Annotated in this window: 31 protein-coding genes and 6 pseudogenes; 12 read left to right on the plus strand and 25 right to left on the minus strand. The window is 46.8% G+C overall.

Features of this window, described 5'->3' with window-relative positions; translation table 11 throughout:
* Window positions 1–204: 204 nt before the first annotated feature.
* Window positions 205–3,525: a beta-galactosidase gene (locus M1B78_RS11900; RefSeq protein WP_257940772.1), complete on the plus strand. Its 3,321-nt coding sequence runs from the start codon at window positions 205–207 to the stop codon at window positions 3,523–3,525.
* Window positions 3,526–3,842: 317 nt separating this feature from the next.
* Here the strand turns inward: M1B78_RS11900 and M1B78_RS11905 are convergent, their stop codons facing one another.
* A complete protein-coding gene (locus M1B78_RS11905; RefSeq protein WP_430732570.1) occupies window positions 3,843–6,080 on the minus strand; it encodes a two-component regulator propeller domain-containing protein in 2,238 nt (745 codons plus the stop codon).
* A 215-nt stretch (window positions 6,081–6,295) separates the two neighbouring features.
* On the opposite strand from M1B78_RS11905, the gene M1B78_RS11915 reads away from it, so the two are divergent.
* Window positions 6,296–6,508, plus strand: coding sequence for a twin-arginine translocation signal domain-containing protein (locus M1B78_RS11915; RefSeq protein ID WP_176467711.1), 213 nt, complete (start codon window positions 6,296–6,298; stop codon window positions 6,506–6,508).
* A gap of 24 nt (window positions 6,509–6,532) precedes the next feature.
* The gene (locus M1B78_RS11920; protein WP_136009032.1) at window positions 6,533–7,105 is read left to right on the plus strand and encodes a DNA-3-methyladenine glycosylase I; all 573 of its coding nucleotides are present in this window, start codon (window positions 6,533–6,535) and stop codon (window positions 7,103–7,105) included.
* A 126-nt stretch (window positions 7,106–7,231) separates the two neighbouring features.
* Here the strand turns inward: M1B78_RS11920 and M1B78_RS11925 are convergent, their stop codons facing one another.
* The 7 genes and pseudogenes from M1B78_RS11925 to M1B78_RS11955 all read right to left on the minus strand — a co-directional run bounded on the left by M1B78_RS11925 (window position 7,232) and on the right by M1B78_RS11955 (window position 17,727).
* A complete protein-coding gene (locus M1B78_RS11925; protein ID WP_257940773.1) occupies window positions 7,232–10,327 on the minus strand; it encodes a glycoside hydrolase family 2 TIM barrel-domain containing protein in 3,096 nt (1,031 codons plus the stop codon).
* 208 nt (window positions 10,328–10,535) lie between these two features.
* The gene (locus M1B78_RS11930) at window positions 10,536–12,791 is read right to left on the minus strand and encodes an alpha-L-arabinofuranosidase C-terminal domain-containing protein (RefSeq protein ID WP_257940774.1); all 2,256 of its coding nucleotides are present in this window, start codon (window positions 12,789–12,791) and stop codon (window positions 10,536–10,538) included.
* A gap of 203 nt (window positions 12,792–12,994) precedes the next feature.
* Window positions 12,995–14,077: pseudogene (locus M1B78_RS11935) on the minus strand (glycoside hydrolase family 97 catalytic domain-containing protein); the annotation flags it as partial.
* Window positions 14,074–15,582: pseudogene (locus M1B78_RS11940) on the minus strand (family 43 glycosylhydrolase); the annotation flags it as partial. The pseudogenes M1B78_RS11940 and M1B78_RS11935, both read right to left, overlap by 4 nt.
* A 24-nt stretch (window positions 15,583–15,606) precedes the next feature.
* Window positions 15,607–16,299 (minus strand): annotated as a pseudogene (locus M1B78_RS11945) (glycoside hydrolase family 88 protein); the annotation flags it as partial.
* Window positions 16,300–16,316: 17 nt separating this feature from the next.
* The gene (locus tag M1B78_RS11950) at window positions 16,317–16,481 is read right to left on the minus strand and encodes a hypothetical protein (protein ID WP_257940794.1); all 165 of its coding nucleotides are present in this window, start codon (window positions 16,479–16,481) and stop codon (window positions 16,317–16,319) included.
* Entirely contained in the window at window positions 16,474–17,727 is a 1,254-nt protein-coding gene (locus tag M1B78_RS11955; protein WP_257940775.1) for a DUF2264 domain-containing protein, read from the minus strand. The genes M1B78_RS11950 and M1B78_RS11955 overlap by 8 nt, the downstream gene beginning before the upstream one ends.
* A 509-nt stretch (window positions 17,728–18,236) precedes the next feature.
* On the opposite strand from M1B78_RS11955, the gene hemW reads away from it, so the two are divergent.
* From hemW to M1B78_RS11985, 6 genes are all read left to right on the plus strand, one after another.
* Window positions 18,237–19,367: a radical SAM family heme chaperone HemW gene (hemW, locus tag M1B78_RS11960; RefSeq protein WP_257940776.1), complete on the plus strand. Its 1,131-nt coding sequence runs from the start codon at window positions 18,237–18,239 to the stop codon at window positions 19,365–19,367.
* A gap of 20 nt (window positions 19,368–19,387) precedes the next feature.
* The gene (locus M1B78_RS11965) at window positions 19,388–19,933 is read left to right on the plus strand and encodes an RNA polymerase sigma-70 factor (protein ID WP_257940777.1); all 546 of its coding nucleotides are present in this window, start codon (window positions 19,388–19,390) and stop codon (window positions 19,931–19,933) included.
* Window positions 19,934–20,173: 240 nt separating this feature from the next.
* Window positions 20,174–20,692, plus strand: coding sequence for a DUF4974 domain-containing protein (locus M1B78_RS11970; RefSeq protein ID WP_257940778.1), 519 nt, complete (start codon window positions 20,174–20,176; stop codon window positions 20,690–20,692).
* 2 nt (window positions 20,693–20,694) lie between these two features.
* Window positions 20,695–23,436, plus strand: coding sequence for a TonB-dependent receptor domain-containing protein (locus tag M1B78_RS11975; RefSeq protein ID WP_257940779.1), 2,742 nt, complete (start codon window positions 20,695–20,697; stop codon window positions 23,434–23,436).
* A 15-nt stretch (window positions 23,437–23,451) separates the two neighbouring features.
* Window positions 23,452–24,591 (plus strand): DUF4249 domain-containing protein, encoded by a 1,140-nt coding sequence (locus tag M1B78_RS11980; protein ID WP_257940780.1) that lies wholly within the window; start codon window positions 23,452–23,454, stop codon window positions 24,589–24,591.
* Window positions 24,592–24,882: 291 nt separating this feature from the next.
* Entirely contained in the window at window positions 24,883–25,236 is a 354-nt protein-coding gene (locus M1B78_RS11985) for a hypothetical protein (RefSeq protein ID WP_136009039.1), read from the plus strand.
* 147 nt (window positions 25,237–25,383) lie between these two features.
* Here M1B78_RS11985 and M1B78_RS11990 read toward each other — a convergent pair whose 3' ends face one another.
* The 4 genes from M1B78_RS11990 to M1B78_RS12005 all read right to left on the minus strand — a co-directional run bounded on the left by M1B78_RS11990 (window position 25,384) and on the right by M1B78_RS12005 (window position 30,156).
* A complete protein-coding gene (locus tag M1B78_RS11990) occupies window positions 25,384–26,136 on the minus strand; it encodes a LytR/AlgR family response regulator transcription factor (protein WP_176467718.1) in 753 nt (250 codons plus the stop codon).
* Window positions 26,137–26,268: 132 nt separating this feature from the next.
* A complete protein-coding gene (locus M1B78_RS11995) occupies window positions 26,269–28,299 on the minus strand; it encodes a tetratricopeptide repeat-containing sensor histidine kinase (protein ID WP_257940781.1) in 2,031 nt (676 codons plus the stop codon).
* A 590-nt stretch (window positions 28,300–28,889) separates the two neighbouring features.
* Window positions 28,890–30,008 (minus strand): DUF2027 domain-containing protein, encoded by a 1,119-nt coding sequence (locus tag M1B78_RS12000; protein ID WP_257940782.1) that lies wholly within the window; start codon window positions 30,006–30,008, stop codon window positions 28,890–28,892.
* Between the two features lie 13 nt (window positions 30,009–30,021).
* A complete protein-coding gene (locus M1B78_RS12005; protein ID WP_257940783.1) occupies window positions 30,022–30,156 on the minus strand; it encodes a hypothetical protein in 135 nt (44 codons plus the stop codon).
* Between the two features lie 94 nt (window positions 30,157–30,250).
* On the opposite strand from M1B78_RS12005, the gene M1B78_RS12010 reads away from it, so the two are divergent.
* Window positions 30,251–31,480, plus strand: coding sequence for an S-adenosylmethionine:tRNA ribosyltransferase-isomerase (locus M1B78_RS12010; RefSeq protein ID WP_257940784.1), 1,230 nt, complete (start codon window positions 30,251–30,253; stop codon window positions 31,478–31,480).
* Between the two features lie 5 nt (window positions 31,481–31,485).
* On the plus strand, window positions 31,486–31,983 hold the full coding sequence (locus M1B78_RS12015; protein ID WP_257940785.1) for an NUDIX hydrolase: 498 nt from the start codon (window positions 31,486–31,488) through the stop codon (window positions 31,981–31,983).
* A 78-nt stretch (window positions 31,984–32,061) separates the two neighbouring features.
* Here the strand turns inward: M1B78_RS12015 and glmM are convergent, their stop codons facing one another.
* The 12 genes and pseudogenes from glmM to M1B78_RS12075 all read right to left on the minus strand — a co-directional run bounded on the left by glmM (window position 32,062) and on the right by M1B78_RS12075 (window position 52,023).
* Complete coding sequence (gene glmM / locus M1B78_RS12020) at window positions 32,062–33,450, minus strand: phosphoglucosamine mutase (RefSeq protein WP_136009046.1); 1,389 nt, start codon at window positions 33,448–33,450, stop codon at window positions 32,062–32,064.
* 25 nt (window positions 33,451–33,475) lie between these two features.
* Window positions 33,476–34,081 (minus strand): DUF4827 domain-containing protein, encoded by a 606-nt coding sequence (locus tag M1B78_RS12025; RefSeq protein WP_005833312.1) that lies wholly within the window; start codon window positions 34,079–34,081, stop codon window positions 33,476–33,478.
* Window positions 34,082–34,175: 94 nt separating this feature from the next.
* Window positions 34,176–35,396, minus strand: coding sequence for a cyclically-permuted mutarotase family protein (locus tag M1B78_RS12030; RefSeq protein WP_136009048.1), 1,221 nt, complete (start codon window positions 35,394–35,396; stop codon window positions 34,176–34,178).
* Window positions 35,397–35,488: 92 nt separating this feature from the next.
* Entirely contained in the window at window positions 35,489–37,126 is a 1,638-nt protein-coding gene (locus tag M1B78_RS12035; protein WP_257940786.1) for a sialidase family protein, read from the minus strand.
* Window positions 37,127–37,159: 33 nt separating this feature from the next.
* Window positions 37,160–37,300 carry a hypothetical protein gene (locus M1B78_RS12040; RefSeq protein ID WP_257930721.1) on the minus strand — a complete coding sequence of 47 codons (141 nt, stop codon included), beginning with the start codon at window positions 37,298–37,300 and terminating at the stop codon, window positions 37,160–37,162.
* Window positions 37,301–37,537: 237 nt separating this feature from the next.
* Window positions 37,538–37,771 (minus strand): annotated as a pseudogene (locus M1B78_RS12045) (sulfatase-like hydrolase/transferase); the annotation flags it as partial.
* A 186-nt stretch (window positions 37,772–37,957) separates the two neighbouring features.
* A complete protein-coding gene (locus M1B78_RS12050; protein WP_257940787.1) occupies window positions 37,958–40,459 on the minus strand; it encodes a DUF4982 domain-containing protein in 2,502 nt (833 codons plus the stop codon).
* A 7-nt stretch (window positions 40,460–40,466) separates the two neighbouring features.
* The gene (locus tag M1B78_RS12055; RefSeq protein ID WP_257940793.1) at window positions 40,467–42,710 is read right to left on the minus strand and encodes a GH92 family glycosyl hydrolase; all 2,244 of its coding nucleotides are present in this window, start codon (window positions 42,708–42,710) and stop codon (window positions 40,467–40,469) included.
* A 555-nt stretch (window positions 42,711–43,265) separates the two neighbouring features.
* Window positions 43,266–44,753 (minus strand): annotated as a pseudogene (locus M1B78_RS12060) (beta-N-acetylhexosaminidase); the annotation flags it as partial.
* 15 nt (window positions 44,754–44,768) lie between these two features.
* Window positions 44,769–47,090 (minus strand): GH92 family glycosyl hydrolase, encoded by a 2,322-nt coding sequence (locus tag M1B78_RS12065; protein WP_257940788.1) that lies wholly within the window; start codon window positions 47,088–47,090, stop codon window positions 44,769–44,771.
* A gap of 22 nt (window positions 47,091–47,112) precedes the next feature.
* Window positions 47,113–49,437, minus strand: a complete 2,325-nt coding sequence (locus tag M1B78_RS12070) for a glycoside hydrolase family 20 protein (RefSeq protein WP_257940789.1) — start codon at window positions 49,435–49,437, stop codon at window positions 47,113–47,115.
* An 18-nt stretch (window positions 49,438–49,455) separates the two neighbouring features.
* A complete protein-coding gene (locus M1B78_RS12075; protein WP_136009054.1) occupies window positions 49,456–52,023 on the minus strand; it encodes a beta-mannosidase in 2,568 nt (855 codons plus the stop codon).
* 164 nt (window positions 52,024–52,187) lie between these two features.
* Between M1B78_RS12075 and M1B78_RS12080 the strand changes: the two genes are divergently transcribed.
* Window positions 52,188–54,251 carry a GDSL-type esterase/lipase family protein gene (locus tag M1B78_RS12080; protein WP_257940790.1) on the plus strand — a complete coding sequence of 688 codons (2,064 nt, stop codon included), beginning with the start codon at window positions 52,188–52,190 and terminating at the stop codon, window positions 54,249–54,251.
* A 192-nt stretch (window positions 54,252–54,443) separates the two neighbouring features.
* Here the strand turns inward: M1B78_RS12080 and M1B78_RS12085 are convergent.
* Window positions 54,444–54,977 (minus strand): annotated as a pseudogene (locus M1B78_RS12085) (carboxypeptidase-like regulatory domain-containing protein); the annotation flags it as partial.
* Window positions 54,978–55,507: the final 530 nt, after the last annotated feature.

Genomic DNA, 55,507 nt, shown 5'->3' on the forward strand with positions numbered 1-55,507 from the left:
ATGATGCCTAAAGTTACATAAACTTTGGGTAATAACAAAGCCTGGGCTTGGGAAAGTCCGGGCTTTGCGCATAAAAAGAGGTTGTGCCAGCATTTTGACACAACCTCTTTTGACATATTTACCTACCTTCCATTTCTCAACTTTCGCATATCTTTGCCGCAAACATAAAAATGATTTATTAATTATCTAATACCAAATTCTTAAATGAAAAAGAAAATTATTTGGAGTTTTGCATTATTGGTCTGCCTTTGCTGCCTGCCATCTGCAAAAACAAAAGCACAAACGAAAAGTGCCGCAATCATACCCGGGGATGTCTGGAAGGACACGGACGGCAATCCCATCAACGCTCATGGCGGCGGCCTTCTTTATCATGAAGAAACCTACTATTGGTACGGTGAATACAAAAAAGGGAAAACTATCCTGCCCGAATGGGCCACATGGGAATGCTACCGCACCGACGTAACCGGTGTAAGCTGCTACTCTTCAAAAGACCTGCTGAACTGGAAGTTCGAAGGTATCGTACTACCTGCCGTGAAAGACGACGAGAAACACGACCTACACCCCAGTAAGGTGCTGGAACGTCCTAAAGTGATTTACAACGAAAAGACAAAGAAATTCGTCATGTGGGCACATGTGGAAAGCGCCGACTACAGTAAGGCGTGTGCCGGCGTAGCGGTCAGCGATTCTCCTACCGGGACATTCACCTATGTAGGTAGTTTCCGTCCCAACGGTGCGATGAGCCGCGACCAGACAGTGTTTGTTGATGATAACGGCAAGGCATATCAGTTCTACTCTTCGGAAAACAACGCCACTTTATATATAAGCGAGCTGACGGACGACTACCTGAAGCCCAGCGGCCGCTATACACGCAACTTCGTAAAGCAAAGCCGCGAAGCACCGGCTGTATTCAAATACAACGGCAAGTACTATATGCTCTCTTCCGGTTGCACCGGCTGGGACCCCAATGTGGCCGAATTGGCAGTGGCAGACTCCATCATGGGGCAATGGACTATCATCGGCAATCCGTGTACCGGTCTTGATGCAGACAAGACCTTCTACGCGCAAAGCACCTACGTACAGCAAGTCTATGGAAAAGGAAACGCCTACATCGCCATGTTCGACCGTTGGAAGAAGAAAAATCTTGAGGATTCACGCTACGTATGGCTCCCGCTTGAATTCAGCAAAGACGGAACAATCACGATACCCTGGCGCGACAGTTGGAACCCGCATACCCAATGGAAAGGACAAGGTGACTTCTCAGCCGGAAAGGGTACTTTCCTGCTGAACGGCAAACCGTTTGTCATCAAAGCCGCAGAACTGCACTATCCACGTATCCCCAAAGCCTATTGGGACCAACGCATCAAGCTATGCAAGGCACTGGGCATGAACACTATCTGCCTTTATGTTTTCTGGAACTCCCACGAGTCTCAGCCGGGAGTGTTCGACTTCAGCGGACAAAATGACCTGGCAGAGTTCTGCCGCCTATGCCAGCAGAATAACATGTATGTCATCCTGCGTCCGGGACCGTACGTCTGCGCCGAATGGGAAATGGGAGGACTGCCCTGGTGGTTGCTCAAGAAGAAGGACATACGCCTGCGCGAATCTGACCCCTACTTCATGGAACGTGTAGATATCTTTGAAAAAGCCGTTGCCGGGCAGGTAGCCGGTATGACCATACAGAACGGAGGTCCCATCATCATGGTACAAGTAGAAAACGAATACGGCTCCTATGGGGAAGACAAAGGTTACATATCGCAAATCCGCGACATTGTACGCGCCAATTACCCCGGCGTAGCACTGTTCCAATGCGACTGGGCGTCCAACTTCACCAAGAACGGACTCCACGACCTAGCATGGACTATGAACTTCGGTACGGGAGCCAACATTGACCAACAGTTTGCACCGCTGAAGAAGCTCCGTCCCGACAGCCCGCTGATGTGCTCCGAGTTCTGGAGCGGCTGGTTCGACAAGTGGGGAGCCAACCACGAAACCCGTCCGGCTGCCGACATGATTGCCGGTATTGACGAAATGTTATCCAAAGGCATCTCCTTCAGCCTCTACATGACCCACGGAGGAACCAACTGGGGACACTGGGCAGGAGCAAACTCGCCGGGATTCGCCCCCGACGTTACCTCTTATGACTACGATGCTCCTATCAGTGAATCTGGACAGACCACTCCCAAATACTGGGAATTACGGAAAACATTATCCAAATACATGGATGGTGAGAAGCAGACTAAAGTTCCAGCTTTAATCAAGCCCATACGCATTCCAGCTTTCCAATTTACTGAAATGGCTCCTTTGTTCGACAACCTTCCTGCTGCCAAGAAAGACCGCAACATCCGCACCATGGAGGAATATGACCAGGGATTCGGAAGCATCCTCTACCGTACCACATTGCCCGAAATGAAAATCCCGTCCTTGCTTACCGTAAACGATGTGCACGACTACGCCCAAGTTTTCCTGGACGGCAAATACATCGGCAAACTGGACCGACGCAACGGTGAAAAGCAACTGGAATTCCCCGCCTGCCCCAAAGGTGCACGCCTCGACATTCTGGTAGAAGCCATGGGCCGCATCAACTTTGGACGTGCCATCAAGGACTTCAAGGGTATCACCCAAAGCGTAGAACTTACCGTAAATATCGACGGCCGTCCTTTTACCTGTAACCTGAAAGATTGGGAAGTCTATAATCTCGAAGATACATACGATTTTTATAAGAACATGAAGTTCCAGCCCATCGGCTCACTGAAAGATGAATCAGGACAACGCATTCCGGGTTGCTACCGTGCCACCTTCAAGGTGAACAAGCCCAGCGACACATTCCTTAACTTCGAGACTTGGGGCAAAGGATTTGTCTATGTCAACGGACACGCCATGGGACGCATTTGGGAAATCGGCCCACAACAGACCCTCTACATCCCGGGATGCTGGTTGAAGCAAGGCGAGAATGAAGTGATTGTCTTCGACATCATCGGTCCCAAAGAAGCCAAGTCCGAAGGTCTGAGCGAACCATTGCTGGACCAATTACTTGTCACCAAACCGCTGACACACCGAAATGAGGGCGAAAACCTCGACTTGTCCGGTGAGCAGCCCGTTCTCTCCGGCAGCTTCAATCCCGGCAACGGCTGGCAGGAACGCAAATTCGCCCAGCCCGTCACCGGACGCTATATCTGCCTGGAAGCCTTGAACTCACAAGACGGAAAAGACTTGGCTTGTATCGCCGAAATGTATCTGCTGGATGAGAATGGAGAACGTCTGTCACGAGAGCCCTGGATTGTCAACTATGCCGACAGCGAAGACGTATCCCACGTCAACTGTTCTGCTGACAAGCTCTTCGACCTCCAGGAATCAACCTACTGGAGCACAACAAAAGGTACTCTATACTCACATGCAGTTGTGATTGATTTGGGCAGCACCCGTACACTGACCGGCATACAGTATCTTCCCAGAATGGAGAGCGAAGTACCGGGTGGAATCAAAGACTTCAAAGTCTACGTAAAGACACAAAGCTTCAAATATTGATTTCGATTATATTATAAAGCAGAACTCCTGCCATGAATCATATCTTGTAAAAAAGTAAGATGAGGTATCTCATCTTCATCACATCTTCCCGGAATCCGGAAATATCCCGGGAAGATGTGAATATAGCGTCCCGAATGAGCAAATGAATGTATTCGAAAGGATATTGCAGAGACATGAAGTGCCGTTCCGCAAGTCACGGTTCGGCACGCTATATCATGTGATGGAGTACGAGAATCAGCCCTGTTGATAATAAGTAAGTATCAGTTCATGCACAATCTTGAAGATTATATGCACACCGTCCCAACATGGGCAATCTTTTACTCAAAAACATTCTTTTCCACTTCTACTCCATCTTGCAGAAAGACCACTTCATATCCGGACTTTTCATCAAAAGAAGCTGATGCAGGCTTTAACGACAAATTTACGGTTTCATAAGGCTGTAATGCACCTGCTTGCACTCGCCCTAAACAGTTTCTGCCAGATCTCACCTCAACTTCAACAGCCTTAGACGCTGACAAACCAAAATTCTGTACCTCCAGTCGTAACTCTCCTTTTCCTTTGTCGTACACAGGACGCCGGGCAGAAAGTAAAGCTGGTTGGTAGTCTACATAAGGCAGACGTGCATAACCATAAAACATATTACCTGCCTTATCTTTACCTATCATCTTCGGAGCAAACTCTTCAGCGGTAATTCCGCTTCCTTTGCCGGAGAAAACAACAATCAAATCTTTGCCTGAGACACATGTCTTCAAAGGTTTGCAGCCTCGCCCGAAGTTCACCTCCTTATAAGAGCCAAAACGCAGCGACTGTACATCCACTTCGGTTTGAGGATTAAATCCCTCTTCCGCAGCAATTCTCACTTTTATGGTACGCGTACAGGAAGTCACCTCTTTCTCATTCAAGACAGAAAGTAACATACCTTTGTTCAGCGGAATACAGATATTCTTGGAACTGTGCCTATCACCGGGCAAATCTTCCCATTTTATTGTATCTATAACAGCAAAGTTCATCTGAGTCGCCCGTCCGTGTTCATCTTGGAAAACTTTAGGACGTTCGTACTTAAACCAAGATTCCACCTCACCGTCTTTGTGAAAAGAAATACCTGGCACATAAGCCTCGCCCGGTTCAATAATCCAATGAACCCCGTCTTTTGAACGCTGATAGAAAGCTATTCGTCCCAACCAATCGTTCACTATCAAATGATACTGAAGGTCATCCCGCCATACCACCGGGTCTTCAAACCGACCTTCCACAGGAGGATAAACCCTTTTATCCGTCAACTGGTAATAAGTAGAAAGACCATCTTTACTAATCCAAACGCCTCCTCCACGACACACCGCCAAGTAGGAACCATCCTGCCTGTGGGCAAAGGTAAGGTTTGAAAGCCCTTCTATAATCTTGCAGTCACGCGCATCAAAATCAAACTGTCCGTATGTCCAAACAGAACTGTCTTCTTTATCAGCTATATAGTAGCCGTCTATCACATAAACCACTACACATCCGTCTTCCAGCCGGAAGGCTTCGGGATTGTGTCCCTTGCCCACCGAATTGCGTATTTTAAAGGGACCGGTAGAATTATCACTCACAGCATGATAAACCGTCGAGCTGGGCCAGAACATGTGTCCTCTGGGAGATTCCTCCAGCCAGCCGCATACATACAGATGATATTTGCCATCGGCACTCTGCAAGATATTCCCTCCCCAAAAGGATGTTCCAGGAAGTTCAATTCCATTATCCACGTAGCGGTTCAGCACACTGTCTGCTCCCCAGATGCCCTGAGCTGAAACACCTTCAGGCATAGGTTGAAACCGGTCCATAAAACGTCCGCCCTTTACCAATTGCTTCCATTCGGCAGGACGTTCACGTTCCGTTATCTGCGCACAATTCAGCGCAGGATAAGCATAAAACCGGTTCTCCTCCGTGGAATAGCGAAAAAGCCCGTTCGACCAGGTTCCAATCCACAAGTCACCGTCCACATCCTCCATCAATGACTTGACGGACATTCTTTTGAGCACCCCACCCGTCAGTCGTTCATCATACAATATCAAGGAATCTTTATCCGAATCATAAAGGCACAATCCGCTATCCGTGCCCACCCACACTTCATTCTGTTTCGTAACCAGCAAGCAAGACACCAAGTTATTGGGAATGGAGGAGGCGACATATTGGCGTATCTCTCCCGTCTTCTTGTTGAGCTTGTTCAGTCCCTCCGGCGTTCCGGCCCACAAATTGCCGTCGTAATCATCGGCAAGACAATAAATATTATTATTGGTCAACAGTCCGGGTGCATACAGATTCGACTTATAGACAGTGACTTGGTAGCCGTCGTATTTGCAAAGCCCGTAACGGGTAGCCAGCCAGATAAATCCTTCCCTATCCTGATATATCTTCTGGACTTCATCGGTGGGCAGTCCGTCGAGTGTGGTCACTTGCTTGAACTTCAAGTCCAAGATTGCTTCCATGCCGGCAGCCGGCAATGCGCAAGGAAGCAACGCAAAGATAACAAGCAACAGATTTTTACTACGAAGCAAGAAAGATTTATATTGTTTTTTCATAATTATAAGATTTGCCTTTGTTGCAAAAATAGTCAGATTCTTTTAAAGCCACTGCCATGCAAAGGAAGAAATATAGTTCATTCTACTCCGCAAATAGTTCTGCACGCTATTCCAACGTCCGGAATTATTCAAATTCCACCCCCTTTGCATCCAAATTCCCTTGGGAAACCGGCAGAAGTTTTTAACTTTGTCAAGAAACCAAACATAACAAGAAAATGAAAACCACCCGAAGAGATTTTCTCAAGAAGAGTCTGGCAGGGACCTTGCTTTTAGGAACAGCCGCCATTGCCTCGGAAACGACAGCTGCCAAAGCCAAGCGTCCCCAAAGCAGACGAGTTGTCCTGATAAGCCCGGACGGGCGAAGCTCCGGACTGCCTGTTCAAATAAAACTTATAACTTGTTTATTCGCAATGAAAGCAATATCTTAGCACCTCATTACAAAAATAACGCTTATGCAAGACATAATAAACGGACGCTGCGGCTGGTGCGGAACCGACGAGCTGTATGTGAAATACCACGATGAAGAGTGGGGGAAACCGGTGACAGACGACAAGACGTTATTCGAATTTCTTGTACTGGAAAGTGCCCAGGCGGGACTGAGCTGGATAACCATCCTCAAAAAGCGGGAAGGCTACCGCAAAGCCTTTTGCAATTTCGATGCCGGGCAAGTGGCACAAATGACCGACGAAGACGTGGAACGACTGATGCAGTCTGACGGCATCGTGAGAAACCGCCTGAAAATCAAGTCGACCATTACCAATGCCCGGTTGTTTCTTGCCATACAGAAGGAATTCGGCAGCTTTTATAACTACACGTTATCCTTCTTTCCCGGCCGAAACCCCATTATCAACCATTTTCAGTCGTTGAGTGAGATTCCGGCATCGTCTCCCGAGTCCGACGCCATGAGCAAAGACATGAAAAAACGGGGATTCAAGTTCTTCGGCTCTACCATCTGCTATGCCCATCTACAAGCCTCGGGGTTTATCAACGACCATCTGACAGATTGCATTTGCCGGAAAAAATAAGCCGTATCCATGATATAAACAAAGAAACAGACAGAAACAAGCAAAGCTTCAATGCAAAGCGGTCGCCTTTCCGATGGGGAGGGCGACCGCTTCCGTATTATACAGTCTGTTTCTCAGTCTGCAATTTTATTCCATTCCGATGCTGTGGCACACGGGAGAAAGGATGAATGTAAACTCATAATCAGCGTATGGCACCAGGTATTCCGGACGTGCAATACGCCCCCAGCTGTCCTCACAACCCAGACCGGCTTGCACCTTGTCGATACAGAGATTAGTCAAATCAGCCTCTTCCACCTCTTGCGAGTGTCCCTGCCGCTTGTCCAAACCCTCGTCCAAAGACTCGATGGTATAGTGCAAGGCAGATGCGGAGAAGGGAGCTTCGGCCACAATCTTGATACCATTGCCAGACCGATCCAGCATCTTCCACCAGCGGATATCAGTCTTTGTTCCGTTTTCCTGCGGACGGATATAAGGATAGAACTGCTCTGCCACGCTCTGGCGGTAGATGCCTAAATCTGTGCAGTGGTTACGGTCGCTATAGTTCTCAACCGGGCCGCGTCCATAGTATTCGACTGTTTCGAAACTGCGGGGCATGGGCATCTGCAGACCGAAACGGAACATGTTCGATACTTTGGCGTTCTTATCAGCTGTCAGCTTCTGGGTAACCTTGATGGCACCGGCGTTGTTGATGACATAAGTCAGATTCAGTTTGGCTGAAACGCCCGGCATGTCATAAGCCGATTCTACGATGACCTGATTGTTATCCGTACGCTGTTTGAAAGAGGTCAGCTTGATTTCCGGATTCTTCCAAGCGATATACTTGCGTTGCAAGCCCGCACCGAAATCATTGTCGGTCGGGGCACGCCAGAAGTTGGGTGTCAGGGCCTCACCGTCCTTAATCATATCCTGTCCGTTCACTTCGTACTTGGTCAGATAACCGTTGTGCTTGTTGAATTCTACACGGAAAGCATCACCGGAGACGATGAGGTAGTTCCAATCGTTATCCTGCACCTGGGGAGCCGGCACTTCGATATTGCTCTGTTCGCAGTTCTTCAGTTCCATGGAAGGAGCCTTGTAAGGATTCAAAACAAGCTGGTCTTTTGCCACTACATGTCCGGCGGACAGCAGTCCTTCGCGGTTCTTCAGCTTATAAGAAACGTTCAGCAACCATTCGGTGCATTGGCAGGTCTTGCCCAAGTCCAGCTTAATCTTAGCAGTCTGTTGAGGAGCCACATTCAGATTATCTACACGGCCGGTACGTATCACCTTACCGCCTTTCAGTACCTCCCACTCCATGTAATAGGCGGAAAGGTCGCGGAAGAAGTATTCATTGAACACATTGATTTCACCGTTCTTCAAGTCGGCCGGAGTAGTCCAGATGTTCTGATAGATATGCCCTACTTCATACATGTGAGGATTGGGAACACGGTCAGGGCTAATCAAACCATTATCACAGAAGTTACCGTCGCTGGCATCAAAACGGTTAAAGTCACCACCATAGGCATAAATCATCTTGCCGTTCTTTCCTTTCCAACGTACAGACTGATCGACAAAATCCCAGATGAAGCCACCTTGGTATTTGGGATACTTGCGAACCAAATCCCAATATTCTTTAAAACCTCCTTCCGAGTTTCCCATGGCATGAGCATATTCACACTGAATCAAAGGTTTTGTCATGGAATCATCCTCACAGTATTTCTTACATCTGTCATAGCCATAGTACATCGGGCAATAGATATCTGTCTTACCTGTTTTACCGGCTTGTTCATATTGTACGGCACGGCTCGGGTCTTCTGCCTTTATCCAATCGTAGGCGGCCTCGAAGTTAGGACCATAGCCGGCTTCGTTGCCAAGCGACCAGAAGATGATGCTGGGATGATTGAAACCGCGCTGCACATTGCGCTGGTTGCGTTCCATATGTGCTTTCTTATAGTCCGTACGCTTGGCAAGTGTCTTCTCGCCGTAGCCCATTCCGTGAGACTCGACATTCGCTTCTGCCACTACGTAGATACCGTACTGGTCGCAAAGGTCATACCAAAGATTGTCGTCGGGATAATGGCAGGTGCGCACGGCGTTCAAGTTGAATTGCTTCATCACCTGAATGTCCTGCAACATGCGTTCGCGGGAGATGACGTAACCACCGTCGGGGTCCAGTTCATGACGGTCGGCACCCTTGAAGAGAACGGGCTGGCCGTTGACAAGAATCTGGCTTCCTTTCAGTTCTATCTTGCGGAAGCCTACCTTTACAGGAATCACTTCGCTGCTACCTTGCAGGGTGCTACGCAACGTATATAAATAAGGTGTCTCAGCCGTCCACTTATGCGGGTTCTCCACATTCAGCGTTGCAATGCCGCTGCCTTTGGCTGTAGCTGTAGCCACCTGCTTACCGGCAGCATCCAGCAGTTCGAGGCTGACGTTGCCGCCGCCCTTCACATCGAGCTGCACTTTCAGGGAGCCGTTGCGGTAGTCGGCATCCAAATCGGGAGTGACACGGATGTCCTGAACGCGCTTCTTGTCGCGGGCATAGAGATAGCAATCACGACCTACACCGCTGTAGCGGAAGAAGTCCTGGTCTTCGAGGTAGGTACCGTCGCACCAGCGGAATACCTGAAAAGCTATCAGATTCTTCTGTCCGGGCTTCAGGTAAGGAGTCAAGTCGAATTCGGCTTCGAGCTTGCTGTCTTCACTATAACCCACATAGCGTCCGTTCACCCACAGATACATATTGGAGGTGACAGATCCGAAATGGGCGATGATGTCCTTGTTCTTCCAGTCGGCGGGCACGGTAATCTCGCGACGGTAAGAACCTACATGATTGTTCTCGACGGGCACCTGCGGCGGGTTATTCTGGAACTGATTGCGCCAGGCGTAGCCGACATTCACATAGATAGGGTCGCCGAAACCGTTCAGTTCCCACACACCGGGGACGGGGATGTCGTTCCAGCCTTTGTCATTATAACCCACACGCCAGAAGTCGGTAGGGCGAGCATCCGCATCCTTCACCCAAAAGAACTTCCAGGTACCGTTCAGCGTCATGAAACGGGACGATTGTTCTTTCAAGCCCCGGGTGGCAGCATCGGCCGACTCGTAGGCGAAGTAATTGGTGTGCATGGGGGCACGGTTCACAGCATTGACCTCGGGGTCGAGCCATTCTTTGAAAGACTGTGCACTGGCAGACAAGGCCAAGGCTGCAAACAGTCCGGTAATGAGATGTTTCTTCATGATGGTTAGTTTTAAAATAGTAATAACAGCATAGGGAATGTTCCGAATGCTGCTACAAAGATAAGACGAATCGGGCTACTTCAAGAAGAGAATCGGCCCAAAAAAGATGAATATTTGCTCACGGAAGCAATTTTCCACGACTCACGCCTCTGAAAGGGGAGGGAAAACGGACTGTATACTATCTTCCCCCCACCTTTCGAAAGGGGTGTCAATGCAGACGATAGACGCTGAATGAACGGGGCTGCAACTCCAGGTCGAGAGAATGCTCGCCGACCTGCACGGGGCGGATACGGGGAACGAGGGCTTCTTGTTCCAAAGTATTCACCGTACGCCAGTCGCAGTTCTGCAGATAAGTGCACGAACCGCCAATGAGCCGCCGCTTCTTCAATCCGTCGAAGTCGACCTGTACTTTTGCCTGCCGGCTGCCCGCATTGACCAGTTTCAGGATAATTTCTCCCGTAGGAGCGTCCAGCACCGCCGAAGCATAAAGGCTGTCCTGACCCGTCACGGGTTTTCCGTCCATCTGCAGGCTCAGCACATCTGTTCCGGCATTCATGCCATACATCTGCTGCACGTAATAGTTGGGTGTCCGCATCATGCGGAGATTGTCAAACCAAATCAAATCGGGATTCCATTGCCAGGCATCCACATGGGCGAAGAGCGGAGCGTAGGTGGCAAGGCGCACCACATCGGCATTGCGTTCCAGTCCCGTCATGAAAGCAGCTTCGGACAGCGCTGCCAGAAAGTTATTCGCCTTCCCGGTGGAGTGGTCGTGCGACGCATATTCACCGGCAAAAACTTTCGGTCCCTTACGGTCGTAATTGTCGTAGCGGGCGGCATTGGCAAAGAACCAGTCGGGAGCCATATAATAATGCTCGTCCACCAAGTCCACTCCGATACGTTTCATTTCGGGCCAGAGATAATCGAACTTGTCACCATCGGCACTCGGGCCGGAAGAACCTACAATCTGAATATCGGGATGTTTTGCGCGGATGGCTTTGGTGAACACTTCCAGACGTTCGGTATATACCTTGTCCCACTGTTCATTGCCAATGCCAATCATTTTCATGCCGAACGGTTCAGGGTGTCCCATATCGGCACGGACCTTTCCCCACTTGGAGGTCACAGGACCGTTGGCAAACTCGATGAGGTCAAGGGCATCCTGCACGTAGGGGGCGAGCTCGTCGAGAGGCACTACCTCGTTACTCTCGTACTGGCAGGACAGTCCGCAGCTCAGTACCGGCAGCGGTTCGGCTCCGAGGTCTTCACTCAGCAGGAAGTATTCGTAGTAGCCCAGACCCAGGCTCTGGAAATAGTCGGGAAAGGCCTTGTGCTTGAAGGTGTAGTTCCAACGGTTCTCGTTCAGCGGACGGTTCTCTACCGGGCCTACGGAATTCTTCCATTGATAGCGGGTGGCAAGGCTGTTACCCTCAATGATGCAGCCGCCGGGGAAGCGGAAGACACCGGGATTGAGGTCGTAGAGCGCTTGGGCGAGGTCGGCACGCAGACCGTTCTCGCGCTTCTTCCAGGTGTTGACGGGAAAGAGCGAGATATGATCCATGTCCACCGTACCCTCCGACAACAATACCACACGCAGACGCGAATGGGCATCGGTAAAGGGCGATTGGAGGACAACCGTCTGTTTTTGCCAGCTGTTGCCGCTGATTTCGATTTCTTTTTTCAGAAGATTCTCGCCATTGGAGTTCACCAACTCGACGGACAACTTCATGGGACGGGCATCGGGAGTGCGGGTGTAGGCTGTGAAGCGGTATTCCTCGCCTTGCTTGAGACCGATGCCGCGAAAGCCTTCGTTGTCGAGTCCGGCACGCAGCAGACGGCCGTCGTTGACGATGCGCACGTAGTGGGGATTGCGGTCGAAGCAGGGCTCGGCGTCCTGCACCGTGACGTTGCCGAAAGGCATCCATCCGACAAAGGGTTGCGGGAACTCGAAGGAGCGGTTCTTCACCAGTTCGGCGTAGAGTCCGCCGTCGGCACCGAAGTTGATGTCTTCGAAGAAGATGCCGTACATTGTAGGCTGTATCTTAGCTGTCGGGCGAGATACATCTACGGTCATCACATGTTGTGCCTGCGCACCTATGGCGCAAGACAACAGAAAGGTTGTAATCAGTTGCTTCATATAAATGTCAAATATTATAGTAATATAGAAACAGTTTGCAAAAATAATAAAATCTTTAGATGCGGATACATCGGCCATGCCGGAATACATGTAACCGGTGCGTACGGCATGTCCTACTGCCTCTTCCTGTTCCAGCACGGGTTTGTGCGACTGCAAATAGCTGTCCTTGCATGCTGTAGTGCCGCGCACGTCGAGGAAGGACTTGGCCTGGTCGAGATATTTCTTATCTCCCGTCGCGGCATAAAGACGCACCAACGCTCCGGCCCCGACCCGTTGTGCGGATGTTTCGGGTTCATCGTGCGAGCCGTATAGAGGTATCCGTATCATTTACATTTAGTTCGACCGTCACAATCAGCCGTATTCTGAATGCCATTCAGTCGTATAGTGAATAGGGTTCAGTCGTATAGTGAATGCCATTCAGTATACGACTGAATTAGGCCAATTACATCTCCTCTGATAATCAGATATTTACAAAAGGAGCAATCCGTTATGATATATCTTTACAAAACAAGGGGTGCTCCATGCCTTCTTTATTTCACGATTACCGCCCCTCCCTGCGGCCGGACCGTGAGTTGCAGAGAGCCATCAGCCTTTATCTTGTGTAGCTTCAATTGAGGCTGCATCTTCCTGTCATCACTATACAGAGACACCTCTTGTCCTGCCAGCATAGGAAGGTCAAGCTCCAGTTTCAGAGGTTCCGCCGTTGCATTGACAGCGGTTATGTACCACGTGTTGCCATGACGACGGGCAAGAACAATATATCTCCCCGGATAGCCGTCAATGAAACGGGTCTCGTCCCAAGTAGTGGGCACTTGTTTCATAAAGTCGAGGCAGATTTGCGGAACATCCGTCAGGTTATTGGGCGCCAAAGCAAAGTTCTGAATGGGATTTTGGAAAAGTACTGCCGTTGCCAACTGGAAGATGTCTGTAGTTCGACGAATAGTTCCGCCATCGTTGGCACGGTTCAGGCGCTTGTTCAGGAACACACCGCCAAACTCCATGCATCCCACAGCATTGCGGATGAAAGGATGCAGCGTGGCATTGAACGCCTCGTTATCACAGAAGTGCTGGTCGAAAACCAGATTCTCGGAAGCCAGCACCGCCTCGCTGCCTACGTAATTGGGATACATCCGTTCCCAGCCGCGGGGCAAGGTGCAGCCGTGGAAGATAACCATCAGACCGTGGTCGTCGGCATCGCTCAGAATCTCTTCATACAAACGCAGGGTCTCCTGCTTGTCACCACCGAAAAAGTCTACCTTGATACCCTTCACGCCCCGGCTTTGCAACCAGCGCATCTCTTGCTTGCGGGCAATGGAGTTATCCATCCGGTTGACGGGACTCTGCTCTATATCGTTCCAGTAACCACTGGAGCTATACCACAAGAATACCTCCACACCCTTGCTGCGGGCATACTTGATAAACTGTTCCATGCGGTCGCGACCGATGTTGTTGTCCCACCAATTGTCAATCAATACATATTCGTATCCCATGGCGGCCGCCAAGTCAACATAGCGCACCTGGTCGTCGTAGTTGATGCTGCCGTCCTGCCAGAGAATCCAGCTCCAAGTGCCACGGCCCGGCTTGTAATCATGGGTGGTGGTATAGCGTGGTTCAGCTCGGCACCTGCCATGTAGCCGTTGCCCCAGTAAAGATAGGATTTGCCCGAAACCGGGTCGGTAAACACATCCACATCAATCTGCTGCCCGCCACCGACGGGTGAGGCAGTAACGACAGGGCGTCCCAAATCAATGAAAGGGCCGGCAGGAGAATCACTCGTAGCCACTCCTATCTGCTTGCCGCCGCCATTCTTGGGGTTTCCACTGTAATAGAAGAAGTATTTATACTTGCCGTCCACTTTTTTCTCTTCAATGCAAGGCGCCCAAGCATTGCCATCCGCCCAGGGTACTTGCTCCGACTTCAGGTCCAGCATGACACCTTCATCCTGCCAGGTCTTCAAATCCGTAGAGGAGAATACGGTGAAGTACCAGCCTCCCCACCCCGGCTGTCCGTCCGTAGTAGAATAGATGTAATACTTTTGGGTCTGATGGGAATAAAGAATTTCCGGGTCGGCATGGAAACCCGGCAATACGGGATTGTTGGGCAATGCGCCCAGCTCTGCCGGCTTACCCCATTCATCGGTAATGCGCAACAGCTCATGGCGGGTAATGGGGACAATAGTCCCATGACGGGGATGAAAGTTCATCTTCACCTCGCTGTCTATCACCTTAAAATTCTTCAAGTCAGTGGTTTCCGTAAACTGATAGCTTCCTTTCATATAGACGTCGTACATCAGGATATACTTATCCTGCCCTATCAGCTTGAAAGTACCCGCACCCTCTACGGCTTCCTTGGTCTGTTGCTTGTAATCGGGCTCTTCCGTCCATTCTCCGGAAGTCAGGGAACGGGTGGTGGCCACCTTTATACCATTTCCATGTCCTTCCGTCTTATAGAAAAGGTGGAAAACACCATCCTTATAGACAATGTCTCCATCGATGCACGATTTCCCATTCTCCGGCAGAAACAGTGGCTTGGGCTCTCCCTCCAAATCTGTAAACTCTGCATTGGCATAAGCATAATATATGACATCGGCTCCATCGCCATGCAGCATAGACCAATACACCATGTATTTTCCCGCCTCCGGATCGTAGATAGTCTGCGGAGCCCATACGCGCTTCAAATCCTCCTGACCCGAATAGCGCTTCTGTATATTGATAATGGAGTGTGACCAGTTGACCAAGTCGGTAGATTTCAGCAAAACCATGGCACGGTTGGAACTCCATCCATTGGCTGAAACCATATCTGTCACTACCATATAGAAAGTCTTGCCGTCCTCGCAACGAAGGATATGGGGGTCGCGGACTCCTCCGGTGGAGCTGATGACTTTCGAGTCGATTACCGGTTCATTATCATTCAATGCCCAGTAGGTATAACCGTCCATGCTTACAGCATAGCGAACAGCTTCTTCATCGCCACTATTCCCAGTGAAATAAGTGAACAAATAAGCTACATAATCTTTTTCGGGAAAGGATTTTTGCCAGGAATATCCCGGAAGTGCAAACCACGACAATAACATTGCCATCAAAAGCATCCGGAAAGTGTTTTTCATCCGTACAATCATAATCTTTTTATATTAAACCTTTTATACATACCCTATGCGGCCATCGGGCTGCAAGGCTATAGTAGTCAGATAATTCCACGCCTTCATCACTACGGGTTGATAAGCAGCCTTGTCCAGCAATCCGTTGTTCATCCCCCACAACAGACCATAAGTAAAGAAAGCAGTACCGCTGGTTTCAGGACCGGGAGCATGCTTAGGGTCGAGCATACTGCGTGTCCAGTAGCCTTCCGGCTGCTGACACGCAGCCACAGATTTGGCCATCGTCCGGAAGCGGTCGATGTACTCCCGGCGGTATTGGTCTGTTTCGGGCAAGTCTTTCAGCACCTTTGCCAAGGCAGCCAGCACCCAACCGTCGCCACGCGCCCAGAAGTCTTTCTTACCATTCACACTTTTGTGTTTTGGATAAACATATTTGCCGTCGCGATAGTATAGGCCTTCCTCCGTATCGTACATGATGCTGTTGGCATAAGCCCAGTATTCATGCAGTTTCTCCAGATATAACGGATTGCCGGTCAGGAAGAACACCTCCATGTTTCCCGTATGATAGGCGGCATTGTCCCAAAAAGAGCGCCCATGTTGCGGATGGGTCTCCTGCCAATAGTTGTTCACCCGATTGATAACCTCAATCACTTCTTCCGGTTTCGGCTGCTGAGCGGTGCATGAAGACAGTCCCCAGCAGAAAGCCGAACCCAATAAAAACAAGAATGTCGTTTTCATATACTAATACTGCTCTTTTATCTTATCACTTCCAATACATAGACCGGTTGCGACGCAAACTTTACAACCAGCTCTCCGCCATCCACTACGATGCGCGGACGGGCCATCGGAATCATCTTCGCGCCTCCACCTTTCAGGGAAAACGGAGTGGTACGCTCGAGAAATGAATCAGTCTTACTCATAATAAGCATGGTCTTTGGGAAACTCTTCACCACCCCACGCCTTTTTCGAGGTCCATGCCTGCGGAGCATCTGTCCAGAACGGATGATTGGCGGGCAAGCCCAGAGGCAAGAATGCCAGAGAGGCCATGTAGAGACTGCCGTTATTGGTATACCAGTCGGAGATATGAGGCTGGGAACCGTTGAATCCCAACGTCAGAAAACCTTTCCCGTTAAAGTTCCGGTTGTCACCGAACATACGGTTGATAACAGCCGTCATGGCAGCACGTACCTGTCCGTTCGACAATTCCTTGGGCAACCATCCACGCCATGCCAACAAAGCCAATGGTTGGAGGGTACCGGTGCGGTAGGTAATGGAACGCCCGAATACGGGGAAGGCCCCCTCGGGAGAGATGAAACGTTCCAGAATCATGCCGAAACGCTGCATGCGCTTCTGGGCACGCTGGAAATTGCAATCCGGCGCATTCCATATCTTATTTTTTCCACTGTTCGTAAAGACTTCCAGACACTCCACATACATGGGATGGAGTACGAAGCTGTTGTAATAGTCAAAGGCAAATCCCGGTCCGTCGCTATAGAAGCCGTCACCTACATACCACTCTTCCACCTTGCGCAGAGCGGAGACAATACGGTAAGCATCACTCTTGGCACCAGCCTTGCGCAGGAAACATTCTACCGTAGACGAGAACAGCAGCCAGTTGGTATAAGGAGGGTCCACACGGCGCAACTGGGTGAACTCTTCAATGTAACGCCGTTTAGTCAAACTATCCAGAGGCACCCACAAAGCATCGTATCCTCGCAGGAAGCTTTCAGCAACATAAGCGGCATCGACCAGCGGCTGTCCCTCTTTCCGCCAAAGCAGGTAATCCCGGCTTTCCGGATCTACTGCCTGAGCATAACTTTTCAATGCCCACTCGCGAAGCTGCTTGCGCTGCTTGCCTTCGGCAGTGTCATCATCCGGCAAAGAGAGCCAAGGCGTCACCCCTGCCATCAGACGGCCGAAACATTCCATATAGGTCACCCGTTTGTCGCGTCCATCCCAAGTGGGGCTAAGTTCCACCTGCATATTTTCCTGGAGCTTCCCCTCACTCATATTACTCAGCACCGGAGCGGCCATTCGATACAACACCCCGGCCCAGAGTTCGCGGTCTGTCACTTCCTTCTCTTTTTTCTTCTTGGCAGCCATTTCCTGAGCGGGCAGCAATAAAACTGCCACTAGCAGCAGCCATAAGCAGTTACTTTTTCTCATGATATTATTTAAGTTTGGTTTTCAATACTGCAAAATTACCCCATTCCCGGTAATTTCGGGGGCACTATTGTTTCAAAAAGGGGTAAATATCGGTCATTAGTACCCCAAAAAGCTCAGAAATCACAAGAAAAAACCTAAGATTAAACCGTGCTACGACGGAAGTGAATAAAGTATTTGCCGCTATATTTGTTTCTTCATGAACTGCACCAGTACGAGGGCAATGCAATAAGCTATAATCTGTTCAAACCAAAAGTCAAGTCCTTCAAACATATTGCTCATTATTTTGATAGACACCTATTTCTTTTTCAGACAACAAAGAAAAGGAGTTTATTCGGAATAATGAATTTCCATACGACTCAAAAGATGTTCCATTTTTCCGGATTACAAACTGAGCCAAAAATATCCGCCAAGACTCTGATTATTCCTAATATTGCATTAAATGTCACGGAAATAAGAGTATTATTCTGGCCAAAAAGACTATTTTTGCAACAAATATCCATAAGCATACCATGGCAGGCATCTATATTCATATACCTTTTTGCAAGACACGCTGTATCTATTGCGATTTTTATTCCACCACTCGCAGCGAATTGAAGCAGCAGTACATCCGTGCCTTGTGCACTGAACTGAAAACTCGCAAGGGTTATCTGAAGGGAGAACCGATAGAGACCATCTACTTTGGCGGCGGCACTCCCTCTCAGCTCGCTCACGAAGATTTCGAGCAGATATTCCGGACTATCAAAGAGGTGTATGGAACAGAACATGCCGAAGAAATTACCCTCGAGGCCAATCCCGACGACCTGACGGAAGAATATGTGTCCATGCTTCGCGCCCTCCCCTTCAACCGCATAAGCATGGGGATACAGACATTCGACGACCCCACCCTGAAACTGCTGAACCGCCGGCACAATGCCGCGCAAGCCATCGCAGCCGTACACAGCCTCCGCCAGGCAGGTTTCCGGAACATCAGCGTCGACCTCATCTATGGACTACCGGATGAAACAGACCAACGGTGGGAACGCGACCTGCAACAAGCCGTCGGCCTTGATGTGGAGCATATCTCCGCTTATCATCTGACTTACGAAAAAGGCACCCGCATTTACGAAATGCTGCAGAGCCATCTTATCAGCGAAGTAGATGAAGAGAGTAGCGTGCGCTTCTTCTCGGTGCTCATGGACACCCTGGGAGCCGCGGGGTATGAGCATTACGAAATATCCAACTTCTGCAAGCCCGGCATGTACTCACGCCACAACACTGCTTACTGGAAAGGCATTCCGTATTTGGGCTGCGGCCCTTCAGCCCACTCCTTCAATGCGGAGACAAGGGAATGGAACACAGCTTCTCTGGAAGGATACATAAAGTCCATTGAAGAGGGACACCGTTCCTCCGAAACAGAAATTCTGGATAAAGTGACCCGTTACAATGAATACATCATGACTTCCCTGCGTACCATGTGGGGAGTCTCTCTGGCATATACGGAAGAAGCCTTCGGCACAGAGTTGTGCCAATATTGCACGAAAATGGCAGCCCCCTACCTCCAAAGCCACAAACTGGAGATGCAGGCAGACCGCCTGCGCCTGACCCGGGAAGGTATCTTTGTTTCGGACGGCATAATAAGCGACCTGATGTTCATTGATTAACAGCAAAACCGGGAGACTGCATGACCGAACAAGAAGTCAGACGCTACTTGCGCCAAATGAAGGAAGAAGACTCGGAACGGGCTTTTCACAGTTTCTACAATCTGTGCTACGACCGCTTGTTCCGTATTGCCTGCTATTTCGTGAAGCACGAAGAATGGGCGCAAGAAATTGTGCTCGACGTCTTCATGAAGCTTTGGGAACAACGCGCCCGGCTGCCGGAAGTGAACAACATAGAGGATTACTGCTTTATCCTTACCAAAAATGCCTCCCTCAATTACCTGGAAAAAGAGAACCGGCACCCTACACTTTCGTCCGAACAGCTTCCCGAACTTTCCGGCCAAGCCGATTCCCCCGAAGACACTCTTATCAGCGAAGAACTGTTTGCCCGATATGTCAAGGCGCTCGACCGCCTGCCGGAGCGTTGCCGTGAAGTATTCATCCGCCTGCGCGAAGAGAAACAAAGTTATGCACAAGTGGCGGAAGACCTGAACATCAGCACAAAGACAGTAGACGCGCAACTGCAAAAAGCACTCACAAGACTCAAGGAAGCATTGCTGACGGAGTGAACTCTGCTTCATCTTCCCGGCAAGGAGCCGTGCATGTATGTATAAGATGCACATCTCATACAGACTTTCCCTATTGATTGAAACAGAGAAACAAGCAAGTCACACGTAGGCAGGACGGACTTTCACGGACAAAGAGCTTTAGATTAACATTATTTCAGGATATAGGCATAGGGAATTTCTGAAAAGCAGCTGTCTTTACATGCAGAAAAGGAGTCATAGGCTCTTAATAAATTGCCAAAAATGAAAGTGAATAACGAAAATTTCGACAAGGTACTGAACAGACTGGTTGCTTCTACCCGTTCCCCACGAGGACGCTTTACGGCAGAGAACAGCTGGAGGCTGCTGGAAAGCCGTTTGCTAAAGCGCCGCAGCATGAAGCGGTTCTGGATGCGTACAGCCAGTGCCGCAGCCGTAGTCCTGCTCTGTGTAACGAGCTGGGCAGCCTATCAGTTCTTATACGTAGCACCGCAACGGGAACTCATTCCCACAGAAGCCATACATACTACCGAGGAAACCCAAGTAATCCATAGCGTACTGACATTCGATCAGCAACCCTTGCAGGAAATCGTCCGTCAACTTTCCGAAACGTTCCGTACCGATATACGTATCGAAGGAGACAGCCTGAAGAACTATCATATGACAGCTACCTTCCGCGAAGGGGAGAGTCTTACAGAAATCCTCGACCTACTGAAGGACGCCGGCAACTTTACCTATAAAAAAGAAAACAACACTATTATCCTTACTACTAAACTTAACTGACAATGACCAGCTCTACTATCTGTTCGCACCACCGCATCAGAACCGTACTTCTGATGTGTGTGGTTCTTTTAAGCGTCTCACTCCATGCACAGGCACAAAACAAGGAAACACGTATAAACCTGAATATCCGTAACGCAACTTTAGAGAGTTTCGTGAAGCAACTGGAAAATGCAACCGGATTCTCCTTCATCTATGGGGAAGAAGTAAAGCTCACGCACCGCATCACACTGGAGATGAAACAAAAGAACATCAGTGAGATATTGCAACGTGCCTTTGAAAACGAACCCATCACGTTCGAAATATCCGGAAAGCACATTCTACTCCATAAGCGGCCCGTGCCGCAGAAACCCGTTAGCCGTAAGTTCACCATCAGCGGATACGTGACCGACGGAGCGTCTTCCGAGACGCTGATTGGTGCCAATATCCTTGAGAGTCGTCGTTCCACAGGTACTGCCACCAATCCTTTCGGTTTCTATTCCCTCACCCTGCCGGAAGGGGAAACGGAACTGGTTTTCTCCTACCTGGGCTACGAAAGCCGGCATAGCCGGTTCGAACTGACGAAAGACACCTTGCTCAACGTCAGGCTGGACAGCAATAACCAGCTGGCAGAGGTCGTGGTGCTCTCGGACAAGCGGGAGGCCGGCATAGAAAGCACAGCCATGGGAGCGCATGAGATACCGATGACACAAATCAGGCATACCCCGTCCATATTGGGAGAAGCCGACCTGCTGAAGACCATTCAGCTGATGCCGGGTGTGCAAGCTGGTATGGAAGGTTTTGCAGGCATGTATGTGCGAGGGGGAGGTCCCGACCAGAACCTGGTTATGCTGGACGGAATTCCAGTTTACAACGCAGACCACCTGCTGGGAGTATTCTCCATCTTTACGCCCGAAGCGGTAAAGAACACCACACTCTTCAAAAGTTCTTTTCCTGCCCGCTACGGCGGGCGTCTTTCGTCTATAGTAGATGTACGGACCAACGACGGGGACATGCATAAATACCACGGCGCATTCAGCATAGGCCTGCTGACGGACAAACTGCATATCGAAGGCCCTATCTGGAAAGAACGGACCTCCTTCAGTTTCAGCGCACGAGCCATCCCCACCCTATTCTTCAAAAATCTCATTGTAGACAAAGACGACACCTATTCCGACAAATACAACTACTATTTTTACGACGTCAATGCAAAGGTCAACCATAAGCTCAGCGACCGTAGCCGCATCTTCCTCAGTTTCTACAAGGGGAAGGACCACTATCATTATGACAGTTACTACCACGGTGACAATTACAACAACAGCATCAAGAATTATTCCAAGGACAACAGCCATCTGAATTGGGGAAACACCATCGCCTACAGCCGCTGGAACTATGTATTGAACAGCAAGCTGTTTTGCAACACCACCGTCTCATACAACAAATATGAGATGGGGCTGGACGAAAACATGGAAGATGCCTATACTGTCGCCAATAAAATACAGGACAGATACTATTACTCCTCCAAGTTCAACTCCGGTATCCGTGACTGGAGTGCTCGTATGGACTTTGACTACACCCCCATGCCGCAGCACCACATCAAGTTCGGTGCAGAGTACATCCACCATACGTTCCGTCCGGGAATAGCTACCTCGAAAATACAAGATATAGATAATGGCGCCCTCCAGGAAGATACGGTTTACAATACCAGCAACAGCCATGCCATGCGCGGACAAGAAATCTCCTTTTACGCCGAAGACAATTTCAATGTAAACGCCAGGCTCAGTCTGAATGCAGGTGTACGCACATCGCTGTTCCACACGCAAGGGAAAAGCTACCATTCGCTGCAGCCCCGCCTTTCCGCCCGCTATGACCTCGGACAAGGATATTCTGCCAAAGCATCCTATACGTGCATGGCACAGTATGTGCATCTGCTGTCCTCTACTCCGCTGTCCATGCCTACCGACCTCTGGGTACCCATTACCAAAGATATCAGTCCGATGTATGCCAACCAGTACTCCATAGGAGGCTACTATTCCGGACTGCCGGGTTGGGAGTTCTCCGTCGAGGGATATTATAAACAGATGAAAAACATACTTGAATATCAGGACGGTGTATCCTTCTTCGGCACCTCTACCAACTGGGAAGAAAAGGTAGAAATGGGCGAAGGCCGTTCCTTCGGTCTGGAACTGATGGCACAGAAAACATTGGGCAAGACCACCGGCTGGCTGGCATATACCCTATCCAAAACCGATCACCGCTTTAAGAACGGTACCATCAACCAAGGCCGATGGTTCCCCTACAAATATGACCGCCGCCACAGCATCAGCCTCAACTTCAGCCATAAGTTCAGTGACCGCATTGATGCAGGAGCTTCCTGGATATTCAATACCGGTGGATGTATCACTATCCCCGAGAGGGCTACTATTATCGTCAGCCCCGATGGAGTTATCGAAGAGACCGGCTACATCTCCGGACGCAACAACTATCGCCTGCCCGCCAGCCATCGTTTGAACCTAGGTGTCAACTTCAACAAGAAAACCAAACATGGCATACGTACCTGGAATATCAGTATCTACAATGCATACAATGCCATGAACCCGAACATCGTTTACAGCAAATACAAAAATAATGGATACAACGTATACTACAATGATTTCTACGAAAGTATTTATCATGGAAATACCGGGCAGAAGAAAGCTCAAACTGTCATCAAGAAAATAACAATACTGCCTTGTATTCCTTCTGTTACCTATACTTATAGATTTTAAAAACAAATCCGGCATATGAAAACAAAAATGAAATTACACCTATTATATATAGTAGCTATTGTCTTGTTGGCATCATGTGAAAATGAAATTCCTTACAATCCAGACAACCAACAACCGCTACTCATCATGAATGCCCAACTGGATGCAGGAAAAGACGTTAATGAAGTCTATCTCCATTTAGGCGAGGGCTATAGTATTGAACATTTGAACGAAGCAACTCTTTCCCTCTACATCAATGGCAAAATAGCAGAAACTCCGAAAGCGGTTTCTCCGGAAGAAATGTATGGGCATCTGGAAGGAGAACTTGATAAGGACATTTATGAATCATTACTGAAAAGTATACGTTTCAAGAAATATCGTCTGACCAGCACACTGCATCCCGGCGACAACATACGTCTGGAAGCCACTGCCGAAAACGGGAAATACCATGCCAGTGCCGAAGTCACCGTGCCACAGCCGATAGAGAGCCTGCACGTGGACACTTGCCTGGCCTACCTGCGCGAGTACAGCGGACAAAACCTTTACCGCCAATACAAAATTACGTTGCAAGACCGCCCCAACGAGAAGAACTACTACCGGCTGGACATTTGGAATGACCGTAGTTACTATTGCAAATGGAAAGAATACCTGGAAGATGAAAACGGCAGCCTCATCAAAGTGGAAGACGAGGACGGCTCTTGGTATTGGGCCTCCATACCCAGAGACACTACCATCCTCGCTCCCCGGCAGAACGAGATCATTAACCGGGAAGATGTTATACTGACTGACGGCCATCCCGGCAACTATGATGATGAAGAAAATGAATTGTTTCCCACCATAAATAACAAATACAATATATTCAATGATAACACTTTCCGTAACTCTTATGCCACATTGAAAGTATACACCCCTCTCTATCACGATTATTATCCTATAGAGGGACACTACTACGACCATATATCCCGCAAACAAACCATCACCGTGCGACTGCTTAGCATCACTGAAGCCGAATACCGCTATCTGAAAGCCTTAAACTGCCTGGATGATGGGGATTACGACGATGCTTTAATGGAACCTGTCAGTCTGCCTTGCAACGTCATAGGCGGATTAGGTTTTGTGGGAGTCTGCTCGGAAAGCAGAGTAGTAATAGATTTGCCCGAAACTGATTGGCGATAACATTTTGACTAATAAAACCCCTTTTATCCATTATAATAAACTGAATTTCATTTAACCTACATTACATTCGTATTACAAAAAGCATCCAAACAAAGCATTTTCACACTATAAAATTGATTTAAGTCAAGAAATGAAGATATAAACTACACTTTTTCCCTTATTCATTTTTGTGTTATAAAACATACGCCTACATTTGCATAGGTAAAAAGAAAAAGCTAAGCGCTTAGAGAGTTTTCAATAGGTATTAGATTAAGATTAGTTTTTAGGAATAACAATTAAAAAGTAGGTATTATGAAACGTTTAGGATTAACATTAGTGGCAGCAGTCTGCCTGACTGCCACAACATTTGCAGCAGGAAACCAACCTACAACTGCAAAATGGGAAGGTAACATCAACATAACAAAGTTGAGCAAGTATTTGAATCTGGATTCCAACCAGCATGAAGAAGTGGCAAACATCTGCGAATATTTTACAGAACAGATGGAACACGCTACAAATTCCAAGAAGAATCAAGAGAAGCTACTCCGTAATGCAGTTTATGGTAATCTGAAGTTGATGAAAAAGACTTTGAATGAGAAGCAATATGCTGATTATGCCAGAGTATTAAACGTCACGCTGCTGAACAAAGGTATCGAAGTGAAATAAGCTTCGCTTCTGATAAATACGGAAACAGTATTTATTGATAAATAAAAAGGCATTGGACTTTAGAGGTTCAATGCCTTTTCTTTTGGTCAACGCTGCCAAAACCGGCAGCGCCAACTCCCTAACCAGATAATTCTTATCTCTTCAGTCCTACAAGCAGAATCTGTCTTGCAGTTCTTTCTTATACTTTCTGGAAACCAGCAGTTCCGTCACTTTGTCGAACGGTGGATAAAGCATACATTTGCTATCCTTTATAATCATCAGATAATCAATATTGATAATATACGATTGATGTATCTGCACAAAACTGGACGAATATTGAGTAATCTGCTCGGCAGTCATCCCGCGACGCAATACCAGCGGCGGCTCGTTGCTCAGTATCACTTCCCACTGTTTACGCTCGGAGCAATAGCGAAAAAAACCGATTTCGACCGGACGCAACGCACGCATATCATTGGTTGGCGTAAATACGATAAATGTCTGTCCGGTATGTAGTGGCACACCAATGGGATATGGCATTCTCTGTCCTGCTTCTGCCTGCTCTACAAAACGTATAAGGATATCCCGCAATTCCCGCTCTTCAAAAGGTTTCAGCAGATAATCGAACGCAGCCTCTCGAACAGCCTGAATCATATACTTATCATAAGCTGTATAGAAAACAATCCGCATATTCCATGAAACACTGCCACGTATTTCCTGCAACAATTTCATTCCAGTCACATCCGGCAGTTCCACATCCAAGAACAATAAATCCGGTTGTACCTTGGCAATGAGCTTTTTCCCCTGTTTGCCATTACGGGCGGTTCCTTTCAAAGAGAAACGTACATCCTTTCTCAATTCAAAACTCAGATTCTCAAGAGCCGCCTCATCGTCATCAACTATCACAACCTTATATTTATCCATGTTCTTTTTATGTTTTTCCTCTGGCGAATATAAACATAATCCTGCTCCCATACAAAGTAACAGAAAGCCATTTACGAACTATTTGTCTGAGAACATGACTATCCGTGCAAAAAACAAGATTAAACGGTTCTTTTAAATTCTATAATCATAGTTGTCAGGCAACCAGAAAGCCACCTCACATCCCATCTCACCACTCTGCAAAGAGACATTATACACTGAAACATCAATGGCTTCTTTGTTCTTATTGTTGAGAATCTGAATAGTCTGCATAATTACTTTCATTCCCGTGCCCGTACCCCGATACCGGCTGTCCGGACGATAACCGCCACCATTATCCGTTATCTTTATGCAAACACCGTTTCCTTGCCGACAAACCGCAACCCAAAGATTGCGTTCTCCTTCCTTCTCGCGCAGCGCATGCTTCACTGCATTTTCAACCGGAATTTGAATCATCATAGACAGAATCCTTATTTGTTCCGGATACACATCTTTTTCTATCTTCAGTTCTGAATGGAAATACGGACCTAAGGAACAACGCTCCAGGTCAATATATGTCTTCACAAAATCCACTTCCTCTGCCAAGGTTACGCACAGTTGTTCTGCCAATTCCAGATTCCGACGCATCAATTTTACCAAAGACGAAAGCCCCTGTCTTTCTTCCACACTTCGTCCTGTCATCTCCCGGTTCAAAACATTGAAGATGAAATGAGGGGACAAACGGTTACGAATATTCTCCAGACGAAGTGTAGAGACTGTGCGATGATTCCGTGCAAGCAACAAAGCACGTTTCTTTTTACTGTACAGATAAAGAAAAAAAGCTGTCAATATAGCTATAACGGCTATGGCAAATACAGCAACTTGTGTCCACCTTAGCACCAACATTTCGTTCTTCTGCTCCTGAAGCAAAACCCGATGTGCCATCAAGGTAGAATCTTGCTGATAACGCAAAGTCAGGTCTGCCGTATGCATCCGGACACGCTCGTTTCTGATAGAATCATCAAGTTGATTATTTCTTCGCAAATAGTAGTAAGCACTCTTATAATTGCCGGTTTCCTCGTAAAACTGCTGAAGGTATTTATTACGAATATGCACCATGTCAGGATCAATGCCCACAGGAACCATGCTCCGGGACAACAAACGACGCGCCTCTTGAAAGTCTTCTTGCATCAACGCCAGTTTTATACGTTGTGTATCAATATAATATAGCGCAGCCTTCACATCCATTTTTTCAAAAAAAGGCTGACATCCATTTATATATTTAACAGCAGAATCAGCTTCATGCAACTGAAGATAACAGTCGCCCAAATTCATCCGCCCCAAATTGAGCTCAAAGTTCATGTCAGAATATCCTTCGACCAGACCGACAACTTTCCGGAAATATTCTATCGCTGTCCGGTAATCTTCCCTATAATAGTAAGAAGTCCCTCTATTATTCAAATAAATATACTTCTCGTAAGGCAACATACTGTCATAGCTTTCTCCCGCAAGATTATAATAGTAATCACACAGGTCAAAATCACGCATGGTGACGTATACTTGCGCCAGACCATAATAAATGGGAGGCTTCTTGGAAGAAGACAAATGTAAAGAGTCGCACATCAACAAGGCCTTCCTATACCAGGCAGCCCCTACATTCAACTTCCCCAAACGGTTACTCGCATCGGCAAGATTCATCAAGATATCCGGTATTACTTCAACTTTAGTTCCCTTCATCCGCCGCTCATAAGACCTCCGGAAACAAAATTCGGCAGAATCCATCTTTCCCATACGTGCAAAGACATTTCCTTTCATATTGAAACATTCGGATTCCAAATCTGCCATCCCGGGAACCTCTTCCTGCCCTTCAATAAAACTGCTTAGCCGCCGAATCATCATCTGCGCCGAGTCAAGCTGTGTAGTGACCAGATAGGTCTTCATTACCATTGCCAGATAATTGTACTTGGCCAGACTGTCCTTTGCCTGTTCCATCCTTCGCAAGGCCTCTGTTCTAATCTTTCGAGGCACAATAGCCAAAGAATCTCCATTTATACGAGAAAATCTCTCAAAGGCTTTCATTTCAGTACATATCGTCTCTATATCCTCAGGCACACACGCCCCTAAGACCATAAGCCCTATCACCAAGCAAATGTAAAACCGGATTTGCCTATTCAACCCCTTTCTCATGTTTTTCGTAATTAGATTATCTGTTCAATACTGCTGCAAACTTAAAATATTTTTGCGAAATACCGTCAAGCATAAGGCGTATTTATCAACCACAAAAGAGCATACGTTACCGCTTTATTAAAACAAAACAAAAAAAATCACATTATAGTACAATATTTAGCTACATAAGCCACTAAAACAAGATTTTAGTACATTTCAAGCTTTTTCTCATTTTCTTATTCATATATTTTATTAATCACTTTTTGGGGTAAAGAATTGCGAATATACTCAATCAAAGAAAGGCTGTTTCCAAAAGAAAACAGTTCTTTTACATAATTTACAAGTTCTATGTTAGACAGTAGACAAATCATAGCAGATAGATATGAGCTACTCAAACAACTGGGAAGAGGAGGATTTTCTGAAGAGCGCAAGTACGCTGCATGCCGTATAGAAGAAGACTACAGAGATTTTCTAAAAGAAATGATGCAGTCCAATCTTTCCACTCAAGAAATACACATAAGGAAAAATACAAGAGTCAATGTCAGACTATAAATAATGAATAGGGCATTCCAATGTTTGAACTGCCCTATTCACTATTCAAATACTTGATTTTATTTAACCGTCACCATCGTCGCCCCGAATCCGTACTCCTGGAACGAAGCATCCTGATGGCGGCAGTCAGGATATTTACGTTTCAGCTCGTCCAGCAAGGCTTTACGCAGCACTCCATCTCCCTTGCCGTGAATAAAGACGATGCGTTGTTCGCGCTTTTTCTTGTACTGCTCCATCACTTCACGAAACTTATCCAGCTGGTAATTCAATATTTCGCTGTTGCTCATGCCGCAGGTGTCATCCAGCAACTCGCCGATATGCAGGTCAATCTCGACAATCCCATTCTTGCCACCACGCTTGACGACCGTCTGCGGTCTGGACGGAGTATCTGCCGTTTTTTTCTGTATCAAAGCCTCCTTCAGCTCCTCTGCCGAAACATACACCTGCTTGGCAGGCTGGTCATTCCGGACAATATCATACATCAATGCCGGAGTTTCAAAGAAATCCGTCTGCTGGAATGTATGCAGTTTATAGAACTTTACCATATCTATGCGGACTTCCACACTGACAGCCGGTTTCATTGTAAACGCACGGTTATCTTTGAATGCCACCAGTTGCACCATCACACGTTCACGGTCGTTCAACTCGGACTTTTCGAACTCCTCCAGCAGAAGTTTCGTATTCGGCTCTATCAAACCATGCGAACGGGCTGTCCAGGACTTTCCTTCAGCGCTCAAATAGGTGTAATACATATAATAATTACTGTCGTTCACCAAATATGCCTCGAAAGGTGTAGTGCTGACAGCCTTGATATCCTCCGGAACAAAAGCCAGAAAAACATTCAGGATATCCCCGCCTTTCATCTCGGGCTGACGATAAACGGATATCTGCGGTTTCTCCAAACGGACCGATTGAGGCTCTGAAACCTGAGAATCCATAGCAGACGCCCTTGCCGTAGCGGCGGCCGTACGCAATTGCTGCTCTTCTTCCCGCTTCTTCCTAGCTGCCGGAGTGGGGATATTATAATCATCGGTCTCTATCACCACACATTCGTTTATGGGCATCGGTATGTCAAAACCGTCGGCATCTTCCACCAACACGATGTTTTTCCCTTGAAATCCTGTCACAACACCGCCCCCAACTTCGCTGAGGAAACGTACTTTATCTCCTATCTTCATAATAACTTATCTTTTAGTTTGTCTTTTCCTGTTTTTTTGCCATCATGGTGGCAAAGTTTTGCCAATGGGATGGCAAAGTCGTGCCACCACGATGGCAAAGTCGTGCCATCCCGTTGGCAAAACCACGAACATAAAGGTCCGGTCTCATTTCTTCCTGCAAAGTTAGGAATTATTTCCCTTATTCTTCAAATCTTCCCAAATATCCGTACCTTTGCAGCCGATATAATAAAGAGAAAGCCATCATGAAAGAAGACCCCAGACATATCAGAATCAGCGAATTCAACTACCCGTTGCCGGACGAACGCATTGCAAAGTTCCCATTGTCCGTACGTGACCAGTCCAAACTGTTATTGTATCGCCACGGAGAAGTTTCAGAAGACAGATTCACTTCACTGCCGGAGTATCTGCCATCGGGAAGCCTGATGATATTCAACAATACCAAAGTCATCCAAGCACGTTTGCATTTCCGGAAAGAAACGGGGGCACTGATTGAAGTATTCTGCCTGGAACCCATACAGCCGAACGACTATGTCCTAAACTTCCAGCAAACCGAACATGTTGCCTGGCTCTGCATGGTCGGCAACCTGAAAAAGTGGAAGGAAGGCACGCTGAGACGTGAAATGACCGTGAAAGGCAAACCACTCACCCTGACCGCCGAACGGGGTGAATGTCACGGAACCAGCCATTGGGTAAACTTCCGCTGGAACAATCCGGAAGTGACTTTTGCCGACATTCTCGAAGTCTTCGGTGAATTGCCCATCCCTCCCTACTTGAACCGGGAGACCCAAGAAAGTGACAAAGAGACTTACCAGACTGTCTACTCCAAAATCAAAGGTTCGGTGGCTGCTCCTACAGCAGGACTGCATTTCACCCCACGCATATTGGACGCATTGCGCAATAAAGGGGTGGAACTGGAAGAATTGACACTCCATGTGGGAGCAGGCACCTTCAAACCGGTGAAAAGCGAAGAAATAGAAGGGCACGAAATGCATACGGAATACATCTCCGTCTCGCGCAACACATTGGAAAAACTCATAGCGCACGACGGCAAGGCAGTGGCTGTAGGGACAACTTCAGTGCGCACATTGGAAAGTCTTTATCACATTGGAGTCACTTTACTGAATAATCCCGAAGCCACAGAGGAAGACTTGCACGTCCGCCAATGGCAACCTTATGAAATATCTGGCGAGACTGCCGCCACCTCTGCAGTGGAAAGCCTGCAAGCCATTGTCGCCTATCTGGACAGACATAGCATGGAGACTCTGCATACCAGTACTCAAATCATCATCGCTCCGGGATATGAATACAAAATCGTGAAGGCTATGGTAACTAATTTCCACCAACCGCAAAGCACCTTGCTGCTGCTCGTATCAGCTTTCGTACACGGTGACTGGCAAAAGATTTATAATTATGCACTGGCAAATGATTTCCGTTTCCTGAGCTATGGAGATTCATCTTTATTAATACCTTAAGCACAATGAACTACGATAACAACCAAGAAATGTTCCCCCTTGTCGACGAACAAGGCAACATCATAGGCGCTGCCACCCGTGGCGAATGCCATAACGGCAGCAAACTGCTGCATCCGGTAATCCATCTTCATGTATTCAATTCCAAAGGTGAGCTGTATCTGCAGAAACGTCCCGAATGGAAAGACATACAACCGGGAGATACCTCAGTAGGCGGACACGTCGATTTAGGTGAAAATGTAGAGATGGCGCTGAAACGCGAAGTACGCGAAGAGCTCGGCATTACCGACTTTGTTCCCGAAACTATCATACGTTACGTCTTCGAATCTGCCCGCGAAAAGGAACTGGTCTTCGTGTACAAAACGGTCTACGACGGTGAAATACAGCCCAGCAACGAACTGGACGGAGGACGTTTCTGGGGCATTGATCAAATAAAAGAAAGCATAGGAAAGGAAGTCTTTACTCCAAACTTTGAAGAAGAGATAGAGAAAGTTATCGAATTGTAGCAGCAATAAATACTCCTTCAAAAAAAAGTCCCACTCTCCAAAAGAAAAGTGGGACATATAGCAGCATTACAATCAGCCTTATTTTGCCAGTTCTTCAATCACCTTCATAATCTGCTGGCCGATTTCCTCGGCAGCTTCCGGTGTGGCTGCTTCACTATAGACACGGATAATAGGTTCCGTATTACTCTTGCGCAGATGAACCCATTTGTCGGGGAAGTCAATCTTCACACCGTCTATATCATTGATTTCTTCATTCTTATACAGCTCCTTCACCTTAGCAAGAATAGCATCTACATCTGTTTCAGGAGTCAAGTCTACACGATTCTTTGCCATGAAGTATGCAGGATAGGATGCACGGAGTTCACTCACCTTCTTACCTTCGTGTGCCAGATGGCTCAAGAACAAGGCAATACCTACCAAGGCATCACGCCCATAGTGGCTGGCCGGATAGATTACCCCACCGTTTCCTTCACCACCGATAACGGCACCTACCTCCTTCATCTTGGTAGTCACATTCACTTCACCTACGGCGGAAGCGTAATATTCCTGTCCATACTTGCGGGTTACATCGCGCAAGGCACGGGTCGAGCTCAAATTGGATACTGTATTGCCCGGAGTATGTTTCAATACGTAGTCGGCAACCGTAACCAGCGTATATTCTTCACCGTACATCTTGCCGTCTTCGCAAATCATTGCCAGGCGGTCTACGTCAGGGTCTACAACAAATGCAACGTCTGCCTTCCCCCCTTTCATCAGGTTCATAATGTCACCCAAGTTCTTTTCCAAAGGCTCGGGATTATGCTGGAAGTTACCGGTCGGTTCGCAATAGAGCTTCTCTACGTGCTGAACGCCAAGTTGTTCAAGTAGTTGCGGCAAAATAATACCACCTACAGAATTTACACAATCAATGGCTACACGGAAGTTTGCCTTTCGGATAGCTTCCACATCTACGAGGTCAAGCGCCAATACGCTGTCGATGTGTTTCTGGTTGTAGCTTAAATCCTGACGGTACGAGCCAAGTTGGTCCACTTCGGCATAGTCGAATTCTTCGGCGGCGGCAATGCGGAGTACTTCCTGGCCTTCGGCAGCGTTCAGAAATTCGCCCTTTTCATTCAGCAGTTTCAACGCATTCCACTGCTTGGGATTGTGTGAGGCAGTCAGGATAATACCTCCACTGGCACCTTCCATGGTTACAGCCAGCTCAGTAGTCGGAGTAGAAGCCAAGTCAATGTCCACTACATCCCAGCCCATACCCATCAAGGTACCGACTACTACGTTCTTGACCATCTCACCGGAGATGCGGGCATCACGCCCTACTACAATTTTGTTACTTTTTACAGTACACGTCTTACGAATCAGGGTAGCATAAGCTGAAGTGAACTTCACAATGTCGAGCGGATTCAATCCCTCGCCGGCACCACCGCCAATGGTTCCGCGGATTCCGGAAATAGATTTGATTAGAGTCATAGGTTAATGATTTTAAATTTATAGGTTAGTTCCAAATTTGGAATTTATGAATATCATAGTAACAAGGATAAACCCTCTCCATAGCTTGTTGTTGCCCCATTTTAGAAGGAACGATTAATTTCACATGCGCCCTATCACGAACGTACTTCAAAGCCACCAGCCAGCCAGCAGGCACAGACGTACCATAGGCAAGACGCATAGAACCCTTTATGAAAATTCCGGCAATAGATGACGAGGTAACTGTATATTTGAATTCATCCAAATAATCCGGTATCGGTATATCCAGATTAGACATTAAATATCCAGACTGCAAATTCAGCTCTTCATAACGCACCAAAACCAAATCATTCGGTTTTATTGTATCCGCAGGATTCGTCGAACCTTTATCCACAATCTGCATATACACTCCGCTTGCCAGCTGCACATACTCATTCCTGCTTACATCCGTGGTCGAATCTTGCGCATAGAACTCACTTTGAGAAATAACGACAATGCTACTGTCTTTAATAAATGCTTTGATGGCATCTTTTTCTTCCTCAAGCATTTCAGCATAAGTCTTAGAATTATCGCATGCCTGAAAGGCTAAACAAACTGCAAGTAAGGCAAAAAAGAATAAAGTAAGTTTCTTCATTTCTGTTAGTTAGTAATTTCGTACAAAATAGAATGCGGCAAAGATAACAATTCTTTTTTATCCGATGGCATTTTTTATGAATTCTTCTTATTGTTTAAAACCGTCCTACAAGCTGTCCTGCAAGATACGACTTGGCTCCGGATTCTATCTTCACTATTTCCGGAGTACGGATACCCGGTTTCAGTTCTCCATTTATATTGAAAAACACATTACCATTTCCCACTAATGCGGCACCGGCACGGGCCGTCTGCGAAGAGCACACAACTTCTTTCCAGCAATCTTCTACCGTATTGTATATTAATATTTTGTCATTAAAACGATAAAATTCGGGCAACATAGTCATATAGGCTTTTGCCACAGATTTCAAGCTATCCACCGCCCGATTGTCCCCCTCGGCCAACGCCCGCTTCATCTTTTCTTCCCGTTTCAGGGCAGCTAGAAAAATATCTTTATTGACTCCGCCGGTACAGAGCACCAGACTGTCTCCACAGGCTATGCCGACACCACCGCCCAACGAAATTTCCACGGAATCTTTCCCCATAGGAACAGCCACCTGAGTCCATGTTCGTTCCCACGGATGATAAGAATAACCATCTAACGAAAGAGAGGCCGGACGTCCTTCGCCCGCACCGGCAAATCCACCCCATAAATACAAGCGATAATCCTTTCCCTTACGTTGCGCCACACACACCGACTGGGTACGGGGAGCACCCGGGAAGTCGGGCAATCGCGTCCATTCCGCATCCGGGTTGTCCAAATCCAAACAATACAATGCATTGGAAGGTGCTCCATTGACATTTCCTCCTACAATAAAAAGATAATGTTCCAATACTGCCCCTCCCATATTGTCTATCGTACAAGGCAAGGAAGGCAAGGTATCGACCATAGCCGTTGTAGCGTCCTTATCCAAGGAAATGCGAAACACGGAAGACAACGCACCGTTCTGATTCGTTCCACCCGCACAAATCACTCCCTGAGGGGTAGAGACAGACACACCATATGCAGCCTCCACCGGCAATTCTCCCACCTTTTTCCAAACAAGCAGCGAATCGGCCGACCCATCTGCCACATAAATTCCTTGATAGAACCTTTTCTTTCCACCTGCCGAGGCCGGTATTTCCGGAAAATTACAACCTCCTGCCATCAGCAGCCAACCATTATAGGTACCAGCATAACAGGCTGAAACGCCTAATTCAATCCCCATCTCCCCTGCAGGAGCACCTTGCATCTGCCTAACTGTCCAAACAAGTTCCTCTTTTACTTCGGGGGCAATGCATCCTGCCAATACAAGGCATAATATCCAAAACTTCTTCATCAATTTCTTTTTTTTACAAATAATAAAAATCTTTCCACTCTGATTAGGAAACCGGAGCAGAAAGATTTTTCCAACAACAAGAATAGGCAGGTTTACTTAACCAGTTCCTTCAGCTTCACTGTCTGGAAGGTCATATGTGCCACACTACTCTCATATAAGATTCCTACGGTTTCCTTATCCACCATACTCAGACAAGAATACCCCCATCCATGACCTTCATCCAGCAACACCTGATGTTCGGGCAACCATGTCTGTCCGCCATCAAGACTCACCTTAATAGTAATGTTGTTACGATTCTGAGTCGAATTAGGATTCGAGAATATAAGAATATCTTTTTTCAAGACATTATCCTTGGCTTTCACACTAATCAAGCTGGCCATACACACAGGCTCCTTCAAGGCCGTACGAGATGATTCATGCTCTTTCCATGTTTCTCCCAGGTCAGTTGTCGTATATACGGCACGACTCCCCCCCCTATTGTCACGCATATTCAGCATCAATACCCCCGGTTCTACTTCAGCCACCTGTGCTTCAGTGGTATTGGTACGTGCATGGTTATGTATTTTCCAAGTCTTTCCACCGTCTTTGCTATACATGATACCTGCATTGGGAATACGGTCTGCACCGATATACTGAATAGGAAATACCAATGTACCGTCGCTCATGGTAATGCCACGTCCCGGACCTTGCAGCAAGAAATACCAAGATGCATCTTTAACTTGCTCTGTCACATTAATGGGTTCAGACCAAGTCTTTCCGTCATCCGTACTTTTACTCATTACTAACTGTGCCGTGTGGTTCATATCCATTCCCGGATGCGAACTCCACCATGCACGTTGATTGCCCATGCCATGTGTCCAGGCAGCCACAATCCATATCGTATTGGTCTTGGTGTCTACCAGAATAGAGGGGTCTCCAACACCATTCTGTGCAGCAGGCAGTCCTCCTGTTTCACCAAAAGCCAAAGGCAAACGCATCTTTTCCCAAGTCTTTCCACCATCCGTACTGCGGCTGAGTCCTATATCTACATGCTCCTGCAAATCGACGCTGCTGTTATAACGCACATCATAGACACCCAGCAAAGTACCTTTATTAGTTGTCACCAGCCCCGGAATGCGAAATGCCGCCGAGTTGTCATCTCCAGCATGGCGCACTCCTACTCCCATACGGTGCTCGATACCATCGGGAGAAACCATCTTGATAGGAACCTCTTTCCCGTCCAATGTAACAGATGTCAGTTCGGCAGTCACTTTTGTATCCAACGGTGTACCAGGATTCATTTGCAAACTAACCCAGAAGAAATTCACGCCGGGGAAAAGTTTCTGACCGCTCTTCAACAACACTTCATTTTCCGGATTCTCCACTTGTGAGTTCTTGATTGAATAAGAAGGATTGGCCGCCAATGTGCCTCCCGGTTTATGACTGGAGATATACTCTACAGGAGCAAAACGTTTCTTACCTCTGTCTTGCAACGCCTCCGTACCTCCATAATAAAGTTTCACTGCCTGAATATCCGAAAGCTTCACTTCCTTGCCGAAATTTAAAACCACATCGTCCAAAGTCTGATTTTCTCCGGCATTGAAGCGGATATAAAACAAAACATTATCTTGTCTTTCAATCAGAATCGGAATACGTGTTTCACGAACAAATATAGAATCGGTAGCATGAATCACCTGAGTGACAGCACCCCACAAAAAGAAAAGAAAAAACAAGTTCAATACTTTTTTCATGATATTAATAGTTTTAAATAATAAAATCCGTTGTCATAACTGCGGCAATGTGGCCGGAAACAAATCATTGTCGGTATGTTCACGCAAAACAATATTCACCATTTGTTGCAGAATCTCAGGATGCTGCGCTGCAACATCAGTGTCTTCATAAATATCCTCCGCCAGATTATACAAATATTTTTTCCCTTTTTTATTATCAGCTTCCAGTTACCCATACTAATCTGGTCGGTTTCATGAAATTCCCGATGCAGAAATTCATGTTTTTGCTGACGGGCATCATCTCCCAACAAAGTGGACGCTAAAGATATGCCATCAAAGCAATCCCCTTTTATCTTCTTATTCAAGTATTTTTTGGGAGACCTTCTCTCACCAATCAATTCACAGAAAGTAGGCATCACATCATACAAAGCCAGCACTTACCGGACTACCGGCATAAGCTTGAGTAAAACGCATACCTTCTTGTGCCATTCGATTAAAATGGGGAGTCTGTATATATTTTTGGCCATAACATCCCAAATCCCCATATCCCATGTCATCACACAAAATAAAAACAATATTAGGCTTCAACGATTTATCAGCCGAATATACCCTCAACGTAGCGGAAAGGAAAATAGCACCTATCAGCAAAAAACGGGATTGTTTCATAATATGTTGATTCTATCAAAGGGTCTCTAATAACCAATCCATAATTTAAGAAAATCATTAAGATTCGCGCTTGCAAATATAAGCAATATTTAAATTTATAACAATGTATTAATAAAAATATTTATTTAAAATCCCCGTATTAGACAAACTGTGATATTTATCTAAATACGGGGATAATAATACAGATTACTTACTTTCCAGCTTCAATACCGCTTTTTTCAGTCCTTTGGCAGTGGCCTCAAGCAAGATGCTTCCCGGTTTATCGGTAACAGCCACGATGGCAGTCATCATACCGTTGAATACTTTCATTTTCGGAGTCTGGAAACTTTCCAATGAAGCGGGATTTCCGTTGGCACCTGCACGATAAAAACCGACTCCTTTTACATTGAAGCGAATCTCATTCTCAGCAAGAGGACAAAGATTACCATCTTTATCTACCACTTTTACGGTGACAAATGACAAATCCTCACCATCTGCACTGAGAACTGTACGATCTGCAACCAGTTCAATGTGGTGGGGAGCGCCGGCTGTGTGCATTTCTCTCTCAGCGACCGCTTTTCCATCTTTATCGTAGGCAACAACTTTTACACAGCCCGGTTCATATCTGGTATCCATCCACATCAGACGATAGCGCTGCTGCCGCTTGAAGTTGGCTGTGGAAGTAGAATCTTTACTGTTTTCCACCGTCACAGACAAATCCTTACTGCGCTTACCTTGGCTCTTGCCATTGATAAAGAGCTCTGCCGACGGATAGTTGGTATAGACAAACACCGGAGTCACCTCTCCTTCACGACCTTCCCAATTCCAATGAGGAAGTATATGCAAGGTTTCCTCTTCGGGATTCCAATGGCTGCGATAGAGGTAGAAACGGTCTTTGGGTAACCCGGCAAGGTCTATGATGCCGAAAAGCGAGGAATGGCTGGGCCAGTCGGTATAATAAGGAGTGGGCTCGCCCAGATAATCGAATCCAGTCCATACAAATTCTCCTATGCACCAGTTATTATCCTCATGCCAAATCCAATCATCTTCCGGTAAGTTACTCCAACCGCAATGTTCAACATCGTAGGAAGAAGACTGGTGGTCGGAATATTTCTGCATGGAACGGCGTTCCACAGGAAACTTATACACTCCACGGGAACTAACCGTAGAAGCGGTTTCACTGCCCAAAACAATACATTGAGGAAGTTTTTTGTAATTCTCCGAATACTTATGCGGACGATAATTAAACCCGGCCACATCCATCGTTGCCGCCATATTATTGTTGACTACGGCATCCGGAGCATCCATACCTTGAGTGACAAGACGTGTGGGGTCTTCACGATGACAAATGTCCTGAAGCATACGCGAAAGTTTCGGACCACGGTTTCTGTTCCACTGGTCGGGAACCTCATTGCCGATACACCACATCATGACACTGGGATTATTACGATAGTGGTGAACCAGATTTACCAAGTCCTTCTCCACCCATTCATCAAATATCTTATGATACCCGTTCTGCACTTTGGCACCTTTCCATTCATCGAAAGACTCTGCCATCACCATCATACCCATCTCGTCACAGGCACGAATCAATTCGGGGGCAGGCATGTTATGGGAAGTACGGATGGCGTTGCAACCCATATCCTTCAATATACGAATCTGACGACGAATACCCGCTTCGTTGGCTATTCCTCCCAGAGGTCCTAAGTCATGGTGGTTACATACCCCTTTGAATTTCGTCACCTTTCCGTTCAGGAAGAAGCCTTTATCAGGAATAAGTTCTATCGTACGGATACCAAAACGGGTCGCATACTCATCTTTCAGAACCTCACCCTCATAAATCTTGGTCTCAGCCGTGTAGAGTACAGGAGCGTCGGGCGACCATAAAGAAGGATTGTAGACCACAAAATTCTGGTTGAAGAAAGTACCGTCCAGTTTATCACCCGGTCTGTCGTCCGAAGAGAGCATTTTGCCTTCCGCATTTTTAATTTGGGTTACAATGCGGTAATCAGACACATTTTTACCGACAGGCATCGTCAATTCTGTCTTCACATTGATTCTGGCAAATCCTTCTTCCACTACCGGAGTAGTAACTACAGTGCCCCATACCGGAATATGCGCCTCTTCATTGATGACAAGATGCACATTGCGGTACAATCCCGCTCCCGGATACCAACGGGAAGACTCCGGTTCGTTCTCCAAACGCACGGCAAGCGTGTTCACTTCGTTCTCTTTCAAATAAGGTGTAACATCCATAAAGAAAGAATTATAACCGTAAGGCCAATATCCGGCCTTTTGTCCATTTACATAAACATGCGCATGACTCATGGCACCGTCAAACACCAGAGTCGCCTTTTTGCCTTTTGCAAAAGCAGGAGCCTCAAAATTCAAGCGATACCATCCCACCCCAACAAAAGGTAATCCTCCTGTACGTCCGGCATGTTCCATCGCTTCTTTCTGACCATCCTGGGCAATAGCTACATTTTGCTTGTCATTGTTGATGCTGAAAGGACCATAAATAGCCCAATCGTGCGGCACCGTCACAGACTGCCATTTGATATCATTGTAAGTGCGACTACTGAAATCCTTGCTGTCTTCACGAGTGAACTTCCATCCTTTCTTGAAAGTCTGCACAGTACGTACTTGTGCCTGAAGCAGCAGAGGAACAGCCAACATAAAAATAGCTGCAAGTTTAAAAATTCGGTTCATATCATTTTCATTTATTGTTTTCATTCATTTTATTGTTTTTGCTCATTTCAAACACCAACTCCCCAGCATGCACCAATTCATCGTGAGTGATACGGAAACCATTGTGTTTTACTCCATCCAACTTCACCTCCTTAATGTAATCCGAATTGGAAGACTTGCGAATCACCAGTTTATCCTCCTTATAATAACGCGAATCCAAACTGAGAGTTACTTTATCGAAAGCCGGTGTCGTAAGGGTATAGTCCGGAGTGCCGGGACAATCCGGATAGAAACCTATCATGCTAAAAATAGCCCATGCAGACATCGTACCTGTATCATCATTACCCGGGATACCATTTGGCTTATCCGTAAAATAGCGTGCCAACAATTCTTTTACTAGTTTTTGAGTACGCCATTCTTCTCCAGGGAAATAGCTGAAAAGATAAGGATAAGCAATGTCCGGTTCATTAGCAGGATCATACAGTCCTTCATCAAACACTTTCTGAAGTTTGTCCACGAAGTTTTTCCTGCCCCCCATCAGTTTGGCAAGCCCCAACACATCATGAGGCACATAAAATGTATAGTTCCAGGAATTTCCTTCGTGAAAACCCGGACTGGGTGCGAAATTTGCTCCTTCCATGGGATCGAAAGGCGAATAGAACTTTCCATCCGGCAGGATGGGACGAAGCGTACCGAACTCGCGACAATAATAATGCTTATAACCCATAGAGCGTTTGTAAAAAAGCTCCGCATCCTCCTTTTTACCTAATGCCTTTGCTAAACGAGAAAGAGCATAGTCTGCAATATAGTATTCCAACGCATGCGAAACCGAATTGTCATACTGCTCACGCAAAGGAACATAACCCAGTGAATAATAATCATCAGCATCCGGACGCATCAGATTCTCTTTACCGGGTAAAGTAGCCGACTTGTACATCGCCTCATACGCTGTTGCGACATCAAAATCGCGCAAGCCTTTCATCCAAGTATCCACAATTACGGGAATGGAAGGATCGCCTTCCATCGTAAGCGTTTCACGACCATAAAGTTCCCATTTTGGCAACCAACCATGTTCACGATACATATCTATCATGGTACGTACCATATCAAGCTGACGATCGGGGAAGAGCAAAGTCATCAATTGATGAACGTTCCGATAAGTATCCCATAAAGAGAATACGGTATAGCGGTTTCCTCTCACCGTGCGGATTTCGTCACCTTCCATGACCGGATACTGCCCGTTGACGTCTTGCAAAGTATTCGGATGAATCAGAAAATGATACAACGCGGTATAGAACACACGACGTTGCTCCTCCGTTCCACCCTCTACCAGCACCCGGCTGAGGTCATCGTTCCAAGCTTGACGTGCGGCAGTGTGCAGTTCTTCAAAACTTTTTCCCGACTGTTCTGCCTCCAAGTTCTGCCGTGCATTGTCAATGCTCACAAAAGAGACTCCCATACTTACTTCTACCTGTTCGTTACTCTCAGCGTCGAAAGTAAACCATACACCAATGTCATCCCCGCTCATTTCTTTGGTATAATGCGGATAAAGTTTACGAGTCCCCGATGTATTGTCCCATTGAGCCTCCACACCCATCTTACGCATCTGCTTCCAATAGCCCTTCGTTTTTGGAGTTTTATTTATCTTCATTACGAAATAGACCGGAAATACTGCATTGGGATTATAACAGAAAGTTCCCAGTAACTTGCTTCCCTCAATTTCCGTATCACTCACAAAACGGACGGTAGCACCACTTTCATTGGTCAGTCCCTCGCCCAAATTCAGCAAAACATTTCCTTGTCCGGCCGGGAAGGTGAAACGGGTACGACCTGTACGGGAAGTAGCAGTAACCTCAGTCTTTATACCATATTTGGTCAAGTAGTTGGTATAGTAACCGGGAGTAGCCTGTTCGTCTCTATAAGAACTGCCATATTGCAGATAATCCACATTCAACTCACCCGCAGTAGGCATCAACAGCAACGAACCCAATTCGGGGCATCCTACACCACTGAGGTTGACATGCGCATAGCCGGTAAAATAGGTATTCTTATACTCGTATGGGGTAGACCACCAACGACTGTCTTTGTCAATGTTACCGTTCACAGCTCCCATCACATTGAAAGGAACTACCGACATCATTCCTTGCGGACACACTGCGCCCGGGTTAGTAGTGCCATAATTGGTAGTACCCACAAAAGGATTCACATAATCCACCGGTTGTCTGGCACCACCATCCACCACTATCTCGTCCGTAAATATCCACCCGCCAATCTTCTTGTCGGAACGTGCCTGATAGCGGATATAACGGGCGCGTGTCTCTCCTTTCCAGCCGTAATTTTTGAAACAAACGACCGAGTCCTTAGACACAATGTTCTTCAGATGCGTCAGTTCTGTAAAATTCACGTTATCAAGCGAAACAGAAATAATAACCTCAGCAGGAAGGAAAATCTCCGGCCCTACCACCTGCATAAAATCTGCACAGACTGACCTGATTTCATCTTCTTCTTCCAAATCAATAGTCACGTCCAGCCGATTGTGCGAAATAAAACCCTGCCATGCACCATCTACGTTAGTCCATCCACCACGAATACCGTCAGTCAACGTTTTTTCTCCCTGCGCTTTATAATACTCACTATAAGGTGCATTATACTTCACCGGTTTGCCAAACGCCAGATGCCGAATCGGATGGAGAGATTCCGGACGGTTGCCAATCTCGTCTTTCAGTTGGAAAGGATGATAACCAGCAGCTTCCAATCGTTCTACCTCGCGCAAGGCACTACGATGAAAATCCAAGTACGATTTACGTTCCGGCATGCTCCAAGCTACTTCGGAAAGTGCCAGAATACGGGGATATATCATACTCTCATAATGTTCATCAGTAGGTATATACTCCGCCCACAAATTGGCCTGCACACCATATAGAAGTTTAACATCTTCCTGAGTAAACGAAGCGGGAACAGGATTATACGAATAGACCTTGGACAATGGCAGATAACCGCCTATTGCCTCCGGTTGCGAGTAAGGCGCGTCCTGATAACTGTCAAAATAGCAATATGCCCCCGGAGTCATCACGGCACGGTGACCGGATTTTACGGCTTTTAGACCTCCTTCTTCACCACGCCAAGACATTACGGTGGCATTGGGTGCCAAACCGCCTTCCATAATTTCATCCCACCCCAACAGTTTGCGGCCATGCTTGTTCAGAAATACCTCCATACGGTGAATGAGGTAACTTTGTAATTCATTCAGATTCTTTAATCCCTCATTCTTCATACGCTGTTGGCACTTAGGACAACTTTTCCAAGCCTGTTTGCCAGCTTCGTCACCTCCCACGTGGATATACTCGGAGGGGAAGAGTGCCATCACCTCTGTCAGCACATCTTGCAGAAAAGCAAATGTCTGTTCGTTGCCGACACAAAAATCCGCACTGGCATAAGGCTTTCCCTGACATGAGAGTTCAGGATAAGCCGCCAAAGCTTCTTCCGAATGAGCCGGCATTTCTATTTCAGGTATAATGGTGATATGTCGTTCTGCTGCATAACGCACCAGTTCACGAATATCCTCCTGGGTATAATAACCGCCATAAGCTTCAGAATCTGTACCTTCGCAATATTTACGCCCATCGGGAGCATTCCACCACTCCTTCCAGATACTTTCAGGACGCCATGCGGCCAGTTCCGTAAGCCGGGGATATTTCTTGATCTCGATTCTCCACCCGGCGGCATCCGTCAAATGCAGATGCAAGCGATTGATTTTATAATATGCCAAAGCATCTATCTGCTTCATCAAGAACTCCTTGCTACGAAAATGCCGTGAGACATCAATCATCAAGCCACGATAGTCGAAACGGGGCGCATCTTCTATCCGGACGGCAGCCACTTGCCAAAGGTTCTCTCCGGCAGGTTCAGCCAACTGAAGCAAGGTCTGCAAGCCATAAAACAGTCCGGCATCCGTAGCTGAAGAGATAGTAATTCCCCCAATGTTCACATCCAGCACATACCCCTCTTCAGAAGAGACGCCTGACACTGGGCGTTTTTGGAGGGAAATCGTATTTCCTTCGGCGCGGTTCGCCACATATACTTTTCTGTTCAAAAAAGAAGGTTGGGAAGAGAGATAGGCTATCAGCCGTTCTCTCTCCTCTCCTTGCAGATTAGTACAAAATTTGGTGTCTTTGGTGATACAGAACATGCCGTTCTGTTGCTCCACTTGCCGCGGCACAGGAATGACTCTTTGCGCCGACAAACTTCCACAAAAAAGAAGAGCAGTCAACAGAAAGACACTAATTGTTGTTTTTGTAAAATACATATCAAACATGTTTAGCAAATTATACTATTCCGCCCCCCACTTTGTCGGTTGATTGGTCATCACCACTTGCAGGGTACCTCCCTCCATCAGTTGCTGATGGGTAAAATAAGGTTTCGACAACACCGTTCTGTTCAAAACGGCACTCTCAATATACTTGTTTTCCGCTGAGTTGTTTTGAACTACAATTTTAAACTCCTTACCCTGAGGCAAGCGGATTGTAATCGCATCAAACAAAGGACGACCGATGGAATATTCCGGATTACCAGGACAGAGTTGATAAAAACCCATGGCATTTAGCACATACCAAGCAGACATTTGTCCGCAATCTTCATTGCCGGAAAGTCCATTGGGATTGTTGAAATACTGGCTATGAAGCACACTATCCACCAAAGCTTGAGTTTTCCAAGGCTGCCCTACCTTATTATATAGATGCAGAATGTGATGGCTTGGCTCATTTCCATGAGCATACTGCCCTATCAATCCAGATATATCGGCAGAAGTCTGGTCACCTTCCAAAGTCGAGTCGGCAGTGAACAAGGAATCCAATTTGGCGATAAAGCCCTCACGCCCCCCCATTAGTTCTACCAGTCCTTCTACATCCTGCGGCACAAACCATGTCCATTGCCAAGCTGTACCTTCACAATAGTCATCTTCGCGATGATTACTGGAACGGGGATTGAACGGAGTACGCCATTTTCCCTCCAAATCTTTTCCGCGCATGAAGCGCACCCCCGAATCGAAATAATGACGATAGGAACGACCGAATTCTGCATAACGATGCTGTGTAGCCGTATCGCCCAAGGCCTCTGCCAACTGACTGATGCACCAGTCGTTGTACGCATATTCCAATCCTTTCGCCACCGATTCATTCTCTTTGTCGCAAGGCACATACCCCAATGTATTCTTATAGTATTTAGAAATAGGCATCAAAGCAGCATGTTTCAGGTAATCGGTGGTGGCGATGGGTGCCAACGTATCGTACTCGGCACTACGTAAACAAGCTTCCAAAGCCAATCGAGCATCAAAGCCACGGTCGCCTTTCATATACGCATCTACAATAACCGGCACTGCATGGTAACCAATCATCGTACCGGTATAGTTACCTGCCAGTTCCCACATCGGCAAGATACCTCCATCCTGATACTGTTTCAACAAAGCATTGATGAAACGGGTATTTTGCTCCGGCTCAATGATAGTGAGCAACGGATGCAGGGCACGGAACGTATCCCATAGGGAGAAAATGGTGTACATAGGCTTATCTGACTCAGCAGTATGTATCTCACGGTCTAAACCACGATACCGTCCATCGATGTCAGTAAACAGACTTGGAGAAATACCAGTATGATAAAGCGCCGTATAGAACACGGTCTTCTGATCAACATTACCACCCTCAACATCTATCTTACCCAAATACTCATTCCAGTCACGACGGGCATCAGCCTTCACCCGCTCAAAGTTCCATCCCGGAATCTCTGCCAAGTTTTTCTTTGCTCCTTCCCCATCTACCGAAGAGAGTGCCACCTTCACCAGAACCTGTTCATCCTTGGCAGTCGCGAAATGGAGCAATGCTTTCTTCACTGGCAAAACACGCTTTCCGTCCGGATGAAGAATAGAATCGGTCAGAATATCACACGTGAAAGGCTTCGAGAATACTGCTTCAAAATAGACATCGTGTCTCCACGCCCAACTGTTGGTATTCTTATACCCCCGCAACGTAGAATCATTTACCACTTCCAAAGAGAGAGCACGATTGTACTGCCCTTGCAGGGAATAATCCAAGTCCAAGATAAAGCCCGCCTCACTGCTTTCAGGAAAAGTATAGCGGTGCAATGCTACCCTCGAAGTGGAAGTCAGTTCCGCTTTCACCCCATATGTCTCAAGGAACACAGAATAGTAACCGGGAGCAGCCACCTCACTTTGATGACGGAACCGGGAAGCATAGGGTAATGTCTGAGCAGGAGAACCTCCCGTTGCGGCAAAGGAGACATCTGAAGAAGCTACCTCCTCAGAAAGGACAGTTTGCTGCTTGCCTACAGTAGGCATCAATAGAATCTCACCATAATCGCCACACCCTGTTCCACTGAGATGAAGATGTGAAAAGCCATTGATTACAGTATCCGTATCATAATAGCCCGAGCAAGCATCCCAACCGTAAATACGGGTATCAGGTCCCGGTTGTATCATTCCATTGGGAACAACAGCACCGGGGAACGTGTGTCCATGTCCTCCGGTGCCAATAAACGGATTGACGTAATCCGCATAATCCTTCTGTACGGCATTTGCGCCACAACTTGTAAGGAGTGCCCCAAAAGCCACTCCCCACAAGTATTTATCCACTAATTTCATCTTTCTGTTATCATTATTTCTTTTACTCGATTACAATCTCGTCAACAAACAAGAAACCAAAATTACCCTTTCCACCATGCCAAGCAGGAATAGAGCGTTCTGAAAGTCCCAAAACGCGTACATAACGGGTTTTTACGGGCGCAAAAGTCTGTTTATGCTCATACAATCCGTTACGATCGGTCTCCTTCATCTCCGGATACTCTTCAGAAAAGACTTTCGTAAAATTCTCCCCATCATCGGATACTTCAATAGTAATGCCACGCACATCAAACACCCAATCCCCCTTCTCTACACAAGTAGAGAAAGCCACACTGGATATTTCAGTAGGCTGCTGCAAGTCGATAGTCACATCCATATCATTGCGGTAGAAAGCAATCCAACGACCGGTCTTATAGTTACCATTACCTTTCAATCCGTCAGTTAAAGTAGATACGCCTTTAAACTCGTATTGTTTGTTCACCGGCTGGTTAGCCACGATGGATTTGCAAGTAGATTTGCTGAAAACCACTTTCTCTGAAAAGATGCGACTATTGCCCGAAGGGCGTACAGCTACTGCCTGGAGTATACAGTTTTCTTTGATGGAAAGCACACTGTCGGCCATCGGAGAAGCGGAAGTGGGCTCCGTCCCGTCCAATGTATAATGAATGGGAGCATCATCAATCGTCTTCATACGTACCTCTACGACACCGGTCTCCGCATTAGCCTGGAAATCGGCAGTTACGTCGAACACATGTTTTGCATAGTTGTAACCCTCGGTCTGATACAGACTGATGAGTTGCGGCAAACGAGTCAGGAAGTTCTGGTAATCCTTCTTGTCAGCCTGGCTCCACTGTATTTCGCAGAGAGCTGCCCAGCGAGGCAATGCCATGTATTGCAACTGCGAGAATGTAGGAATGTATTCAGTCCAATGATTGGCTTGAACACCTACAATATATTTCTGTTCTTCCTGAGTGAGCGAACGGGGCATCGGCTCATAGCTGTAAACGCGTTCCAACGGCAGGTAACCACCAATGGCCATAGGCTCGTTCTCTGTATCCTTAGTCTGATAATAATCAAAGTAGAGATAAGTGTTCGGAGTCATAATCACATCATGATGTTGCTTGGCAGCTTCGATACCTCCACCTTCGCCACGCCAAGACATCACGGTGGCATTCGGCGCCAGACCACCTTCCAATGTTTCGTCCCAACCTATCATCTGGCGACCATGCGCATTCAGAAACTTTTCACCATGATTAATGATAAAGCTTTGCAGATACTCTTCCTTGCTATGCTTATCATCAGACTTGATGCCCAGAGCTTTGATACGCGCCTGGCACTTGGAACAAGATTTCCATTTCACCTTCGGGCATTCATCACCACCGATGTGTATATATTCCGAGGGAAATATATCTATTATTTCTGCCAAAACATCGTCAATGAAAGTCAGCACACTGTCATTTCCTGCGCAAAGCACGTTATCAGACACTCCCCAGATAGTCCACACGTCATACGGACCACCCGTACATCCCAGTTGCGGATAGGCAGCCAATGCAGCCTGCATGTGTCCTGGAAGGTCTATCTCAGGAACTACCGTAATATAACGTTCGGCAGCGTATGCCACAATTTCCCTTGCCTCCTCCTGCGTATAGAATCCTCCATAAGGCTTGCCGTCATATTCACCTGAATTATGGCCAATAACGGTTTCCTTTCGCTGAGAACCGATTTCAGTAAGCAACGGATATTTTTTAATCTCAATACGCCAGCCTTGGTCATCAGTGATGTGCCAATGCAAACGATTCATGTTGTGCAATGCCATCATATCAATGAAACTTTTCACCTCCTCCACTGTAAAGAAGTGACGGCTTACGTCAAAGTGAGCACCACGATAATCGAAACGGGGAGCATCACTAATTTCCACATAAGACAGCACAGGAGTACTGTTTTCCAATACGGGGATAGACTTGCGCAACGTCTGAATACCGTAGAAGACACCCGCCTCGCTTGCACCCGAAATCACAACTCCTTCCGCATTTACTTTCAACTGATAAGCTTCCGGTTTTTCAACATCCGAAACCACCTGAAGCAAGATATTCCCCTTACCTTCAGTACCAGTTTCAATCTGATACACCTTACCAGTAGCCTTTTTCAGATAGCCAGCCAAATACTGAGCATTGCGCTGCATAGCCTCATTTCCTTCCGGATAAATAATTTTAACATTATTATTCAATGCAAACTCACCATTGGCAGCCATCACTATTTCCTGAGGGATAGGAATCACTTGGTAATTCGCTGCTGTTTTCTCACCGGAACATGAACACAACCATCCGGTCATGGCAATCGCCGTTGCCATCTTCAATAGGTTTTTCATCTTGATATTTTTAAAAAATTAATAAGTTTCCCGTATATGCTTCACAAGAATTTCCGGATTTATACCTTTTTTTATTTCCGGAGAGGTAATCATAATTCGGTGTGTCTCTCCCGGCAATAAATCAAAGAAATTATCTGTAAAACGCGCACCTTGATAAGGTATTTGCACAAAAACGTCCTTCGCCAACTTTGAAGCAGACAGTGTCACTTCACACACACCGTCCTCTACGACCTTTATCTTACTTTTCACCATTGTTTGGGGTAAATCCAACTCTTTAGTGGGCGCAAAATAGTGAACATCACGCGCCACTTCCTTTCCATGCTTATCCTTCAAAGACAAGAGCAGATAGCACTCCTTACGCAGCTTTTCATCGGCCCATTCATCTAAATCCTTACCAAATACTTTCACAGAGCTATTGGCAGGAGCCTCCACTTTGACCGACTCCTGCTGTAGTTTCTTGCCGTTGAAATCCATCAACCGCATTTCTAAAGTCATACCTGCCGAATCTTCCAATTTATCAGAAAGCAGATAGACATTCAGATGCCCGTTCTCATGGACAGGATTAACTATCAACGGAGCAAACGCACGTTTCGCCTGGTAATGCAATGCTTTCCAATTACCATAATAATCAATGCCCGACCACGATACGACCGGCCAGCTATCATTCAGCTGCCAATAGAGCGTTCCCATGCAGTATGGGCGGTTGCGACGGTGCGCTTCAAAGCAATAGCGCATCCCTTGCCCTTGCAATACAAGACCGACATAAACAAAATCCTCAAATTTTTCGGGAACGATGAAATCACGTTCCATATAGGTACGTATCAAGTCATTGCCCAACGAACTCTTCTGATGGGCAGTCATTACTTCAGATTCTATCTCATAATCTTCGGGAGAAGCAAAAGTGGCGATGGTCTTCATTTCGGGGAACGACTCGAAACCGAACTCGCTCTGGAAACGTCCGATTTCCGTATCAGACGATTCAAAAGTTTTCTTGCCGTACCAGATACCCCAGTTGTGGCTGTCACCGATATTCCAAGAATCAGGGCGTCCCCAATTGGAGAAATAAGGAGAAGTATGAACATAAGAGCGTCCCTCATCCCACTCCTTCACTTTGGAAGGAAGCAGTTCGCGGAACAGTTTGTCATAGTTGCGGTAAAACTCCTCATATACCTCGGGAGTATAACGGGATTGCCATCCCCAATATTTCAATCCTTCCAATATTTCGTTGTTACCGCACCACATAGCCAAGCAAGCATGATTGCGCAGACGCTTGATATTGTAATCCACCTCCTCGGAAACGCGTTTCAAGAATACCGGATCAGCCGGATAAACGGTGCATCCGAACATGAAATCCTGCCATATCAAGATGCCGTTTTCATCTGCAAGGTCATAAAAGCGATTATCCTCGTAAGTGCCTCCTCCCCATACACGGATGACATTCATATTGGCTTCTTTGATGTCACGGAACAGGGTAGCATAACGCTCGTCGGTCATGTTAGGCAATAGAATGTCATTGGGAATAAAGTTGGCACCTTTGGCAAACATGGGGATACCATTCACTTCAAAGTAATAGGATTCACCATGTTCGTCCTTTTCATTCACCAGACGAATCGTACGGAGTCCGATACGATGATGTCCGGAAGCAACCGTCTTTCCCCGGCAGACCACTTGCGCCGTAAAATCATACAGCACTGGTTCTCCCCAGCCATTGGGCATCCAACGCACCGGATTCTTAATCTCTACAGGAATTTTCACATGGTTGATGCCAGGATTCAGCACTACCGACTGTTTGACGGTAAGGGGCTGTCCGTCCTTCAAAGAACAGGACACGATGATTTCGGCTTCCTCTTTTCCCGATGATATACTGTTTATCTCCAGCTCATTGGAAATCTCTGCCTGCCGGTCGGTCAGCGAAAGCTGTTTCACATGATAGTCATCAATAGTAGCCACATCATAGAAACACAACGTGACGGGACGCCAAATGCCGCTGGTTACCATACGGATTCCCCAGTCCCAGCCGTAGCTGTAAGGAGCCTTTCGGGTAAATACACTGAGCTTCTTATCTGAATGGTCATTGTCTGCCGGATAGTCAAATCCGTTCGACGCCCATTGCGGCAATGTCTCCTTGATAGGTGAACGGAAAAAGACATGCAGTTTGTTTTCTCCCTGACGGAGCACCTCTTTCACCGGAACGGAATAACCGACAAACATATTGTCCGACTTCAACAACAATGCACCGTTGAGATAAACGTCCGCATACGTATCAAGCCCTTCAAAAGTCATCATGGCAGCTTCCCGCGAAAGCTGTTCTTCCGTCACGGTAAACGTAGTCTTGTATTCCCAGTCCTCATTCTCCACCCACTGAATATTCTTCTCATTCGTCCCGAAAAAAGGGTCGGGAAGCAATTGGTGATTCAGCAAATCTTGATGCACAGTTCCCGGTACAGTGGCCGACCTCCATTTATCGGTGCCCGCCTGAGAAAACATCCATCCCTGATTCAACATCAATACTTCGGAAGTATCATTAGCCTGAGCATTCCATAAGCTAAAACAAGCAATAAAAGTGTACAATAGTTTACTTTTCATATTATCGGATAAAAGATTTTACGCAAATATACTATTTATATATTTAAAAGCCACAGTCAATTAATATATTTTTTTAATTTACTTCTTGTATATAATAAAAACGCCACTTTAATCCAACATTTTCCTATCTTTGCTGAGGAAATATCAATCTTAAAGAAAATGCCATGAAAAAAATCATTCTCTATTCTTTGTTTACATTGCTCGCTTTGTATGCTCCGGCCCAGAAACGTATCAAAGTGGCATGTGTGGGAAACAGTATCACGTATGGCTACACACTGCCCGAACGTGAAACACAAGCTTACCCGTCACAATTACAACAAATGTTGGGTGATACCTATCAGGTAGGAAACTTCGGTAAATCAGGAGCTACCCTGCTTAACAAAGGACATCGCCCCTATATGCAGCAAGAAGAGTATCGACAAGCGATGGAATTTGCCGGCGACATTGTAGTAATTCATCTAGGCATCAACGATACCGACCCTCGTGACTGGCCCCATTATCAAGATGAATTTATCCGCGACTATCTAGCACTGATTGATAGTTTCCGCACCGTCCGTCCGGGCTGTAAAGTCATCATAGCCAAACTGACTCCCATTGCCGACCGCCATCCGCGGTTCGAATCCGGCACACGCGACTGGCGCGGAGAAATCCAGCAGGCGATAGAAACCGTTGCCCGCGTAGCCGACGTGCAACTGATGGATTTCGAGCAACCGCTCTACCCCTATCCTTTCCTCTTACCCGATGCCATCCATCCCAACCCCGAAGGTGCCAAAATCCTGGCACAAACCGTCTATTCTGCCATTACAGGCGACTATGGAGGTCTGCAAATGCCTATCACTTATACAAATGGAATGGTTCTGCAACGCGACCGTCCCTTGTTAATCAAAGGAAAAGCAAACGCCCATAGTAAAATAAAAGTAAAAATAGCCGGGCAGAAGAAAACAACCGAAACCGACAGCCAAGGATGCTGGCAGGTGACATTGGCTCCCCTAGCAGCCGGAGGGCCACACACCTTGAGCATCACAGACGGAAAAACCTCCTTATTATATAAGGACGTATTGGCAGGCGAAGTATGGCTTTGCTCAGGACAGTCCAATATGGAATTCATGCTGAAAGCCACCACTACTGCCGCAGAGGATGTCCCTGCCGCAACCGATGACCAGCTACGCCTATTCGACATGAAAGGCCGATGGCTGACATACGCCGTAGAATGGCCGGTGTCCGTACTCGACTCACTGAACCACCTGCAATACTACAAACATGCCCAATGGGAAAACGCCACTCCAGAAACAGCCCGTGACTTCTCTGCCATAGCCTTCTACTTCGGGAAAATGTTACGTGACAGCCTGCAAGTACCGGTCGGATTGATTTGCAATGCCGTAGGAGGCTCGCCCACCGAAGCATGGATAGAACGCAGCACGTTGGAATACCGGTTCCCTGCCATACTGAAACAATGGACTGGCAATGATTTTATCCAGGACTGGGTACGTGGCCGCGCTGCATTGAACATCAAAAAATCCAGCTACAAAGAGCAACGCCATCCCTACGAACCCTGCTACCTCTATGAGGCAGGCATCCGCCCCTTGGAAAGTTTCCCCATAAAAGGCGTCATCTGGTACCAAGGAGAGTCAAACGCACATAATTTCACCACACACGAAAAGCTGTTCCATCTACTTGTAGATAGTTGGCGCAAGAATTGGAACGACAAGCAACTACCTTTCTACTATGTACAACTTTCCAGCATAGACCGCCCTTCATGGCCATGGTTCCGCGATAGCCAGCGGAGAATGATGAATACCATCCCTGCAACAGGCATGGCTGTTTCCAGCGATCTCGGAGATTCGTTGGATGTGCATCCGCGCAACAAAAAGCCTATCGGTGACCGACTGGGACGCTGGGCATTGAACCGCACCTACAACCATACGCAAGTAGTGCCCTCAGGACCTATGTTCCGCAACGTGGAGTTCCGTAATGGTGCAGCATATCTGGCATTCGACTATGGTGAAGGATTGCACAGCGCCGACGGTCAGCCTCTGCACACTTTTGAGGTGGCAGAAATTGACGGATTGTTTGAGCCCGCCGTTGCCGAAGTAGAAGGGAACCGCTTGAAAGTCTATAATAAAAACATCAAGAATCCACGCTACGTGCGCTACGGCTGGCAACCGTTTACTCGCGCCAATCTGGTGAACGAAACAGGATTACCGGCTTCTACGTTCCGGACAGAATAGTATATTTATCCCTTTCCGCATCAATAAAGAAAAAGGCTACACTCTCCACACAAAAGGGGGTAGCCTTTTTTCTACCACTGGTATCAAACATTTATAAGCCATCAATTTTTGGGAACAAAAGAGACTCTCTGGCATATATCGACCTTGGTAAAAAGCAACAGGAAAAATATATGATTAACGTGAGTTCGAAATAATACTGGGTGATTCACCCGGCTGACCACTGGTGTCAACTACACGAAGCCCAGTAACTGAACCTTGTAAAGATTGTCCAGCATTACTGAAAGCAGCATTTTCCAACACTTTGTTGCCCATTTTCGAGATAGCAGTTGTCAACGCAACACGTTTTTGCGAGCCCCCATAACCTACTACCACCACTTCCTCCAGTAATTCAGAATCCTCCTGCAAACTAATGTTGAGTAGTTTTCCATTCCAAACTTGTTCTACCGTTTTGTAACCCACAAATGAAATTTGGATAATGTCGCCTTCTTTCACACCGGACAAAGAGAAATTACCATCAATGTCGGTAATCACACCATTGGTACTTCCTTTTACTACTACCGAGGCACCGATAACAGGACCAAGGGCATCGTTGACCGTACCTTTACAAACACTGCTCTGTCGCGTGGCATACACCCCTGCTACATCAGGGTTTGCAGCATAAACCGCTCTTGTTGAGCCTCCCAACAAAAGCAGCATCATGCTGACTGTTCTGAATTGTCTAAACATAATAATGCAATTTAAGGTTCATAATAGGGTCTATAACCCGTTTTACCTATTCATTATTAACTCAGTTATTAATATTAAACCTAAGTACTTCCAGAACTCATATATTTAAAGAAGTATTTGATATTTGCCGCAAATATAATAACAATTTTAATAACACCGCTTAGTTAATAAAAATATTTTTTATTAACCATATGCTTTTTTGTTTTTAGAGGGAAATAACTTGCTCGTTATACAAAAAAGACTATTGCAATAGAGGTTAATATTTTTTTAAGTAAATAGTTTGGTAATCTTATCTTTATTATCAAAAAGAAAACAATCCTCAAACTATTCTAAATATAATGATGTAAGTACTGTTTTTAACAAAATGACGGCTCCCTATTAAATTATTGAATGAATATTTCGCAAATACATTGACGCTACAATTTGCTAACCCTATAGTATACTGATAATTTGCCAGATTATCAACCTCTCACTCTGTCTCTAAGAAAAGCTTGGTGGTAAAGTTGATTTTAGTTAGTACTGGAAGTACT

The organism is Bacteroides muris (ex Fokt et al. 2023) (assembly GCF_024704895.1).
GTDB classification, from domain to species: Bacteria; Bacteroidota; Bacteroidia; order Bacteroidales; family Bacteroidaceae; genus Bacteroides; species Bacteroides muris.

Excerpts from the sequence above, each read along its gene's own strand:
- M1B78_RS11900 (WP_257940772.1), top strand. The coding sequence starts at position 205 with ATGAAAAAGAAAATTATTTGGAGTTTTGCATTATTGGTCTGCCTTTGC.
- M1B78_RS11905 (WP_430732570.1), bottom strand. The coding sequence starts at position 6,080 with ATGAAAAAACAATATAAATCTTTCTTGCTTCGTAGTAAAAATCTGTTG.
- M1B78_RS11915 (WP_176467711.1), top strand. The coding sequence starts at position 6,296 with ATGAAAACCACCCGAAGAGATTTTCTCAAGAAGAGTCTGGCAGGGACC.
- M1B78_RS11920 (WP_136009032.1), top strand. The coding sequence starts at position 6,533 with ATGCAAGACATAATAAACGGACGCTGCGGCTGGTGCGGAACCGACGAG.
- M1B78_RS11925 (WP_257940773.1), bottom strand. The coding sequence starts at position 10,327 with ATGAAGAAACATCTCATTACCGGACTGTTTGCAGCCTTGGCCTTGTCT.
- M1B78_RS11930 (WP_257940774.1), bottom strand. The coding sequence starts at position 12,791 with ATGATACGGATACCTCTATACGGCTCGCACGATGAACCCGAAACATCC.
- M1B78_RS11950 (WP_257940794.1), bottom strand. The coding sequence starts at position 16,481 with ATGAGTAAGACTGATTCATTTCTCGAGCGTACCACTCCGTTTTCCCTG.
- M1B78_RS11955 (WP_257940775.1), bottom strand. The coding sequence starts at position 17,727 with ATGAGAAAAAGTAACTGCTTATGGCTGCTGCTAGTGGCAGTTTTATTG.
- hemW (WP_257940776.1), top strand. The coding sequence starts at position 18,237 with ATGGCAGGCATCTATATTCATATACCTTTTTGCAAGACACGCTGTATC.
- M1B78_RS11965 (WP_257940777.1), top strand. The coding sequence starts at position 19,388 with ATGACCGAACAAGAAGTCAGACGCTACTTGCGCCAAATGAAGGAAGAA.
- M1B78_RS11970 (WP_257940778.1), top strand. The coding sequence starts at position 20,174 with ATGAAAGTGAATAACGAAAATTTCGACAAGGTACTGAACAGACTGGTT.
- M1B78_RS11975 (WP_257940779.1), top strand. The coding sequence starts at position 20,695 with ATGACCAGCTCTACTATCTGTTCGCACCACCGCATCAGAACCGTACTT.
- M1B78_RS11980 (WP_257940780.1), top strand. The coding sequence starts at position 23,452 with ATGAAAACAAAAATGAAATTACACCTATTATATATAGTAGCTATTGTC.
- M1B78_RS11985 (WP_136009039.1), top strand. The coding sequence starts at position 24,883 with ATGAAACGTTTAGGATTAACATTAGTGGCAGCAGTCTGCCTGACTGCC.
- M1B78_RS11990 (WP_176467718.1), bottom strand. The coding sequence starts at position 26,136 with ATGGATAAATATAAGGTTGTGATAGTTGATGACGATGAGGCGGCTCTT.
- M1B78_RS11995 (WP_257940781.1), bottom strand. The coding sequence starts at position 28,299 with ATGAGAAAGGGGTTGAATAGGCAAATCCGGTTTTACATTTGCTTGGTG.
- M1B78_RS12000 (WP_257940782.1), bottom strand. The coding sequence starts at position 30,008 with ATGAAGATAGGAGATAAAGTACGTTTCCTCAGCGAAGTTGGGGGCGGT.
- M1B78_RS12005 (WP_257940783.1), bottom strand. The coding sequence starts at position 30,156 with ATGAGACCGGACCTTTATGTTCGTGGTTTTGCCAACGGGATGGCACGA.
- M1B78_RS12010 (WP_257940784.1), top strand. The coding sequence starts at position 30,251 with ATGAAAGAAGACCCCAGACATATCAGAATCAGCGAATTCAACTACCCG.
- M1B78_RS12015 (WP_257940785.1), top strand. The coding sequence starts at position 31,486 with ATGAACTACGATAACAACCAAGAAATGTTCCCCCTTGTCGACGAACAA.
- glmM (WP_136009046.1), bottom strand. The coding sequence starts at position 33,450 with ATGACTCTAATCAAATCTATTTCCGGAATCCGCGGAACCATTGGCGGT.
- M1B78_RS12025 (WP_005833312.1), bottom strand. The coding sequence starts at position 34,081 with ATGAAGAAACTTACTTTATTCTTTTTTGCCTTACTTGCAGTTTGTTTA.
- M1B78_RS12030 (WP_136009048.1), bottom strand. The coding sequence starts at position 35,396 with ATGAAGAAGTTTTGGATATTATGCCTTGTATTGGCAGGATGCATTGCC.
- M1B78_RS12035 (WP_257940786.1), bottom strand. The coding sequence starts at position 37,126 with ATGAAAAAAGTATTGAACTTGTTTTTTCTTTTCTTTTTGTGGGGTGCT.
- M1B78_RS12050 (WP_257940787.1), bottom strand. The coding sequence starts at position 40,459 with ATGAACCGAATTTTTAAACTTGCAGCTATTTTTATGTTGGCTGTTCCT.
- M1B78_RS12065 (WP_257940788.1), bottom strand. The coding sequence starts at position 47,090 with ATGAAATTAGTGGATAAATACTTGTGGGGAGTGGCTTTTGGGGCACTC.
- M1B78_RS12070 (WP_257940789.1), bottom strand. The coding sequence starts at position 49,437 with ATGAAAAACCTATTGAAGATGGCAACGGCGATTGCCATGACCGGATGG.
- M1B78_RS12075 (WP_136009054.1), bottom strand. The coding sequence starts at position 52,023 with ATGAAAAGTAAACTATTGTACACTTTTATTGCTTGTTTTAGCTTATGG.
- M1B78_RS12080 (WP_257940790.1), top strand. The coding sequence starts at position 52,188 with ATGAAAAAAATCATTCTCTATTCTTTGTTTACATTGCTCGCTTTGTAT.